Below are 56,310 nucleotides of genomic sequence, written 5' to 3' on the forward strand. Positions count from 1 at the left end.
GTTCGGCGTGGGTTCAGGTCTGGGAATGGTCCGGGTGGTGCGGGTGTCGGCTTGGGTCGGCTTCGCACGGGTTTGGTTCGGCGTGGGTTCAGGTCTGGGAATGGTCCGGGTGGTGCGGGTGTCGGCTTGGGTCGGCTTCGCACGGGTTTGGTTCGGCGTGGGTTCAGGTCCGGGTGGTGCGGGTGTCGGCTTGGGTCGGCTTCGCGCGGGTTTGGTTCGGCGTGGGTTCAGGTCCGGGTGGTGCGGGTGTCGGCTTGGGTTGGCTTCGCGCGGGTTTGGTTCGGCGTGGGTTCAGGTCCGGGTGGTGCGGGTGTCGGCTTGGGTTGGCTTCGCGCGGGTTCGGTTCGGCGTGGGTTCAGGTCTGGGAATGGTCCGGGTGGTGCGGGTGTCGGCTTGGGTCGGCTTCGCGCGGGTTTGGTTCGGCGTGGGTTCAGGTCCGGGTGGTGCGGGTGTCGGCTTGGGTCGGCTTCGCGCGGGTTTGGTTCGGCGTCGGTTCGGGTCTGGGAATGGTCCGGGTGGCGCGTGGGTCGGCTCGGCTCGTATCAGCTCGGCTCGGCTCGGGTCAGCTCGGGTCGGTTGGCTCGGGTCGGTTGGCCGCGGGGCGGGGCGGGGTCGGTTGCGGGATGGGGATGTGGGGGGCAGGTGGGAGTGGCGGGTCGGGGCAGGGTGGGCTTGGTCTCGCGCGGGGGCTGAGGGCGCGTTTAGGCTGCCGGGCGTGAGCATCGAACGTGAGGTCGCGCCCGGGCAGGTTGGCATCGACGCGAAGCGGCTGGCTGGGCTGGACGAGCACTTCGCCAGGTACGTCGACGACGGGCGGCTGGCCGGGTGGCAGCTGGTGGTGAGCCGGGACGGGCGGGTGGCGCACGCGTCGGCGTACGGGTGGCGGGACATGGAGGCCGGGCTGCCGGTCGAGCCCGACACGCTGTGGCGCATCTATTCGATGTCGAAGCCCGTCACCTCGGTCGCCGCGATGATGCTCTGGGAGGAGGGCCGGTTCGAGCTGACCGACCCGATCAGCAGGTGGCTGCCCGAGTTCGCGGCGCCGCGGGTGTACGACCGGGGGTCTGCCTCCGCGCCGTTCACCGTGCCGGCGGTCGAGCCGATCCGGGTGTGGCACCTGCTGACGCACACGTCGGGGCTCACGTACGGGTTCCTGCAGACCTCGGTCGTCGACGCGCTGTACCGCAAGGCGGGGTACGACATCCTCGCCAAGACGGGCGTGGACCTGGCGCAGGCGAGCCGGGACTGGGCGGCGCTGCCGCTGCTCTTCCAGCCCGGCACCGGGTGGGGCTACGGGGTGTCCACCGACGTGCTCGGGCGGCTCGTCGAGGTGGTGTCCGGCCAGAGCCTCGGCGACTTCCTGCGGACCAGGATCTTCGAGCCGCTCGGCATGGCCGACACCCGCTGGTCGGTGGACCCGGCCGGTGACGACGCGAAGCGGCTCGCCGCGCTCTACGTGCCCAGCCCCGCCAGTGGCAAGGCGACCAGGTTCGACGCCATCGGCAAGTACGCGCTGGAGGAGCCGGCCATGCAGTCCGGCGGCGGCGGGCTGATCTCCACCGCCGCCGACTACGACAGGTTCACCGCGATGCTGCTGCGGGAGGGCACGACGAGCCGGGACGGCACGGCGGGGGAGCGGTTGCTGAGCAGCCGGACCGTGCGGTTCATGACCCGCAACCACCTGCCCGGCGGGGTCGACCTCGACCGGCTGCAGACGGGCGGGTTCGCCGAGACGACGTTCGAGGGGATCGGCTTCGGGCTCGGGTTCGCCGTGGTCCGCGACCCGGTCCCGGCCAGGACGCCGTCGACGCCGGGCACGTACTACTGGGGCGGAGCGGCCAGCACCGCCTTCTGGATCGACCCCGCCGAACGGCTCACCGTGGCGTTCTACACGCAGCTGCTGCCGTCGAGCACCCACCCGATCCGGCCGCAGCTGCGCCAGCTGATCTACTCCGCCCTGACGGACTGACGGCTACTTGAAGGTCAGGCTGCCGCCGCCGGTGATGACGTGCACCTTGTGCACGGAGGCCGCGTCGGACTTCACGGTGCCGGACTGCTTCCCGCCGTCGAGCTGGACGTCGAGGGCGTAGCCGTCGGCGGTGAGCTTCAGCGCCACGTCGCCGCCGCCGCTGTCGAGGTCGATGCGGTCGGGGGACTGCGTGACGGCCACGTCGACGGCGCCGCCGCCGGTGCGGGCGGTCAGCTCCGGCGGGGCCAGGCCCGCCCCGGTGAGCGCCCCGCCGTCGGTGGACACGTCGATGATCCCGGTGAGGCCGGTGAGGGAGACCGTGCCGCCGGCGCTGTCGAGGCGCACGCTGAGCGTCGACGGGATCTCCACCGTGTACGCGATCGAGCAGTCGCCGCTCGCGCAGCCGGTCGACGCGAGGACCAGCTCGCCGCCCTCGACGGTCTGCTTGCGGCCGGGCTTGTCGGCCTTGAAGGTGGACGTCTCCGTCACCTTGATCGTGGGGCCGGAGCCGACCTTCACGGTGATCGCGCCGCCCGCGCTGTCGATCTCGACGACGCTGACGTCGTCCTTCACCTCGAACGCGTTGGTGGCCGTCTGCGCGCCGCCGCCCTTGCCGCCGGTGGAGGGCGAGTCCCCCGAGGAGCCGCAGCCGGCGAGGGACGCCGGCGCCGCGAGGGCCAGCAGGGTGGCGAGGGTGAGGATCCGGGGTGACTTCACGGAGGTCAGCTTCGCACGACCGGCCGGGCACCGTTCGGTAGGGTCGGTGCCATGAATCTCGTCGATGCCGCGTATCAGCGTGCCGAGACCAGTGGCTTCCCGATGTCCTGCGAACAGCCCGTCGGCCGGCTCCTCGCCGTGCTCGCCGCGAGCCTTCGCCCCGGCGGCCACATCCTCGAGCTCGGCACCGGCGCCGGGGTCGGCGTGGCCTGGTTCGTCGCCGGCCTGGGTGAGCGCACCGACGTGACCGTGACCTCCCTCGAGCTGGACGAGAAGGTGGCGGCGGTCGCGGCGGGCGCGACCTGGCCGTCCTATGTGGACCTGCGGGTCGCCGACGCGCTGGCGTTCCTGCCGGCCGCCGTGGGCATGTTCGACCTGATCTTCGCCGACGCCCAGGGCGGCAAGATCGAAGGGCTCGACCTGACCATCGCGGCGCTGCGGCCGCGCGGCATCCTCGTGGTCGACGACATGCGGGTCGTCGACGACTGGCCCGAGGACTTCAAGGCCCGCCAGGCCGGCGTGCGCCGGATGCTGACGCAGCACCCCGACCTCGTCTCCGTGGAGCTCGACCACGGCTCCGGCATGGTGGTCAGCACCCGCCGCTAGGTTCCGTTTGTGCTGCTCATGGGCGGGTATGCGGACGTCAGTCAGGCTGCGCCCAGGAGGAGACCCGATGTCCACCGACGCGATCGTCGTGCTGAAGGAAGACCACAAGAACGTCAAGCGGCTGTTCAAGGAGTTCCAGGCGGCCGAGCACGGACCGGCGGGGGCGAAGGGGCGGATCGTCAAGCAGATCCTGGCCGAGCTGACCGTGCACACGTACCTGGAGAACGAGGTGATGTATCCGGAGGTCCGCCGGTTGGTGCCGGACCTCGACGAGGAGATCCTCGAGTCGTACGAGGAGCATCACGTCGCCGACGTGCTGTGCATGGAGCTCGCCAAGATGAAGCCGGACCACGAGCACTTCGATGCCAAGGTCACCGTCCTCATCGAGAGTGTCACGCGCCACATCGACGAGGAGGAGCACGGGTGGTTCCCGCAGGTCCGTGAGGCGCTCAGCCGCGCCCAGCTCCAGGAGCTCGGCGCCCGGATGCAGCAGCTCCGCCCGGACGCGCCGACGACCCCGACCGCGCCGAAAGCATTGAAGAAGACACTGGAGGCGATCCGCGGGTGACGGGACGGCCCGGGCGGGGTCATCCGACCGAAGGAGACGATTGGGCCGGGGTCTGCCGGTACCGTCGACAGCGATGAACGCCGTGGTGCTTGCCCTGCACGGGTTGCTCGTGGAAGGGACCGTCGAGACCGTCGAGCCGGTGCTCGTCGGTTGCCTCGTCGCGGCCGAGCCGCGGCTCGTCCTGGACGTGTCCGAGGTGACGGTGTGCGACACCGCCGGCGCGGCCCTGCTGGTGCGGGTCGCCGAGCTCGCCTGGCAGCGCGGCGGGGAGCTGCGCCTCGCCGCGCCGTCGCCGGCGATCCGGTCGTGGGCGCAGGTCGCCGCCGGGATGGACGGCATCGCCGCCTTCGCCAGCGTCGAGGGCGCGGTCGAGGCGGACCCGCGCGACCTGCTCGCGGCCCCGGTCGGGGCGAGCGGGCCGGCCGCGTGCGTCGACGAGCCGGTCTACCCGCAGCGCCGCCGCCCGCGCTGGCGGGTCAACCCTTCGGCCCGCGGACGATCACGCCGAGGTCCCGCATCACCGCGTCGGTGAGGCCCGGCAGCTGCGCCGGCTCGATCGTCACGCCGCGCAGGCTGCTCACGCCGCTGACCTCCGACAGCTGGTTGCCGCGCAGGTCGGCGCCGCGCAGGTCACAGCTCTCGAACGACATCTGCCGCAGCCGGCAGCCGGACATCGCCGCGTGCGGCAGGACGCAGTCCCGGAATACGGTGTTGACCAGGACGCATCCGACGAATCCGGTCGGACCGATCGTCGTGATGTCGTCGAGGTTCGCCGCGTCCAGCCGGCAGCCCTCGAAGAGCACGTCACCGAGCCGGGACTCGGCGATGTGCGCCCAGGTGAGCTTGCAGTTGACGAAGTGGACCCGCTCGAACGTCAGGCCGGTCAGCCGCGCCGCGGTGAAGTCGACCTTCTCGAAGCGGCAGCCGGAGACCGTCACGTCCTCCCACACGACCCCGTTGAGGTCGAGATTCTCCAGGTGGGAGCGGCGCAGGCGGGCGTCGATGAGCGTGGTCCGGATGGCGCGCCCGGTCTGCACGTGGGCATCGTTGAGGTTGCCTCCCCACGGCGCGCTGACGGGCTCGAGCTCACCCTGGTCGATGACGGGGAGATCGATGTCGAGTTCGTGCACGGTCCGCAGTGCCACGCACCTCACCGTACACACGTAGGCTGATCAGTCATGAGCGGTACGGAGCACCGTGCAGGGACCGCGAATCGGGGTGGCGTGAATGAGCGGCCAGCGGAGCGGCTTGGGCCGCTCATCAGGATGGCAGGTTGGGCTCGGGCCGGCGCCGGAGCGCAGCGGAGGTGCTGGCGTGAGTGAGGCAGCGGTCGGGCAGCGGCGGGTCGACGGGCGCACGCTGCGGGCCGAGCGGACCCGGCGGGCCATCGTCGACGCGCACCTCGCGCTGCTGGAGGAGGGTGACCTCAAGCCGACGGCGGAGCGGATCGCGGAGCGGGCCGGGGTGTCGCTGCGGGCCTTGTGGACCAACTTCAAGGACATGGAGCGGCTGTTCGCCGCGGCCGGCGCGCGCCTGATGGAGCGGCAGACCGCCGAGCACCGGCCCGTCCCGCCGGACCTGCCCCTGCCGCGGCGGATCGAGGCGTACTGCGAGCAGCGGGCCAGGCTGCTGGAGCTCATCGCCCCGGCGGCGCGGGCGGCCCGCCTGCGGGAGCCGTTCTCCGCGGCGCTGCGGCACAACCGGACCTGGTACGTGACGAACGCCCGCGACGAGCTGGAGAAACTCTTCGCCGAGGAGCTGGACCGCACCGGCGACAGCCGGGAGGAGACCCTGCACGCGCTCACGGTGGCGACGACCTTCGCGTCGTGGTCGATGCTGCGCGACGAGCTGCACCTGGACGTGCCCGCCGCGACCGGGGTGCTGCGCCGCGGGGTGACGGCGTTGCTCAGCGCGACCGAGGCATAAGTTTCGCTTAGATCGTCGTGAAATCGGCATCGCTGGTTGGGTCCGGCGGCGGCGCGACTCATAGGCTTCGGTGCGGTTGAGTCGTCTGTGCCTCAGGAGGCAGCTGGTGTCCGCGTTCGGCCCGTACGACGCCCGCAACACCGAACCCGCCCGTCCCGCCTACGGCGGCGCCCCGCAGGGCGACCCCCGGACGCCCTACGGCGATGGCCGGGACGCCGGCTTCGGCAGCGGCTACGGCCCCGGCCCGGGCGACGGTTATGGCCCGGGCGACGGTTACGGACCGGGCGACGGTTACGGCTACGGGAGCGCGCCGTACGGCGACGGCCAGGGCGACGACGCCGCGGACGCGCAGGGGCCCAGGCACCGCCGCGGCACCCGGCTCGCCGTGATCGTCGGCGTCGGGGTCGCCGCGCTGCTGGTGGTCGGCGCGACCGCGTTCGGCGGTGCCGTGCTGCTCGGCAACAACGGCGACACCGGCGACGCGGCCCGCACCTCCGTGGCGGGCGACGCGACCGGCGACCCGGCGAACGCGGTCGACCCCTCCGCCGGGGCCATGGACGCGAGCGCCACCCCCGAGGCCGCGGCCAGCAGCGCCGCGCCGCCGAGCGCCACGCCGACGAAGGCGCAGACCACGCCGCCCGCGAAGCCGAAGACGACCGCCCCCGCGCCCGGGAACCTCTCGTACGAGCAGCAGGTCCTCGTGATCGTCAACGCGGAGCGGGCGAAGGCCGGCTGCAAGCCCCTGGCCTACAACGCGAAGCTCGCCACCGCGGCCCGCAAGCACTCGCAGGACATGGCCGCCAACGACTACTTCTCGCACACGTCGCAGGACGGCACCAGCTTCGCGACCCGCATCACGAACGCCGGCTACAAGTGGTCCGGCGCGGCGGAGAACATCGCGAAGGGCCAGAAGACGCCCGCCGACGTCATGAAGGCCTGGATGAACAGCTCCGGCCACCGGGCCAACATCCTCAACTGCGGCCTCAAGGACCTCGGCGTCGGGCTGGCGTACCAGGGCAAGACTCCGATCTGGACCCAGGATTTCGGTAGCCCGAGATAGTGATCGTTACCGATCAGTGACCACCCAGTAGCGGAAAAGGACCGTCAAGCGGTTGCGTTTCGCCGCCCCGTTCGGCATCGTGCACATCGGTCAGTGCTTATGGTGCCCGGACGGATTACTCAGTTTCCCTCGCTCGGGTACGTACCCTCGAACCATCCCTCCTGGTGGTCCATCGAGCAAAGGGACATGATCGTGATCGGTGCTTCACTGCGGCGCCGGACCGCGGCGCTCTCCGCGGCGGCACTCATCGGCCTCGGCCTCTCGTTCGCCGGCGCATCGCCGGCCTCGGCCGCCGGGGTCGGCTACGTCCGCCTCGCGCACCTGTCGCCGGACACGCCCGCCGTCGACGTGTACCTGAGCTCGGTCAGCGGGTCGATGGCGACGCAGAAGTTCGACGCGGTCGGCTACGGCGTGGTGTCGAAGTACCTGCCGCTCGCGCCCGGCACGTACGCGGTCGCGATGCGCACCAAGGGCGCCGCCGCCGACAGCCCGCCGGTGCTGAGCACCCAGGCCACCGTCGTGGAGGGCAAGGCGTACACCGTGGCGGGCGTCGGCAAGTTCACCGACCTCGGCCTGCGGGTCATCCCCGACGACCTGGCGCTGCCCGAGCAGGGCAAGGCGAAGGTCCGCGTCGTGCAGGCGTCGGTGAAGGAGCCGCTCCTGGACGTGTCGATCGCGGGCGGCGCGAAGGTGGCGAGCGGTGTCCAGTTCGCCTCCACGACCGACTACCAGCTGGTCGACCCCGGCAGGTGGACGCTGCGGCTCACCTCGCCGAGCGTGACCACCGCCGCGACCACGGTCACCGCCCCGCTGCAGGCCGGCAGCGTCTACTCGCTGATCGTCCTGGACGGCAAGAACGGCCTCACCGCCCAGCTGCGCACCGACGCGACCAGCAACGGCGTGCCCGCGGGCGGCGTCGACACGGGCGCCGGCGGCACCGCGGGCGACCCGGACCGCACCGGCCTCTGGCTGACGTTCGGCTCCGCCGCGCTGCTGGTGGTCCTCGCCTCGGCCGGCCTGCTGGTCCTGCGCCGCCGCCACCGGGTCACGACCCAGCTCTGACGCACCGGGAACGGCACATGGTCAGGTCCGCGGGCCGGGTCGTCCGGCACCGCACGCCGCGGCGCCGGACCCTGACCCTCGTCGCCTGCGTCCTCGCGCTCGCCGCGCCGGTCATCGCCGGCGCGGCGACGCTCGTCGGCCGCCGGATCGACATCGACGCGGGCGAGTCGACCTGGATCGTCCCGCACCGCATCGACCTGGACCTGCCGGGCGGGACCGGGCAGGACACGCCGCCGACCCGGCTGCGGATCGCGTCGCTCGGGGTCGACACCGGCCTCGAGTCCCTCCAGGTCGACCCGAAGGGCGAGCTGCAGAGCCCCAAGGTGTACGACGAGGCCGGCTGGTTCGCCGCCGGCACCGTCCCGGGCGACCCGGGCCCCGCGGTCCTCGCCGGCCACGTCGACTCCCGCACCGGCCCGGCGGTCTTCTACAAGCTGCACGAGCTGAAACCCGGCGACCGGGTCGAGGTCCAGCGCGCCGGCGCGTGGCTCACGTTCAAGGTGACGGCCCGCGAGCACTACGAGAAGGCCAGGTTTCCCAGCGCCAAGGTCTACGGCCCGACGCCGCTGCCGGAGCTCCGGCTCATCACCTGCGGTGGCGAGTTCGACACTGCCAGGCACTCCTACCGCGAGAACGTGGTGGTCTACGCGGTGCTGAGCTGAAGCTCGGCAGGCGGGAGAAAAGTTTAAGGTCGGTGTGCCAGGTCGCCTCGCGGCGATAGGCGCATCACGGCTCCAGCCGAACGGTATTCCGTGAAGGCAGTGTGGTGAGGCCCGGGGACACACAGCACACCGACTCACCAAACAGTAGCGCGCCCACCACCCGCCGTCCCGTGATCTGCGTCTCTCACAACAAGGCCGGCTGCACACCAAGGCCGTCTCTCACCGCGAGACAGCGAGACAGCAAGGCCGGCTCTCACAGCAGGGCCGAGGACCGCCACAGGCGCTTGGCCGGGCCGGCGACGAGACCGAGCTCCTGCAGGTACGTCGTGATCCGCTCGGCGGACCAGCGCAGCGTCTCCCGGAACGCGGGGTTGCGCCACGCCACCGCGCGGGCCTCGGCCGGGTCGAGGCCGACCGCCGCGTACGCGCCCGGGTGGATCAGCGAGTGGGTGACGGTCCAGGCGGCCCGCCCGATCATCAACCGCGAGTAGGCCAGGCTGACGGGGCCGGCCCCGGCGACCTGCCGGGCCAGCTCGTCGCGGGCGTAGCGGATGTGTCGCGCCTCCTCCACGACGTGGATCCGCGACACCATCCGCACCAGCGGCTGGAGGCTGTCGTCGGCCATCGCCTCGCGCTGCAGGGCGTCCAGGATCTCCTCGGCGATGAGCGCGGCGGCGAAGGTCTGCACGCCGCCGGCGGTCGCGCCGAGGTACTTGCCCAGCGCGCGCTCCAGGGGAGCGGGCCGGTACGCGGGGGTGCCGAACGCCTCGATCATCCGGGCGAACATGATGGAGTGGCGGCACTCGTCGCCGATCTCGGTGAGCGCGTACTGCACGTGACCGGTGCGCGGGTCCTGGTCGCTGACGTGGCGCAGCAGCAGCCGCATGAGCAGCATCTCGAACCAGATGCCGACGCTGGCGATGCTCGCGACCTCGTGCTTGGACAGCTCGACGCGCTGCTCGCGGGTGAGCCCGTCCCACAGCGGGGTCCCGGCCAGCGACAGCCGGTGCTCGGGCGCGTACATGCGGCCGGGGTCCAGCGGCGCCCGCCAGTCGATGTCGACGTCGGGGTCGTAGGAGGTGCCGGCGGAGATCTTCAGCAGCCGCGCCGCGGTCGCCTCGCGCGCCGTCTGAGGGGTGTCGGTCGTCGGCATCGCAGCTCCCTTGACGGCTCCGGCAGGACTTGGTACTCATCAGTACCATGCCTGAGGAACCGCGACCGGTCAAGGCCGAGCTGCTCGTCGACGGCGCCGCCCACGCCGTTGAGCTGCACCTGAGCGGGCACTTCCAGCCGCTGGACGGCCGCTACCGCTGGGGCGGGCGGATGGCCGGCGGTCCGGCGGTGCCGGCGCTGGTGCGCGCGGGCCGCCGCGACGTGCTGCTGCGGTGCGCGCCCGCCGACGCCGTGCCGGCCCGCCTGCTGGAGATCGACCCGTGGGGCAACGTCCGCTTCGGCGGGACCGGCGCTCCGCCGTGCACCATGGAATGAAGAAGGAAGTCCGAACTCCATGGCACGCGGGGAAGGAATCCCGATAGGACGGCGGCGGAAACGTCGGGCGCCACGCCTCGGCCAGGCCCTCGGCAGCTGGCGGGCTGCTCGCGGAGGGTGGTCGACGGTGTGGCGCCCGGTTGACGCGGTCCCGGTGGCGCGGTTCGCGGTCGGTGGCTGTGCCGTGAGGCGCCCCGCTGGCAACGACGGGGCGGACCCATGGGCGGTCGCGAGGTCAGCGCCCCGCGAGCAGCCGACTGACGGCGTTGTCGACGTCCAGGTGGTCCGTCTCGTGCCCGCGCGGCACGACGCTGTACGTCCGGCGCAGGAACCGCACCAGCACGCTGCGTGGGACCTCGAACAGTGCGTTGCCGTCCGGCGAGGACAGGGCCAGTGCGACGAAGTCGCCGCGCGGGCCGTTCCAGGGCCAGACCCGGACGTCGCCGATGCCGGCGGGCTCGTCCAGGCCGGTGAAGAGCAGCTCACGCGCGAAGGACCAGCTGACCGGCTCGCCTCCCGCCGACTCGGCGTGGAAGAGGACGTGGACCGCGTACGGGTCGTTCGGGTCGTAGCGCAAGCTGGCTCGCACCGGCAAAGCAGTCGCGTCGGGCGCGACGAGTCGTAGGGATGTCTCGACCTCGACGGTCGATGGTCGGATAGCGCTCATGTCGTACTCCCCCCGGCACCGCTGCGGAGCATGCCGTGCCCCGCCTCTCTTATGTTGAGGCGATTCCCAGTGTTACGCGTAGTGATTCTACGATCTCACTCTGTAGTGTTTCTGGGCCCGATTTGCCGTCAACCGAACAACGTGCGCGCGATGTCCGGTTTTCAGTGCGTGACCGGGGTCCTTGACGTGACGTGTGGGCCGTACGTCAATTCATTCGGGTAACGTCCAGTGGTTCGTGGGAGTGACGGGTTATCCAGTGATGGGAACGGAAATTGCGCGACAGTGAGGCGGACGGGTCGGGCGTTACGCCTGATTCCGGACGGCTTGGCTCTCCCCAGGGTGACTTCCGGCGTGTCGCTGCGCCCGGCGGGCCCGCCGGAGCGGGTAATGAGCCCGATGCCGATCTGCGGGGCGTCCTCGGGTCCGGCAACCGGTGGCGGCGGATCGCCGACCGGATGCTGGGCTGGCGCGAGCGCCTCTACGCGACGCGGATCGGCCGCTTCGGCGTGAAGATCGTGGTCGCGTTCGCCGGCACGCTGGTCATCGCCGTCGGCGTGGTGCTGCTGCCGCTGCCGGGGCCGGGATGGCTCATCATCCTCGGCGGGCTGGCGATCCTGGCGATGGAGTTCCACTGGGCGCGGCGGCTGTTGATATTTACGAAACGGCAGTTGCAGCGCTGGACCCGCCTGGTACGGGAGGGTTCCTGGCTGGTGCGGATCGTCTCCGTCGGAGGACTGCTGCTCGTCGTTGGTGCGGCGTTGCTGCTGTCGCTCCGGATGCTCGCCTGACTTCACGACAGCGATCATGCGAGCGTCGGGGATGAGGCAAGCACATCCGGGCGGGGTGACTCGGCGGCCGGGTTCGCCGACCTTAACCGATTGTGCGCGTTTCATGTTGTATGCGTTTCGTGACGGTCTGATTCCACGCCGGGTGCGCGAAAACGGTACGGTGGGAGTAATGTCGCCCCGATCGGGGCGTACTATCCCGCTGAGTATCTTGTTCGTGTCCAAATGATGCGGCACGCACGTGTCGGTGATGCGGCACGCATTGGCAGCACCTGAAGAAAGGCCACTCATGGCGAAACGCGTCATCCACGAGCTGATCGACGACATCGACGGCAAGCCCGCCGCCGAGAGCATCGTGTTCGCGCTCGACGGCGTGCAGTACGAGATCGACCTGTCCGCGTCCAACGCGGCGAAGCTCCGCGACGCAGTCGCCCCGTTCGTCGCCGCCGCGACGAAGATCGGGCGGGGCGGCGTGGTCAGCACCGTGCGCGGCCGCGAGGTGCGCGGCCGGGGCGTGACCCGCGGCGACCGCGACCAGAACCGTGCCATTCGGGAATGGGCGCAGGCCAAGGGTATCGACGTTTCCGACCGGGGCCGGATCAAGCAGGACGTGGTGGACCGCTACCACGCCGAGGCCGGCCGCTAAACACGATCAACCGGCCGTGGATCAACGCCGGATCGGCACAGCATTTCCACGGGTTGAGAAACCGGTCGATGCAGCGTCGCATTCCGGTGAAAACGCGAACGAGCCGCGGCCCCGACGGGGTCGCGGCTCGATCACAATATGCGGCTAAGTGTCGCGCCCGGATGGACGGTGCACGGCAGCAACCGCTGCACGGCACCACCGCCCTCGATCGTCTCGGTCAGCTGGTCCACGGCCTGCCAGCCCATTTCCCGGCGCGGAATCCGCAGCCGGGTGATGCTCCCGTCGACCGGGGCCAGGCCGCTGGGCTCGCCGAGTGCCACCACCGACAGGTCCCCGGGCACCGCCAGCCCCCGCTCCCGGGCCGCCGCCACCAGCGCGACCGCGTCGGCGTACTCCTCCAGGAACACGGCCGTGAGCCGCTCCCGCCCGATCGCGTCCAGCCATCCGGTCGACGGCGGCGGCAGGTGTACGACTGCCGCCGGGCCGGCGGAGAAGAAGCCCCGCAGCCGGTCGGCGTGCGACTCCGCGGGCCCACCGGTCCCCAGGTAGCCGATCCGGGTGTGTCCGAGCCCAGTGGCCCGCTCGACCAGCACCGCCACCGCCGCGGGGTAGTCGGCGCCCACGTAGGGGACCGGCCCGCCGGCGTCGTCGCGCCGGCCGACGGACACGAACGCGTGCCCCTCGCCGACGAGCCGGGCCAGGTCGTCGCGGTCGACCCGCCGCCCGAGCAGGATCGTGCCGTCGGCGATCCCGATCCGGCTGTCGGCGTGGAAGATCCGCCGGCTGTCGGCCCGCGACGTGAAGAGCAGCAGGTCGCAGCCGACCTGCTCGGCCCGCTGCTCGATGCCGACGAGGAACGGGTGGTAGAAGTCCGCCGCCGTGCTCGGGAACACCGGCTCGTAGGTGAACACGCCCAGGATCCGGTTCCGCCCCGAGACGAGCCGCCGCGCCACCGGGTCGGCGACGTAGCCGGTGGCGCGGATCGCGTCGAGCACCCGTTGCCGGGTCTCCGGCGCGATCCGCACGTCGTCACCGGTGCGGTTGTTGAGCACCAGCGACACCGTCGCCTGGCTGACCCCCGTCATCCGCGCGATGTCCCGCTGCGTCACCCGTCTGCTCATGCCGCCGCCTTCGCTGCGCTCCGGCGTCGGCCTGAGCCAAGCGCTGTGCCTCTGGTTCGCAGCCATCCGCTGCGCTCCTGCCCGCTCATGCCGACGCCTCCGCTGCGCTCCGGCGTCGGCCTGAGCCAAGCGCTGTGCCTCTGGTTCGCAGCCATCCGCTGCGCTCCTGCCCGCTCACAGGCGAAGGTGTATCACCCTTTGAGCCCCGTGTGGGCGAGCCCCTCGACGAACTGGCGCTGGGCGAGCACGAACACGACCAGGACGGGCAGCGCGGTCAGCGACGCGGCGGCCAGCTGGACGTCCCACATCGGCCCGCCGTACGCGTCGACGTACTGCGTCAACGCCTGCGGCAGCGTGAACTTGTCCTTGCTCGACAGGTACACCACCGGCTCCAGGAACAGGTTCCAGCTGTTGAGGAACGTGAAGATGCCGACCGCCCCCAGCGCCGGCCGGGCGAGCGGCAGGGCGATCAGCCGGAACGTGTTGAACCGGCCGAGCCCGTCGACGCGCGCCGCCTCCTCCAGCTCCTTCGGCAGGGTCACGAAGAACTGCCGCATGATGAACGTCGCCAGGACGCTCGGCGCGCCGAAGATCGGCACCAGGATCAGCGGCCAGTGCGTGTCGATCATCCCGAACCGGTTGAACAGCTGGAACAGCGGCACGATCGTCACCTCGCTCGGGATGAGCAGCCCGGTGAGCACGACCACGAACATCGCGTTCTGCCCAGGGAACCGGATCCGGGCGAAGGCGTAGCCGGACAGCGACGCGACCGCCATGGTGCCCACGGTGACGATCGCCGCGATGTACAGGCTGTTCCAGTACTGCTCCGCGAACGGCTGCAGCCGGAACACCTCCCGGTAGGCGCCGAAGTGCCATTCGGAGGGCAGCAGCTTCGGCGGGTACGCGAAGATCTCGCTCGTCGGCTTGAACGACGAGGTCACCATCCACCAGGTCGGGAACACGAACGGCACGCAGAGCACGGACAGCAGCCCGTACACCAGCACCTTGGCCCTATTGCTCATGGACGACCCACTTCCGGCGCAGCTGCCACTGCACGAGCGTCAGGGCGAGCACGATGAGGAACAGCAGGATGGCCAGGGTGGAGCCGTAGCCGAAGTGATGGAACTGGAACGCCTGCTGGTAGAGGTAGTAGACGAGCACCGTGGTCGACGTGCCCGGCCCGCCCTGGGTGAGGACGGCGATCTGGGCGAAGACCTGCAACGACCCGACCACGGTGATGATGGACGTGAGCAGGATCGTGGGGCTGATCATCGGCACCGTGATGCGCCGGAACCGGGTCCACGCCGACGCGCCGTCCAGCTGGGCGGCCTCGTAGAGCTCGCCCGGCACGCCCTGCAGCGCCGCCAGGAAGAGCACCATGTTGAGCCCGACGTTCTTGAACACCTGCACCGCGATCACCGACACCATCGCGGTCGGCCCGGTCCGCAGCCAGTTGGGCCCCTCGACGCCGACCACGTGGAGCAGGCCGTTGATGCCGCCGTTGGACTGCAACAGGAAGCCCCACACGATCGTCCAGGCGACGAGCGACACGACCACGGGCGAGAAGAACAGCGTCCGGTACACCGTGAGCCCCCGCAGCCGCTGGTTGAGCAGCACGGCGAGCAGCAGCGCGAGGCTGAGGTTGAACACGACCAGCCCGACGGAGAAGATCCCGGTGGCACGCAGCACCGACGGCAGGGTCGGGTCGTCGAGCAGGGCCTGGTAGTTCTCGCCGCCCACGAACTCGAAGCTGCCGGCGAGCACGTTCCACTCGTGCAGGCTGTACCAGAGGACGAGGCACAGCGGCGCGAAGACGAAGACGGCCGAGCCGGCCAGCTGGGGGGCGATGAACAGCCACCCAGCCAGCCGGTCAGCGGTCTTTGACCGAAGCCTCACTGCTTCGCCAGTTGCGGGGAGATCTTCGCGCACACGCCGGACAGCACCGCCTTGACGTCGGCCTGCGGCTGCCACAGCGGGTCGAGGCTCGCGCGGACGTTCTGCGACAGCTCGGCGAACCCGGCGTGGCTGGGGCCGACCGCGCCCTTGGCGATGCCGTCGACGACGACCTTCTGCAGCTGCTCGGGCTTGAGCAGCGGGTTGGTCTTCGCGAGCGTCTCGGCGGTCTGCTGCGACGTGCGCGGCGGCGGGAAGTACGCGGCGAGCTTCGCCGAGTTCGCCGGGCTGGTCATGAACGCGAGGAACTCCTGCGCCGCGGCGGCGTGCTTACCCTTCTTGAACACCCCGATGCCGGCCTGGCCGAACACCGCGTAGTCGCCGACCTTGCCCTTCGGCAGCGGCACCAGGTCCCAGCCGAACTGGTTCTTCAGCAGCGACGCCCGGCTGATCTGGGTGATCGTCATGGCCGCGTCACCGGCGAAGAAGTCGGCGGTGACGCCGGGGCCCGGCAGGGCCTTGTCGGTGAAGATCGCCTTGTGCAGGGCCGTCATGGCTTCCACCATCTGGGGCTGGTCGAAGCCGCAGGTCTTGCCGTCGGCGCTCCACGCCTGCGCGCCCCAGCCACCCCAGAAGCTGGCCAGGTTCTGCCACGACTTGTAGTCGAAGTCCCGCACGACGAGGCCGGCCTTGCCGGTGGCGGCGTTGACGGCCGACGCCGTCTGCAGCGCGGTGTCCCAGTTCCAGTTCCCGGCCGCGATGAGCTCCGCGGGCGTGGGCTTGCCCGCCTTCTTCACCAGGTCATTGTTGACGAACATGCCGAACGGCGAGGTCGAGAACGGGTACGCGTACAACTTCCCCTGGCTCTGCCAGAGCTTCATCGGGCTGGCGCCGAGGTCCTCGAACTGGTAGCCCGGCGTCTTCTTCAGCGTGTCGTCGAGCGGGACGAGCGCGCCGGAGGAGACGAAGTCGGGCGCGGAGTTCTCCAGGATCCAGGCGAGGTCGGGCTGGTTGCCGCCGGCGATCTGGGTGGTCAGCGCGGTGGTGTACGTGTCGAACGGCAGCGAGTCGAACTTGATCTCGGTGACGTTCGGGTGGGCGGCCTTGTACTCGGTGGCGATCTCGTTGAACAGCTTCAGGTGCGCCTCGTTGGCGGTCCAGATCGTCATGCGCAACGAAACCGGTCCGGTGTCCTTCGGCGTGTCCTTGTCGCCCGAGCCGCACGCGGTGAGGCCGAGCAGGGCCGCGGTGGCGATTGCCAGCGATGCTTTCAGTCGCATGGGGGTCTCCAGAAGGTGGGGGTGTCTTCAGTACGCGGTGACGTCGGGCCAGGCGAGCTCGACGCCGTCGGCGGTGAGCCGGGACTGGAAGTCGGCGAGCCGGGACGGGTCCTCCCGGACGGCGCGGGGGGTGGTGCCCTCGTTCAGGCAGAACGCGGCCAGGGCGCCGGCGGCCTCGCCGATGTTCCACTCGATGGGGTGCAGGCGGTAGCAGCCGTTGGTGATGTGGGTCGTGCCGAGGTTCTTCGCCGCCGGCAGGAGGTTCTCCACCCGGCGGGGCAGCAGCGCGCCGAGCGGGATCTGGAACGGGCTGGACGGCACGTCGATGTACGTGTCGCCGCCCGTGGACGGGTGCAGGTCGATGCGGTACATGCCGACCCCGACCGAATCGGCGTAGGTGACGCTGCCCTTGTCGCCGCGGACCGCGTGGGACAGGTCCTGCTCCACGATGGTGTAGTCGGCGAGGATGCGCCGCGACTCGCGCACGTACGGCGCCTGGGCCAGGCCGTCGCTGCTGCCCGTCACGTCGCCGCGCAGCCGCAGGCCGGGGAAGCCGGTGCCGCCGTCGGGTCGCGGGGCCTCCGTCTGCAGCCAGTACAGCACCGACATCGACAGCTCCCGGGCGCGTGCCAGCTGCTCGTCCGCGTCCGGGACGTCGATGACCGGGGCCTCGAAGTAGTCGATCATCGGCCAGTTGACGAGCGAGATGTCGCTGCCGTACGCGCCCGGCGTGAACAGGTTGCGGGCCGCGATCCGCCGGAACGTCCACAGGTTCGCGTCGCCCGGGTTGAGCCGCTGGTCGGCCACGACGCCCAGGGGGTCGTCGTCGGGGTTGGGCGTGAAGCTGCGCTCGGAGATCTCCAGGGTCCGCGGGTGCGGCGAGCGCCACGACAGCAGCGGGCCGCCCCAGAACGGCGGCGTGTAGGCCCGCCAGAACCCGTAGGAGTCGGGCCGGTCGATGGTGTGGTCGCCGTCGACGTGGTCGATCGCGAAGCACACCGAGACCGCCTGCATGTTCGCCGGCTGCGCCGTCGCTGGTGCGCTCGGCTCGCCCGTGTCGTCCTGCGACTCGAAGCCCGTCACGTACTCGGTGCCGGTCAGCGGCAGCAGCTCGCCGGTCTCGGTCGCGTCCAGCACGTACCGCGCGGTGACGACCGTCTGCTCGCCGGTGTCGCGGTGCCTGCCGGTCACGGACGTGACCCGGTCGCCGTCGCTCTCGGCGGCGGTCGCCTTCCACGGCTGCAGCACGCGGAGCCTGCCGCCGCCACGGTACGGCTGGAGCATCGCCTCCAGCACCGCCTTCGCCACCGCGGGCTCGTGACACAGCCGGCTCACGCCGCCGGCGCCGGGGTTGAGGTGCACCCACCGCCGGGCCTCGTCGGTCAGCGGGTAGTACCGGCGGTAGTAGTCGCGGATCCCGTCCCTGAGCGCCCGGTAGCTGGCCGTCACGCCGAACTGCTCGACCCAGGAGTGCTCGTCCGGCGGCACGGCCTGGCTGGTGAGCTGGCCCCCGATCCAGTCGAACTCCTCGGTGAGCACGACCGTCCGCCCGGCCCGCAGCGCGGCGAGCGCCGCCGCCACCCCGCCGAGCCCGCCGCCCACGACGAGCACGTCCGCCGTGATCTCCTTCACGTGTCTCTCCTCGATCTTGCTGTTTTCAGGGTTTCACCCGCGACGAGCTCGCAGGCCAGCAACGTCTGCCGGCCCTGCGCCCCGTTGACCAGTTCGGTCAGGTGGTCCACGGCCTGCCGGCCCATCTCGCTGCGCGGTGTGCGGAACCTCGTCACGTCCAGCGGCGGGGGAGCGGCGCCGGCCCTGGTCGGCTCGCCGAGCACCACCACCGACACGTCGCCGGGCACGTCCCGCCCGTGGTCGCGGAGGTTGGTGATGAGCTCGGCCGCGTCGGCGGGCTCCTCCAGGAAGATCGCGGTGACGTCGTCCTGGGGCGTCCACCGGAGCTGGTGGGTGGCGTGGACCCCGGCCGCCAGGCACGCATCGGCGAACCCGCGCAGCCGGTCGAGGTGCGACTCGGCGGGCCCGCCGGTGCCGACGTAGGCGAACCTCCGGTGCCCCAGCGCGACGGCCTGCGCGACCAGCGCGGCGGTCGCGCCCCCGTAGTCGGCCCCCACGTACGGCACGTCCGGCGAGTCCCGCCGCCCGACGCTCACGAACGGGTGGTGCTCGCCGACCAGCCGCGCCAGCTCCTCTTTCCCGATGAACCGCCCGAGCACGATGCACCCGTCGGCGAGCCGCATCCGGTGCGGCCCCGACGTGAACAGCAGCAGGTCACACCCCACCTGCTCGGCCCGCTGCTCGATCCCCACCAGGAACGGGTGGTAGAAGTCCGCGGTCGTGCTGGGGAACACCGGCTCGTAGGTGAACACCCCGAGGATCCGGTTGCTGCGGTCCGCCAGCCGGCGGCCGACGACGTCCGCCACGTATCCGGTGGCGCGGATCGCGTCGAGCACCCGCTGCCGCGTCTCGGGCGCGATCCGGATCTCGCTGTCCGCCCGGTCGTTCAGCACCACCGAGACCGTCGCCTGGCTGACGCCCGTCATCCGCGCGATGTCCCGCTGCGTGACCCGACGCCCCACGACGATTCCCTTCGCTAATGCGTATCAGCACCTTCAGGGCTCGAATCCTGCGCTGGTCCGGGCGGCGCCGTCAAGCGCCGGGGGAGGTTTCGTTACCCGTTCGCGTCAGTGACTAATACGCATTATCAGCGGACTCCCCGCGATGGCTCGGGTCTGACGGACACGGGGAGCGTGGCCGCGATCTCGAAGACACAGAGCCGTCGGCGAGCCGTCACGCCCGCGTCACGCCGGTGGCGAGACGCTCGGTGACCAGGTGCTATGCGCGTTCGTGGAGGGGGCGGCCGTCCCAGCGCCACTCGGAGCGGGCCGGGTGGGCAGGGAGGGCGCGGCGGCCGGTGGCCCACAGGAGGAGCTCCCACGGGTCCGGGTGGTCGGGCAGGCCCGGGAAGAGGCGGTCGAGGGCGCGGGCGCACAGGTCGGCGGGCGGGGTCCAGGCGACACCGGTGCCGGCGGCGGCGTCGAAGGTGTGGACGAGGACCTCGACGACGCCCATGGCGGCGAAGCCCGGGGCGTCGCTGACGCCGTACGGGTGGTACGCCCGGCGCGACGGCGGGGCGAGGGTCACGGCGCCGGCGAGCATCGCGGCGCAGGCGGACAGCGTGCGGAGCAGGCCGAGGGTGCCGCCGGAGCGCTCGACGAAGACGGTGCTGACGGGGCCGCCGTCGTACTGGGAGCGGTAGGCGATCGGCAGGTAGGCGGTCACCGGCGGGTCGGGGACGCCGATCTGGGCCGCGTAGGCGAACAGGTCGTCGGCGGCGTGCTCGACGACCTCCCAGCAGGTCCAGGTGAGGGTGCCGGCGGGGCGGTCCCAGCCGTCGTCGGGGACGCCGGCGAGGGCCTCTCGGGCCAGCGCCACCGAGACCAGGACGTCGTCGGAAGGGGTGGTCACGACGCGTACAACCTCCGCACCACGGCTTCGATGTCGGGCTCCTCGATGGTCAGGTCGTGCACCTGGGCGCGCGACGCCACGACGGACAGGATAGCGGCGACCGTCGTGTCGCCGGGAGCGAACGACAGCCGCTGGCGCAGGCCGCCGGCCTCGACGCCGACCAGGCGGGTGCCGGGGACGCCGACGAGATCGGGGGCGGGCTCGGTGAGGTCGAGCACGACGATGCGCTCGGCGCCGACCTGGCCGGCGAGTTCGGTGAGGGTGCCGTCGAAGGCGAGCCGGCCGTGGTCGACGACGAGGATGCGCTCGGTGAGGCGGCGCACGTCGCCCATGTCGTGGGTGGCCAGCAGCAGGCTGGTGCCGTGCTGGGCGCGCTGCTCGGTGAGGAACACCCGCAGGCGCTCCTTGCTGAGCACGTCGAGGCCGATCGTGGGCTCGTCGAGGATGAGCAGCTCCGGGCCGTGCAGCAGGGCCGCGGCGACCTCGCCGCGGATGCGCTGGCCGAGCGACAGCTGCCGGACGGGGGTGTCGACGAAGTCGCCGAGGTCCAGGCGGTCGACGAGCTCGCCGGTGCGGGCGCGCACCGCGTCGGGGGCGAGGCGGTGGATCGCGCCGAGGGCCAGGAACGAGTCGCGCAGCGGCAGGTCCCACCACAGCTGGCTGCGCTGGCCGAAGACGACGCCGATGCGGCGGGCCAGCTGCCGGCGCTGCCGCAGCGGCTCCAGGCCGCAGGTCAGCGCCGTGCCGGAGGTGGGTTTGAGGATGCCGGTGAGCATCTTGATGGTGGTCGACTTGCCGGCCCCGTTGGCGCCGATGTAGCCGACGGCAGCGCCGCGCGGGACGTCGAACGAGAGGCCGTCCACGGCCGTCTTCGCGCCGAACGCGCGGCGCAGGTTCGACACGGAGATGATGTTCACGATCCCGCTCCCGTGTAGTGCCGCAGGCCCGCCCGCCAGCCGAGCAGCGCCACGATCCAGACCGCCGCGGCGGCGACGGGCGAGCACCAGCCGAGGGCGCCCCCGCCCGGCAGGTCGAGCAGGGTCAGCACCGGCAGGTAGGCCACGAACGCCGCCGGCACGACGAACGTGAAGAGCACGCGGACGGGCGTGGCGAACACGCTCGCCGGGAACTGCGCGGCGTAGTTGCCGCCGTACACGAACGACGCGGTGAACTCGGTGCCCTCGACGAGCCAGAACTGCACGGCGGCGGCACCGACGAAGAACGCGGCGAACAGGAACGCGCCGGAGCAGACGGTCACCGCGAGCAGCGCACCCTTGGCCGGGGTCCAGTCCACATCGGACGAAGCCAGGGCGATGACGGCGATGGCGGTGCCGGCGACGGTACGGCCGAAGCGCCGCAACGAGATGTCGGCGGTGATCAGCTGGGCGAGGATCGGCAGCGGCCGCAGCAGGAACGCGTCGAGCGTGCCGGCCCGCAGGTAGGTCGGCAGCGCGTCGAGGTGCCCGACGACCAGGTCGGCGAGGCTGAACGAGACGTGCCCGATCGCGAAGACGAGCACCGCGGCGGCGAAGTCGAGGCCGCCGAGCGCGGGCACGTTGGCGAAGATGACGTAGAGCTCGCCGAAGCCGCTGACCGTCGCGCCGAGGCTGGCGAGGATCTCGACCGCGAACGAGCCGCGGTACACCGTCTGCGCCCGCATCCGCAGCCGGACGAGCACCACGTACGGGTTAGCCACCCTGGATCACCAGCTTGCGCGTGCCGAAGCCGAAGACGACCCGGCCGGCGGCGAGCAGCGCGGCGGCCCACGCGGCCTGCACGGCCAGCAGCCGCACCGCGTCCCAGCCGGCGGCGTGGCCCATGAGCACGTCGATCGGGGTCTGCAGCATCGACGGGAACGGGCTGGCGGCGGCGACGGCGGCGAGCCAGCCGGGGAACCAGTGCACCGGCACGGCGAGGCCGCACAGGATGTTGGTGACCAGCAGGTACAGCGTCATCGGCCCGCGCAGGTCCAGCAGCCAGAACGCGGTCAGGTTGACCAGCCAGCGGCACGCGAACGACACCACGACCGCGAGGGCGACGCTCAGCACCCCGAGGGCGTACCCGAGGGGGTCGCCGGGCAGGGCGAGCCCCGTCACCAGCGCGCCGACGGCGAGCGGCGGCAGGCCGCGGGGCAGGAACACGAACGCCGCCCGGCCGAGGTCGGCGGCGAGGTAGGCGAGCATCGGGTCGACGGGGCGGGCCAGGTCGACGGCGACGTCGCCGGAGCGGATGCGCTGCGCCAGCTCGCTCCACGCGAAGAAGTAGACCGGGCCGATGAGGGCCTGCCCGAGCCACACGTAGGTGACGCCCGCCAGCGTGTCGTAGCCGCCGAGGGTGCCGCCGGCCACGGCGACCGTCGCGGTGACGACCCCGGCGCGGATCAGCCCGAAGACGCTGTTGGTGAACGCGCCCGCGAACGCCGCGAGCCGGTAGGTCGACCATCGCCGGAAGCCGATGCCGACGAGCGTCAACCAGAGGCGCACAGCGCGTCACCCTACCGGGTGGCGGCGCTTCTTTCTGTCCGGAACGCCTGCCGGTATGCCGACGGCGAGGTGCGCATGGTCGCGGCGAAGTGGTGCCGGAACGTGACCGGCGTGTCGAACCCGACCGCCGCCGCGATCTGCTCGATCGGCGTGTCCGTCGACTCGAGCAGCGCCAGGCTCGCCTGGACCCGCTGCCGGATCAGCCAGCGGATCGGGCTCGTGCCGGTGGCGCGGGTGAAGTGCCGCAGGTAGGTGCGCGGCGACATGTGCGCCTGCCGGGCGAGCACGTCGACGCTGAGCGGCTCCGCGAGGTGCGCGAGGGCCCAGTCGACGCTGCGGGCGATCCGGTCGTCACCGACGTCGGCGGGCATCGGCGCCTCGATGTACTGCGCCTGGCCGCCGTCGCGGTGCGGCTGCACGACGAGCCGGCGGGCGACGGCGTTGGCGATCGCGGCGCCGTGGTCGGCGCGCACGACGTGCAGGCACAGGTCGAGGCCGGCGGCGCTGCCGGCGCTCGTCCACACGTCGCCGTCGGCGAGGTAGAGGACGCCGGGGTCCACGTGGACGGCGGGGAACCGGCGCCGCAGCAGGTCCGCGTAGCGCCAGTGGGTGGTGGCGCGCCGGCCGTCGAGCAGCCCGGCGGCGGCGAGCGCGAACGCGCCGGAGCAGATCGACAGGATGCGGGCGCCTCGGTCGTGCGCGGCGCGCAGCGCGTCGAGGACCGCGGCCGGCGGGTCCCGGTGCACGTCGGCGACGCCCGGCACGATCACGGTGTCCGCGGCGGCGAAGTCCGTCAGCCCGAACGGGGTGGTGAGCGTCGCCCCGCCGATCATCGGCACCGGCGCGTCGCTCGGCGCGCACACGACCAGGCGATACCAGGGCCGGTCGAACTCCGGGCGGGGCAGCCCGAACACCTCCGTGACGATCCCCGTCTCGAAGGCCGACATGCCCGGATACACCAGAACGGAGACGTCGAGCATGGCGGTATCTTAGCGAAGGGTGGCATTCACGCCACTGTTCCGCCGCCCGGTGCCGGCGACACCATGAACGCATGACGAACACCGCCGCCATCGAGCACTTCGCCGGACGCCTGCGCTTCGAGACCGACGTCAGCGACGTCCACGCCGCGCTGGAGGCCCGCACCCCCGACTACGTCGTCGTCGACTCACGCGGCGCGCAGGCCTGGGCGCAGGGGCACCTGCCGGGCGCCGTGCACCTCCCGACGGCGCAGATCGCCGCCCGCGCCGCCGAGCTGGTCCCGCCCGGCACCCAGGTCGTCACGTACTGCTGGGGCCCGGGCTGTAACGGCGCCACCCGGGCGGCCCTGGAGTTCGCGAAGCTCGGCTACGACGTCAAGGAGATGCTCGGCGGCTACGAGTACTGGGTGCGGGAGGGCTTCACGTTCGTGTCGCCGGCCGGCCCCGACCAGCGCCCCGCCGACGAGCTGACCGCCCCGCGCTGGGCCGTCTCATGTGACTGTTAGCACCGTCTTGCCGACGGCCGTCCTCGACTCGATCGCGGCGTGCGCGTCGGCGGCGCGGGCCAGCGGGAACGCCTGGCCGACCAGGGGCGCGAGCCGCCCGGCGGCGACGTCGTCCAGGGCGCGCGCCAGGTAGGCGCGGAACCGCTCCGGGGGGAGCTGGACCTCGTCGATCCCCGTCGCGGTGACGCCGCGGGACCGCGCGACCGTCGGGTCGGCGGTGGCGAACGCGCCGGCGGGGGTGCCGTGCGCGGAGAACCGGCCGCCCTCCACGACGAGGTCGAACGCGGCGCGGCCGTAGTCGCCGCCGGCGCCGTCGAGGACCACGTCGAGCCCGCCGGTCGCCTCCCACACCGTGTCCGTCCAGTCGGCGACGCTGTAGTCGACGACGACGTCGGCGCCGAGCGCCCGCAGCGCATCGAGCTTGGCGGCACCGCGGGCCGCCGCCACCACCGTCGCGCCGGCGGCCTTCGTGGCCTGGACGAGCAGCGCGCCCATCCCGCCCGCGGCGGCGGTGACGAGCACCCGGTCGCCGGCCACGACCTTCACGATGTCCAGCAACGCCAGGGTGGTGACGCCGTCGTGCAGGACGGCGGCGGCCTCCCGCGGGCCGACCCCGCCGGGCACGTCGACGAGATCGGCGGCGGTGACGGCGACCCGGGTCGCGTAGCCGCCGCCGGCGTGCCCGAGCCGGGCGAGGACCCGCCGGCCGCCGACGGTGCCGGCGACGCCGACGCCCGGCCGGTACGGCGGCGTCACCGGGAAGTAGGCGCTGCGGCCGGCCCGGACCTGGGTCTCCAGCCACAGGGTGTCGGCGGCCTCGACCTCGACGACCACCTCGCCGTCGCCCGGGACCGGGTCGGGCACCTCGCGCAGTTGCAGGACTTCCGGCCCGCCGAAGCGGGCGACCTCGATCGCCTTCATGCGCACCAGCGTCGAACATGAAGTGACGTTGAGGTCAAGGGCGTCACAGCACGGCGGTGAACCAGCGCCGCCCGGGGTCGAGGTGGCGCTCGAAGCGCAGGCCCGCGCCGGTCAGGGCGGCGTGCAGCTCGGCGCGGCTCAGCCGGCGGGTGGCGAAGCGGTGCGTCCAGACGGGGGCGTCCGGCGACCCGGTGTCGCGGTACGTGCACATCGCCTGCAGGACCGTGCCGTCGTGGGAGAGCGGGCTGTCGGTCACCTCGATGTCGCCGATGCGGCCGCTGACGGGGCGCATGTCGGCGAACACGCGGTCGAACCACGCCGGCGGCAGCCACTGGATCACGACCCGGCCGTCCGTGTCGAGGTGCCGGCGGCAGGCGGCGAGGAGCCGGCCGCGCAGCCGGTCGTCGGGGGTGTTGCAGAGGTGGCTCGCCAGCAGGACCACCGGGAACCGCCGGTCGAGGTCGAGCGTCTCGATGTCGGCGAGGACGGTGGTGGCGCCGCGCACGTGGGCGAGCATCTCGGCGGAGTTGTCGACGGCCGTCACCGGATGGCCGAAGCCGGTCAGCGGGTGGGTGAGCCGGCCGGCGCCGCACCCCAGCTCGAGGATCTCCGCGCCGGGCGGGACCGCCGCATGGACGAGCGCGGGCTCGCCGGTGGCCGGGAGCAGGCGATACAGGTCGACGGGACAGCCGTCCCGGGTGACTGCGCCGTTCACACCGCTCACGGTCCCACAGTTCGGGTGACTTCGCGGACCCTGAGGGGTGGGGCGTGCATGGGAGGGGCCCGGCTGGGCAGGAGGTCATCCGTGGAGAGCCAGTTCACCAGTGACGTCATGCTCAGCGTCAACGGTCACCCGCAGCAGCTGCGGACCGACAACCGGGCGACCCTGCTCGACGTGCTCCGCGAGCAGCTGCAGCTGCCGGGCACGAAGAAGGGCTGCGACCACGGTCAGTGCGGCGCGTGCACGGTCCTGCTCGACGGACGGCGGGTGAACAGCTGCCTGATCCTGGCCGTGACCTGCCAGGACGCCGAGGTGACGACGGTCGAGGGGCTCAGCAGCCGCACCGCGACCCACACGGCGGCGCCGCCGGACGAACGCCCGGCGCTGCACCCGATGCAGGAGGCGTTCGTGGCGCACGACGCGATGCAGTGCGGCTTCTGTACGCCCGGCCAGATCTGCTCCGCGGTCGGCATGCTCGAGGAGGCCGCGGCGCAGGAGGGCGTGACGCTGGACGAGCACGAGATCCGGGAACGGATGTCGGGCAACCTCTGCCGCTGCGGCGCGTACACCAACATCGTCGCCGCGATCCAGTCGTCGATCGGGGTGGCCGCGCGATGAGACCGTTCGCCTATCAGCGAGCCGGCGAGGCCGGGTCCGCCGTCGCGACGATGGCGCACCCCGGTGCCGCGTTCCTCGCCGGCGGCACCAACATCGTCGACCTGATGAAGCTCGGCGTCACCGCGCCCGACCTGCTCGTCGACGTGACCGGCCTGCCGCTGCGGGACATCGAGGAGCTGCCCGACGGCGGGATCCGGGTCGGCGCGCTCACCGCCAACAGTGACCTCGCCGCCGACCCGATGGTGCGGACCAAGTTCCCGGCGGTCGCCCTGGCGCTGCTGTCCGGCGCGTCGGCGCAGCTGCGCAACCGGGCCACCCTCGGCGGGAACCTGTTGCAGCGCACCCGCTGCCGGTACTTCGCCGACGTCACCAAGGCGTGCAACAAGCGGCTGCCGGGGTCCGGCTGCGACGCCCGCGACGGCGAGCACCGCGACCTCGCGATCCTCGGCGCCTCCCCGCAGTGCGTCGCGACGAACCCGTCGGACCTCGCGGTCGCCCTGGTCCTCGTCGACGCCCGGGTCGAGCTGCTGACGCCGGACGGGCCCGCGCAGATGAGCGTGCACGAGTTCTTCCGGCTGCCCGGCGAACGGCCGGAACGCGACACGAACCTCCCGCCGGGGGCGCTGATCACCGCCGTGGTGCTGCCGGCCACCCCGATCGCGCGGCTGTCGACGTACCGGAAGGTCCGCGACCGCTCGTCGTTCGCGTTCGCCGCCGGGTCGGTCGCCGCCGCCCTCGACGTCCGCGACGGGATCGTGCGGGACGTCCGGCTGGCGTACGGGGCGGTCGCGCACCGGCCGTGGCGGGCGTACGCGGCGGAGCGGATGCTGCGCGGCGCGACCGCGACCGTCGACAGCTTCGAACGGGCCGCGGACGAGGAGCTCGCCGCGGCGAGACCGTTGCGGGACAACGCGTACAAGGTGCCCCTGATCCGCAACCTGACGGTCGGGGTCCTGCGGGGGATGACGGAGGCCAGCTGGTGACCACCGCGGTGAGAAGGACGGCGCCACCCGCGATCGGGGTGGCGAGCCCGCGCGTCGAGGCGTGGGACAAGGTCACCGGCCGAGCGCCGTACGCCATCGACCATCCGGTGCCCGGCGCCGCCTACGCGTGGGTGGTGCAGTCGACGGTGGCCCGCGGGGTCGTCACCGGCGTCGACACGTCGCGGGCGCTCGCGGAGGACGGCGTCCTGGCGGTCCTGTGGCACGGCAACGCGCCCCGCCTGGAGCCCGTCGGCGATCCGGAGCTGCTGCTCCTGCAGTCGCCGCGCATCTCGTTCCGGGGGCAGGTCGTCGCCGTCGTCGTCGCGACGTCGCCGGAGGCCGCCCGGGCCGGCGCCGACCTCGTGCGGGTCAGCGAGGGCGGGACCATCGCCGACACGGTGCTGCGGATCGACCATCCCGCGCTGTACCAGCCGGTGGAGGTCAACGCCGGCTACCCGGCCCGGTCCGCGATCGGCGACGTCGACGCCGGGCTCGCCGCCTCGGCGGTGCGGGTCGACGCGACGTACCGCACGCCGGCCGAGCACCACTGCGCGATGGAGCCGCACGCGACGACCGCGTTCTGGGAGCGCGGCTGCCTCGTCGTGTTCGACGCCACCCAGGCCTCCACGTCGGTCCACGACGTGCTCGCCGGCCTGTTCGAGCTGCCGCCGTCCGCGGTGCGCGTCGTCAACGAGCACGTCGGCGGCGGCTTCGGCGGCAAGGCGGCGACCGCGGCCAACACGATCCTCGCGGCGATGGCGGCGCGGTTCGTGGGCCGGCCGGTGAAGCTGTCGCTGACCCGGCAGCAGGTCTTCGCGCTCGGCGGCTACCGCACGCCGACGATCCAGCGGATCCGCCTCGGCGCGTCGGCGCAGGGCGAGCTGCTCGCCATCGGGCACGACGCGGTCAGCCAGACGTCGCAGCTGGCCGAGTTCGTCGAGCAGAGCGCGGTGCTGTCGCGGCACATGTACGCCGCGCCGAACCGGCTCACGACGCACCGGGTGGTGGCCCTCGACGTGCCGACCCCGGGATGGATGCGGGCGCCCGGCGAGTGCCCGGGGTCGTTCGCCCTGGAGTCCGCGATCGACGAGCTGGCGTTCGCCGGGAACTGGGACCCGGTGCGGTTCCGGATCGACAACGAGCCGCCGGAGCACCCCGAGGAGCGGATCCCGTTCTCCAGCCGGCATCTCGTCGAGTGCCTGGAGGCGGGGGCGGAACAGTTCGGCTGGGCCGCCCGCGACCCGCGCCCCGCCGTCCGCCGCGACGGCGAGTGGCTGATCGGCACCGGCGTCGCCGCCTCCACCTACCCGGCGATCACGTGGCCCTCGACGGCCCTCGCCCGGGCGACCGCCGACCACCGCTTCGACGTGGAGGTCAACGCCGCCGACATCGGCACCGGCGCCCGCACCGTCCTGCGCCAGATCGCCGCCGACGCGCTCGCCGTGCCCCTCGAGCACGTCGCGATCACCGTCGGCGACTCGGCGATCGGCCCCGCCACCGTCGCGGGCGGCTCGATGGGCACCGCCTCCTGGGGCTGGGCCGTCACCAAGGCGTGCCGCCTGCTGCGCGAGCGCATCGACCGCGACCACGGCGGCACGGTCCCCGACGGCGGCGTCGCCGTCCGCGCCGACACCACCCTCGACGTCCGCGACCGGCCGGACTTCGCCCGCGACGCGTACGGCGCCCAGTTCTGCCAGGTCCGTGTCTCCACCGTCACCGGCGAGGTCCGCGTCGACCGCCTGCTGGGCGTCTTCGCCGCCGGCCGCATCGTCAACCCCACCACCGCCCGCTCCCAGCTCATCGGCGGCATGACCATGGGCCTGTCCGGCGCCCTGCTGGAGCGCTCCGTCGTGGACCCCCGCACCGGCGACTTCGTCACCGGCGACCTGGCCGCCTACCACGTGGCCGTCAACGCCGACGTCCCGCGGATCGAGGTCGTCTTCCTCGACGAGGAGGACCCCCACCTCAACCCCATGGGCGTGAAGGGCATCGGTGAGCTGGGCATCGTCGGCACCGCCGCCGCCGTGGCCAACGCCGTCCACCACGCCACCGGCATCCGGGTCCGCGACCTGCCCATCGGCCTCGAACACCTCGTCCCCAGAACCCACTGACGCACCCCGGGCAGACAGGCGAGCCGGTGTGCCCGGACCGTGCTCAGAGGAGGCTGTGCACCAGGAGAGGCGCCAGCAGCTGGCCCGTGATGTTGAAGACGGTCCATGGGACGAGCGTCCGTAGCACCCTGAGGTTCGCCTCGCGCCGGTCGGCATCGGAGCTGAAGCCCGCGCTCGCTCCGCTCAGCAGGACAAGCCCCAGGTAGGTCAGGACCGCGAGGGGCAGGACCCAGGTGGGCGCGGCGGTGTCGGTCATGCCGGACAGAGCGACCTGCGCGAGCGAGTCGAGCAGGCCGGCGGGGAGCAGCACGCGCAGCACCCTCAGCGTCGCCCCGCACTGACCGGGGCTGGCACTGAACCCCGCGGCCAGACTGGTGACCGTCACGAGCGCGAGGTAAGAAGCGACGACAAGAGGCACGATCCAGGAAGGCACGGCCGCCTACGACGGTGTGTCGGTCGAGCACCTGCTCGACATGACGAGCGGGGCGGGGACGGTGGAGTCGTGGACCGATCCCGAGAGCGACATCGCCCGGTTCACCGACGCGATCTTCACGGGCGGTTCCCTGGAGGCGGTGGTCCGGTCGGTCGCCAGGTTCGCCCGGCCCGGTGCGGCGTTCAACTACTCGACGATAGACACCCAGGTGCTGGGATGGGTCCTGGAGGCCGCCAGCGGCACCAGCCTGGCAGAGTTCGCATCCCGGTGGCTGTGGAGCAGGATAGGCGCTGACCACGATGCCTACTACTGGCTCAGCAGGGAGAGCGGCCGAAGCGCGATCGGCGGCGGATCCTTCAACGCCACGGTCCGGGACCTCGCGCGCATCGGCCAGCTGATGTCTCATGGAGGTGCGATCGGAGGGCAGCGGATCGTGTCGCGGGCTTGGGTCGAGCGCAGCTGGCGAGATGTCAAACCACACCTCATGGCGGGCGCGCTGGGCCAGCAGCAGCCGGACCACTACGGCTACGCGAATCACTGGTGGACGGTCACCGGCGGTGGTCGCCACACGTTCGCCGCCCTCGGCATCTACGGGCAGCACCTGTACGTCGACCCGGATGCGGACATCGTCATCGCCAAGTGCAGCGCCTGGCCGGTGGAGGAAGACCCCCACCTCGACCGGGAAACGGTCGTCGCCCTGAACGCCGTGGTCCGTCACCTCGAAGGCATGGACGCCTTCGCGGCGGCACGTTCAACCGAGCTCGATCGCCCCGGCGATGCGTCGCCCTGATCCCACCCCCGAGGAGAGACGGCATCATGCACGACAGGCACGACAGCGGCCGGGCAGAAGGACTCTCGCCCGAACCGATGGACATCAGCCCGTTCGTGACCGAACAAACACGGCGCGCGATTGGCAAGCGGCTGGCCAATCCGAAGGTCAAGGAGTTGCTCGACGCCGGACTCGACCTGCTGCTCGGCGGCGTCGAGTCCAACATGGAGGCACCGTTCAGATTCCCTTCGGCTGATGCTGTGTGCACGGAAGCGGCAAGGCGCCCGGCCTTCAATCCCACACCGGTGCCCGCACCCGCCGACGAGGCGGAGCGGCTGTTCGGGCGCATCTCGCCGGCCGACTCGCCGCAGCGGCGATCGGCCGTGAACGCGTTCAGGAAGACGTGGCCGCAACTTGAGCAGTACCGTGCCGACCTGGCCATGTACGCACTGACGATGCCGACCTGGTTCGCGGGCGACGAGGTCGCGAAGCACGCGCTGGAACAGATGACCGCAGACACGGATGCGATCGACGCGGTGCTGGAGCGGATCGCGTGCGAAGACCTCAAGCTCTTCGAGGACGCACTGTTTCGCGTGCAGCTGGTCATGCAGGCGATGGCCCCGAGCGAAACGGTGATCCGGGAAGCCCTCGACCGCATGTACGCGAACATCGACCGCACCTGGATCCTGGTCTACCAGGGCATCCTCGATCACTACAAGGCCGAGCTCCGGCCGGACGTCACCGTCGAGGACATGACCTACATGCTGACGGCCGCCGCGGAGGGCACGGGCCTCCGGCTGCTGGTCCAGCCCGGCAACAAGGCCATCGCGGACGCGGTGCGCCGTCGTTCGATTCTCGGAAAGACGGCGCTGTGCGTGTTCGCGGCGAGCATCGGCGGCCGGGGGGACACCAGAACTCTGGGGAAGTTCTTCCGGGACAGGTTGACCGGTGACGAAGGATGACGGCGCCACCTTCCATGGTCGGCCCCGGGACGGTCAGCCGAGCGCCTCGACCGGGGGGATGACGTAGTACGCGCCGGTCAGCGGGGTCGTGTAGCGGGTGAGGGCGTCGCGGACGCCGTCGTCGGTGCCGGCCATGCGGCGCAGCATCTCGGCGAGCGGGTGCTGGGTGGCGCAGAAGCCGACGAACATCGTGCCGTGCTCGCTGACGGTGCCCCAGGCGGTGTTGCGGCGGTAGATCTTCAGCTCCTCGCCGTCCGCCGAGGTGATCACGGTGCGCGAGACGTGGGAGGTCGGGGGCTGGCGGTCCTCGTCGAGCTCGACGCTGTCGGGCTTGGTGCGGCCGATGACGAGCTCCTGCTCGGCGACGGGCAGCGCGTCGAACGCCGCGGTGTCGTGGTGCCACTGCTGGACCAGGGCGACGGCGTACCCGTCGGCGGTGGCCACGGACGGGGCGAGGCTGCGCGGCGGGTTCTCGGTGCCGTCGATGAAGCCGGTGAGGTCGCGGTCGTGGTGGTACACCCAACCGGCGACGTCCGAGGCGCAGGCGGCGACGGGGGCGAGCACGGCCAGGGCGGCCCGCGTGTAGTCGAACAGGGCGGTGCGGTCGGCGCCCGCCAGCCACAGCCACGCGTCGTGCTGCGTCGCCGGCATCGTGAAGCCGTCCGGACCGGCCACCGGCGCGTCGAAGTCCCTGACGCCGGGCGCGGCGCCCCACAGGCTGGGGCGGATGCCGATGACGACGTTGACGGCGCCGGTCGCGGGCATCGGCTCGCCGACCGCGGCCAGCGCCGCCAGCAGCGCCCGCGGGTCGGCGCCGGGGCGCAGGTCGAACTCCAGGTATGCGTGCTCGGCCATGGCGGCGGCGAAGATGCCGGGCTGCGGGGTCGGGGGCATGGCACCGATCGTACCGGCGCAAGATCCACACCAGTACTTTTGTCACCGCCGATCGGGTACCGCCGTCTCTGCCGCCCGGAACGGGCCGGTCGTAGCGTCAGGGCATGAGCACAGTCGAGCTGGATCGGGTGTCGTACGCGTACCGCGGCGGCGGCCTCGCGGTGCGGGACGTGTCGCTGCGGATCGAGGCCGGTGAGGTCGTCGCGATGCTGGGGCCCAACGGCGCCGGCAAGTCCACGACGCTGCTCCTGCTGCTCGGCATGCTGCCGCCGCGGACCGGCACCGCCAAGCTGTTCGGCGGGCCGGTCGCCCGCGCGGTCGCCGACGGCAGGGTCGGGGCGATGCCGCAGGCCGGCGGCGTCCCGCCCCGGTCGAGCGTGCGGGACCTCCTGGAGTTCCTGCACGCGGTGTACCCGCGGCCGATGCCCGTCGCCGAGGCGATCGCCCTCGCCGACCTGGACGGGCTCGCGGGGCGGACCGTGGAGCGGCTCTCCGGCGGGCAGCAGCAGCGGCTGCGCTTCGCGATGGCGGTCATCGGCCGGCCGGACCTGCTGATCCTCGACGAGCCGACGGCGGCGCTCGACGTGCAGTCGCGGCGCGCGTTCTGGACCGCGATCCGTGGCTACGCCGCGCAGGGCCGCACCGTCCTGTTCTCCACGCACTACCTGGAGGAGGCCGACGACAACGCCGACCGGATCGTGGTGCTGGACCGTGGTCGCGTGATCGCCGACGGCACCGCCACGAGCGTGAAGCGGATGGTCACGGTCCGCACCGTCAGCGTGACGGAGCAGGACGGCGGGTTCGAGCGGCTGCCGGGCGTCGTCGCCGTCGCGCGGCGGGACGGGCGGGTCGTGCTCACCACGACCGACTCCGACGCGACCGTCCTCGCCCTCGCCGCCGCGGGCCTGCTGCGGGACCTCGAGGTCGTCGGCGCCGGCCTGGAGGACGCGTTCCTGACCCTCACCGGAAACCTCAGCGGAGTGTGATCGCGATGTTCGCCTATGTACGACTGGAGCTGCGGCGGCTCGGCAGGATGCCGGGACTGCTGATCTTCGCGGTGCTGATGCCCCTGCTGAGCTATCTGCTGTTCACCAACCTGCACGGGCTGACCGGGCAGGACAAGGACGTCGCCGCGACGTACACGATGGTGAGCATGGCCGGCTACGGGGCGATCGGCGCCCTGCTCAACTACGCCTCGGGCGTCGTGGTCGACCGGTCGATCGGCTGGATGCGGCAGCTGCGGCTCACGCCGCTGTCGCCGGTGCGCGTCGTCGTCGGCAAGGGACTCACGGCGATGGCGACGGCGATCGTCCCGGTCGTCGCGCTGTGCGCCGCCGCCGTGGCCGTCAACGGGGTCCGGCTCGATGTGGGCCAGTGGCTGGCGATCGTGCCGCTGCTGTGGTTCGGGTCGCTGCCGTTCGCCTTGCTGGGGCTCGGCATGGGGTATCTCGCGACGGCGCAGACCGTGCAGCCGCTGAACCTGCTGGTGTACCTGGGGATGTCGATCGTCGGCGGGCTGTGGCTGCCGCTGGACGCGATGCCGGGCTGGGTGGCGGCGGTCGGGCGGTGGCTGCCGACCCACGCGTACGCCGACATGTCCTGGCAGGTGGCCTTCGGCGGCGCGCCGACCGGCACCGACGTGCTGACCCTGGCCGCGTGGCTGGTCGCGTTCACGGCCCTGGCCGTCGCCGGCTTCCGCCGCTCGGTCCGCAGCACCGCGGGCCTGTAGGTCCAGCCGTGCCGGGTGGCCCGGAGACTAGGGTGGAGCGCATGCCCAGCAAGCGGTGGAGGCCGTCGGTCGGCGGCCTGCTCTGGGTCGGCGTGTGGACGTTTCCGCTGGTGGGCCCGCTCGCCACGATCACGCCGCAGCACGGTGGCGTGGTCGCCGGGGCCGGCCTGGCGCTGTTCACGGCCGTCTACGTCACCGTCACCACCCTGGGCTTCGACCACCGCGACGACCTGCGCCGGGTGGCCGGCATCGGGTTCGGGACCGTCGCGGCGCTCGGCGTGGTGCTGGCCGCCGGGTACGGCGAGCAGTGGCTGATCGTGCTGCTGTTCGTGTCGACGTGCGGCATGGCGGTGTACGGCGGCCGCCCCAGGATGACGGTCGGGCTGACCGTGATACTGGCCGTGGTGGGGGTGGAGGCGGCGCTGGGCCTGCTGCAGCACGCGGAGCCGGCGGTGCTGCTCAGCACCATCGTCGGCACCGTCCTCTCGTCGGGGCTGGTGGGCGCGATCCGCCAGATGGGCCGGTTGATCCGTGAGCTGCAGGGGGCGCAGGAGGCGCTGGCGGTCGCCGCGGTCGCGGAGGAGCGGCTGCGGTTCTCCCGCGACCTGCACGACCTGCTCGGCCACACGCTGTCGGTGATCGTGGTCAAGGCGGAGGTGGTGCGGCGCATCGCCGAGCGGGACCCGGCCGCGGCGGCCGCGCAGGCCGCGGACATCGAGGACATCGGGCGGCGCGCGCTCGTCGAGATCCGGGAGGCGGTCACCGGGTATCGGGAGAGCGGCCTGACCGCCGAGCTGACCCGCGCGAAGGGGGTGCTGTCCAGCGCCGGGATCGCCGCGACGGTGCAGCGGACGGCGGACCCGCTGCCGGACGACGCCGACCGGCTCCTCGCGTGGGCGCTGCGGGAGGCGACGACGAACGTGGTCCGGCACAGCGGCGCGCAGCGCTGCGACATCGAGATCTCCACCGTGGACGGCGGGGCGGCGCTGCGGGTCGCGGACGACGGCGGGGCGGCCACCGGTACACCGGCGGCGACGGGAAACGGGCTGCGGGGGCTCACCGAGCGGCTCGCCGCGGCCGGCGGCACCCTGGAGGCGGGGGCCCGGGACGGTGGCGGGTTCACGCTCGTTGCGAGACTGCCACTGTGATCAGGGTGCTGCTCGCCGAGGACCAGGGCATGATGCGGGGCGCGCTGGCGCTGCTGCTGGACCTGGAGCCCGACATCGAAGTGGTGGCGCAGGTCGCGACCGGCGACGAGATCGTCCCGGTCGCGGAGCGGGTCCGGCCCGACGTGGCGCTGCTGGACATCGAGATGCCCGGCGGCGACGGGATCACCGCGGCCGCGCGGCTGCGCGACCGGGTGCCGGGGTGCCGGGTGCTGATCCTGACGACGTTCGGGCGGCCCGGGTATCTGCGCAGGGCGATGGAGGCCGGCGCGAGCGGCTTCCTGGTGAAGGACGGTCCGGTCGAGGAGCTCGCCGCCGCCGTCCGGCGGGTCCACGCGGGCGGCAGGGTCGTGGACCCGGCGCTCGCCGCGGCGGCCCTGGCGGCCGGGCCCGACCCGCTCACCGACCGGGAGCGCGACGTGCTGCGCGAGTCCGCGGGCGGCGCGACGGTCGCCGACATCGCCGCGCGGCTGCGCCTGTCGGAGAGCACGGTCCGCAACTACCTGTCGGCGGCGATCACGAAGACCGGCACCCGCAACCGCATCGAGGCCGTCGGCGTCGCCCAGTCCAACGGCTGGCTGTGACGCCACTTCCGGCGTGCGGCGTCGCTAGGCGCTTTCGTCGTGCGGCGCCGTGTGGTGCCGTGTGGTGCGGCGTCGTCTGGTGCCGCGGTCGGCGGGTGGCATCGCGGCGTGGAACGGGTGGCGTGCGGCGTCGCTAGGCGCTTTCGGCGTGCGGCGTCGCTTGGCGCGGCTTTCGGCGTGCGGCATCGCTTGGTGCGCTCGGAGTGCGGCGACGTGTGGTGTCGCCATGGCCGTGCGGCGTCGCCTGGTGGCGTGGCCGGCGGGTGGCGTCACGGCGTGGAACGGGCGGCGTGCGGCGTCGCGCGGGTCGGTCGGCTGTGGGTGTCCGGCGGCGCTTGGCTGGACGGATCGGTCCGGCGGTGCGCGCCCGGGCGGATCGGTCCGGCGGTGCGCGCCCGGGCGGATCGGTCCGGCGGTGCGTGGCTGGGCGGATCGGGTCCGGCCGTGCGTGGCTGGGCGGATCGGGTCCGGCGGTGCGCGGCTGGCCGGATCGGGTCCGGGGGCGTGGAGGGCGACGGTGCGGGCTCGGAGGCGGGCCGGCGGGCGGTGCGGGCTATGCGGTCAGGCGGGTGACGGCGGCGCCGGGGGACTGGTGGCGCTGCCAGTGGCGGAGCATCGGGGCGGGGTCCCAGCCGAGCTCGCGGGAGCGGTAGACGGCGTCCGCGCAGTGCGCCGTCCAGCTCGCCGGGGCGGTGTCCGCCGAGCGCAGCAGCTCGTCGCGGAGGTCCTGCAGGACGCGGATCGAGTGCTCGAACGCGGGCACCTCCCGCTCGCGGTCGTCCAGATCGGCCATCCAGTCGACGTCGCGGCCGTCGCAGACGGTGCACGCGCACCCGAAGAGGCCGGGGTCGGGATGGCGGCGGCGCGCCCTCGCGATGGCGTTGATGCGGCGGTACGACAGCGCCGGCGCGAACACCGCGGACGGTGCCGCCGGCCGGAAGCCACGCGCCACCGGACCGGACTGGGGCGCGGGCCGGGGCGTCAGGTGGCGCAGGCCCGCCACGGTGCCGACCGCGGCGGCCGCGGCGCCGTGGCACAGCGCGCCGAGCGCCGACACGTCGCAGCGCAGCAGCAGCGTCGGCACCCCGCAGCCGAGGACCGCGAGGAGCCCCTCCACCACGCCGGGCAGGGCGAACGGGTCGCGGCCCGCCTCCAGCACCAGCGCGACGGGGCCGCCCGCGGCGCGGATGTGGCCGGTCAGGACGGTGCGGTGCAGGCGGTCCTGGAGCCAGGTCGGGTGCAGCGGCAGGACGGCGATCGTGTCGGGCAGGACGGCGGCGCGGTGCAGGATGCCGGCGAGGCCCGGCTCGTCGCCGCTGTCGACGTACCCGGAGTCGGTGAGCACGGGCACGCCCAGCTCCCGCTGGCGGCGCAGCCAGCGCGGGTTGAACGGCGCGCTCGCCGGCAGCCGGGCCGGTCCGGCGTAGCGGGCCGCGTCGAGCAGCAGCGGCGCCTCGAAGTGGCGTTGGCGCAGCAGGTACGCGGCGGTCGCGAGCAGGCCCGCCTCGTCCCGCTGGAACGGTGAGATGACGAGGCCCGCGCCGGGGCGCTCGGCGATCGGCGCGCAGCGCAGCGCCTGGTTGGCCGAGCAGTGCACCAGCAACGTGCCTTCGGTGATCATGGCATTCGTCAGTCCCGTCACTCTTGGTCCATCGAGCGTAACCAATAGTGCGGTATTCACGAACATTCATGTTCGAACTGGTGTTCTATCTGAAACTCTCAGCTGCAGGTGTACGTGAAGGTCGCCGTGTCGGAGGCGGTGCTGGGCGCGATCACCTGCAGCGTGGTGGTGGAGGTGCCGGCCGCGCGCCGGACCTCCGCCTCCCAGGAGTCGGTGTAGGTCTTCGACCGCAGCGTGGCGCCGTGCTCGTTGCCGCCGTCGACGGTGTACCGCAGCCGGACGTCGGGGCTGGAGACCGTGATCGTGACGGTGACCTTGACCCTGACGTACTTCGCCGAGCGGGGGCAGGGGCCGGTGACGCTCGCCGGCTCGAGGCTGATCCGCGCCGCCGTGACGTGCGGCTTGGCCGGCGACGACTTGGGCGTGCCGCTCGGCTCCGCGGCCGGTTGGCTCGTGGCCTCGGCCGGTGCCGTCGAGGCAGTGACCGCCACCACGGGTTCGGCCGCGGCCGACCTGGGGCGCGGCCGGCTCGGCTCGGAGGACGAGCCGATCAGGGCGAACGCGGCCAGGCCGGCGACGAGGACGAGGATCGCCGCGCCGCCGGCGATGAGCAGCAGCGTCAGCCGGGAGCCCGGCCCGGCCGGCTCCTCGTCCCGCTCCGGGGTCAGCCATGCGGGACGGTCGGGCTCCTCCGCTTCGATCACGGGCAACAGTGCACCACGGCGTGTCAACGCCGCGCCGGCCGGTGTCACGGCACCGCTCCCGCCGGTGCGTCGGCGCAGCTCCGCCCGGTGTCGCGGCTCGCGCGGAGCCCGGAGGCGACGACGCGGGAGCACCGCGCCGGTGTTTCCACGCTGCGCCGTTGGTTCAACGCGACGCGGCGCCGCGTCGTTGGTTCAGACGCGGCGCCGCGTCGTTGGTTCAGGCGCGGCGCCGCCGTCGTGCCAGTGGTTCAGTGCAGCGCCGGGTAACCGCCCACCACGCTGCCCTGCGCCTCGGCGCGGACGGCGGCGGCCGCGGCGGTGACCGAGCCGGCGGTCGCGACCCGGTCGACGACCGCGGCGACGACCTTCGGCGTGGCGAACGACGTGCCGCTCCACGCCGCCCAGCCGCTGCTGAACAGCTCATGGTTGATGTACGTGCTGACGACGTCGGCGCCGGGCGCGGCGACGCTCACCCACGGGCCGGTGTTGCTCCACTCGCAGATCGCGGTGCCGTCGTGCGCGGCGACGGCGAGCAGCCGGTCCGCCCACGCCTCGCCGCTCGCGGTGAACGCGGCCGGCCAGAACGGCCGGTCGGCGACGCCGTTGTTGCCGGCGGCCGCGACCACGACCCGGTCGCCGCCGGCGAGGAACGTCCGCAGGGCCGCGGACAGCGCCGCGGGCGGCAGGTCACCGATCGAGTAGCCGCCGAGGGACAGGTTGAGCACGTCGGTGTCGGTGAGGGCGGTGATCGCGGCGGCGAGGTCGGCCTCGGTGCACACGCCGAAGCTGTCGAGGACCTTCACGATGCGGACCTGCGCGCCGGTGGTGCCCTGCGCGACGACGCCGGCGATGAAGTTGGCGTGGCCGACGTCGGAGTCGAGCATGCCGTCGCCGTCGCCGTCGGTGACCGTCTCGTGGTTCTCCGGCGTCGCGGAGTAGCAGCCCACCGGGAGCGGGCTGTCCAGCCAGATGCCGGTGTCCATGACGACGACCCGTACCGGCGATGCGTGATCCGACGAGATCAGCTTCGCCGAAGGGGCGTCCACCGCGACCGGCGGGCCGAACGGGCCGCCGTGCTCGTGCGGCGTGGACATGAAGACGTGGTTGGCCCCGACGACGGAGCCCTGCGGCAGCTGGCCGCGCAGGCGGCGGACGGCGTCGGAGACGTCGAGGCCGGACGTGCGCAGGCGGCGCAGGCCGGACGTCGGCTCGTCCTCGGCGATCTCGCTGGTGCGGTGGCCGAGCCCGACCAGGGTGCGGTGGGCGATCGCGGTGCTGGCGTCCTGGACCAGGATCTCGTCGGCGACGAACCGGACGGTCCGGCCGGCGTGCGACTCGGTGCGCATCCACGGCAGTCCGGACAGGCGCGCGTCGCGGGTCGCCAGCCACCGTTCGAGACGATCTCGTGCAACGGACATGCTTGCTCCTCAGTGCTCAGCTAGAGACGGACCGGTGACAAGAGACGGCGGCGCGGCGCCGTGATACACATCGGAGGTGTCCACCACCGCCGACGAGCTGGCGCAGCGGCTGTTACCGATTGTGATGGCCGATCCGGTCAAGGCCAAAATGCTCGCGGACGCGGCGTTGCGCGACGCCCAGCGCGCCGGTGACCGCGCCGCGCAGGCGGTGGCGCTGCGGACGCTCGGCCTCGCCGCCCGGGCCCGGCACGACGCGGCGGGCGCGGACCGGCATCTGCGCGCGTCGATCGCGGTCGCGCGGCGTCACCGGCTGACGCAGTACGAGGCGGAGTCCCGGATGAGTCACGCGCTCATCCTCGACGATCTCGGCCGGCCCACCGCGGCGCTGCGCGAGATCGACCGGGCGATGGCCGACCTGCAGGGGCAGCGCCGCGCCCGGGCCTCGATGCAGCGCGCCCTGATCCTGCGCCGGCTCGGCTTCGAGCGGGAGGCGATGGAGCTGTACCGGGACGCGCTGCGGGCGTTCCGGCGGTCCGGTGACGCGGTGTGGGAGGCCCGCACGCTGACCAACCGCGGGGTGCTGCACGGCTTCCGCGGCAACCTCCGCCTCGCCGAGGCCGACCTGCGGGCGGCGCAGGCGCTGTACAACCGGCTCGGGATGTCGACCGCCGCGGCGCAGGTGGAGCACAACCTCGGCTTCGTCGCGGCGCAGGCCGGCGACGTGCCGACGGCCCTGGCCCGCTACGACCGGGCGCACGACCGGCTGTGGAAGACCGGCGTCGACGCCGTCAGCCTCCTGGACCGCGCGGAGCTGCTGCTGTCGGTGCGGCTGCTGCCCGAGGCCGGCACGGCGATCCGTGCGGCGATCGCCGCCTGTACCGACGGACACCTCGACTCGGTGCTCGGCCAGGCGCATCTGATGATGGCGCGGCTGGCGCTGCTCACGAGCGGCGGCTCCGGCCCTGTTCCCGGCGCTTCCGGTACTTCCGGCGCTTCCGGCACGGACGAGTCGCGGGCGGCGGCCGCGGCGGCGCGGAAGGTGTTCGCGCGGCAGAAGCGCGCGGTGTGGATCGCCCGGGCCAGGGTCGCGGAGCTGGCGGCGGTCGTCGCGTCGGGCCGGGCGCACCGCGGGACGCTGCGGGACCTGCGGACTGCCGGGCAAGCCCTCGTCGACGCCGGCTGGCCCCATCCCGGCTGGGAGGCGCTGCTGGACGCCGCGCAGCTCGCCGTCGGCCTCGGCGAGCACGGCACCGCCGCCGACCTGCTGCAGGAGGCGGCGGCCGCGGCGAAGCTCGGCCCGGCGCCGCTGCGGGTGCGCTGGGCGCACGTCCGGGCCCGCCTGGACCTCGCCCGCGGCGCGACCGCCGAGGCGGCCCGGGCGGCGACCGCCGGGCTGCGGATCGCCGACGAGTACCGGGCCAGCCTCGGCGCCACCGAGCTGCGCGTGCGCGGCAGCGTCGAGGCCGCCGCGCTCGCCGGGCTGCGGCTGCGGCTCGCCCTCGACCACGGCGGCCCGCGGGAGGCGCTCACCTGGGCGCAGCGGTGCCGGTCGGCGGCGCTGTCCCTGCCGCCGACGCACCCGTCCAGCGACCCGGTCGTCGCGCGGGCCCTCACCGAGCTACGCCGCATCACCGGCGAGCTGGCCGCGGCGCCCGCCGGCCCGCAGCGCGCGGGGCGGCTGCTGCGGCGGCAGCGGTCCCTGGAGGCGGAGATCCGGCGCCGCTCCTGGCGGGTGCCCGGCTCGCGGCCCGCGGCGCGCACGGACGTGCCGTTCGCGTCGCTGGCCGCCGCGCTGGACGGGCGGGTGCTGTTGGAGCTGCTCGCGATCGACGGCGTCCTGCACGCGCTGGTGGTGTTCCCGTCGGCCGGCGGGTACCGGGTCGCGCAGCGCGTCGTCGGGCCGATCGCGCCGGTGGCCACGGAGCTCGAGCACCTGCGGATCGCGCTCAGCGCGGAGATCCTCGGGCACGGCGGTACCAGCGGAGAACGCGTCGACCGGGGCGCCGGTGCGCTCGACCGGCTGCTGCTCGACCCCGTCGCCGACCTGATCGGCGCCGGCCCGCTCGTGCTCGTGCCGACCGGCGCCCTGCACGCGATGCCGTGGACGATGCTGCCCAGGCTGCGCGGGCGGTCGATCACCGTCGCGCCGTCCGCGGCGATCTGGTGGCGGGTCGCGACCCAGCCGCCCGCCGACGGGCCCATGGTGCTCGTCGGCGCGCCGTCCGCGGCGCAGGCGGCCGCCGAGGTCGCCCAGATCGCCCGGGACCGGCGCGTGCCGCCGACCGTGCTGGCGGGGGAGCGGGCCCGGGTGGCGCCGGCGCTCGCCGCCCTCGACGGCGCGGCGATCGGGCACATCGCCTCGCACGGCGAGTTCCGGGTGGACAACCCGCTGTTCTCGTTCCTCCTCCTCGCCGACGGCCCGCTCACCGTCTACGACCTGTCGGCGCTGCGCCGGCCGCCCGCGCTGCTGGTGCTGTCCGGCTGCGACACGGGCCTCACCGAGGTGCACCCCGGCGACGAGCTGATGGGGCTGGTCGCGGCGCTGCTCAACATGGGCACGGCCACCGTCGTCGCGAGCACCGGACCCGTCGACGACGGCGCGACGCGGCTGCTGATGCGCGACCTGTACGGCCATCTCGGCGCGGGCCAACCGCCGGCGTCCGCCCTGGCCCTGGCGCAGGCGGCGGCCGACCCTTCGGTGCGGGCGAGCACCGGCAGCTTCGTCTGCTTCGGGGCGGGGTGAATTTTTCTCTCATTTGACTGGCGGAAGTGTCAGACCCGGGCTCTACGATGTGCCGCATGCGACGGGTGGTGATCTCGGCTCTCCTGCTGCTGGTGCTCGGCGCGCTGGTGGCGTGGGGTGTCGGCGGCGCGCTCGGGCTGTCGTTCGGCCCCGTGTCCGTGCCGGTCGAGCGGGCCGTCGCCGCGCCCGCCACCCCGCTCGTCGCGGCGCCGCCGATCAGCGTGATCAGCGTGCCGGCCGAGCCGCGGCTCACCCTCGCCGCGAAGGCCGTCGCCGACGCGCTCGTCCAGCGCGGCCTGCCCGCGCCCGCGATCGGCCAGGAGCCCGCCGAGGGTCCTGGCGTGCCGCTGCGGGTCGTCGTCGGCGTCGCTCCGTTCGGCAGCTCGCTGGAGGCCTTTCGGCTCGGCGGCGACGGCACGGCGATCACCATCGAGGCCGCCGGCGCCGCGGGCGCGGCCACCGGCCTGTATGCGGTCGCCGACCGGATCCGGTCCGGCTCGGCGGTGCTGCCCGCCACCGGCCCCGCCGTCTTCGCGCCGCGGCTCGGGCTGCGGCTCACCGACGCCGGGTCCGTCGGCCGGGAGCCCGACCCGGCCGCGTTCGCCGCCGGCACCGACTATTCGCTCAACACCGACGTCGTCGGCGGCGCCCTGCTGCCCGCCGCGCCGTGGGTCGACCAGGCCGCCGTCGCCCGCATCGACGCGCAGTTCCGGCAGTTCGTCGAGCACTCCCTCGCCCAGGGCTACAACGGCGTCGTCGTCCCCGGCTTCCTGGAGTATGTGACGTTCGCGCTGGTCGGCGACGGCCACGCGGTCTATCCGGCGGGCGACGACCACATCGCCCGCGCGCAGGCGCTCGTCGCGGCGTTCGGCCCCGTCTTCCGCCACGCCGCCGACCTCGGCATGCGGGTCTACCTGCTCACCGACATGCTGGCCGTGTCACCGCCGCTGGAGCGCTACCTGGAGCGGGAGTTCGGCGGGCTCAAGGTCGGCGACCCGCGCTTCTGGCAGGTGTACCAGCTGGGCCTCACCGAGCTGTTCCAGGCGATGCCCTTCGCCGCCGGCCTCATGGTCCGCATCGGCGAGGGCGGCGACGTCTACCGGCAGCCCGGCTGGGACTACTCGTCGAGGCTCGCCGTCACCGGCGTCGACGCGGTCCGCGCCATGCTGCGCACCCTGCTCGGCACCGCCGGCGCCGCCGGCAAGGACCTGATCTTCCGCACCTGGACCGTCGGCGTCGGCGCCGTCGGCGACCTGCACACCAACCCGGCCTCCTACGAAGAGGTCCTCGGCGGCATCGACGACCCGCACCTCATCGTCTCCACCAAGTACACGCTCGGCGACTTCTACAGCCACCTGCCCTTCAACGGCACGCTGGAGACCGGCACGCACCGGCGGATCGTGGAGTTCCAGGCGCGGCGCGAGTTCGAGGGCTTCGGCGCCCTGCCCAACGACCTGACCGGCCTGCACCAGCAGGCGCTGCGCCGCTTCCTCGCCGCCAACCCGCACGTCGAGGGCGTCTGGACCTGGACGCAGGACGGCGGCCCGCTGCGGGCCGGACCGATGACGCTGTACCTGCGGACCGGCTTCTGGCAGCTGTACGACCTCAACGCCTACACGCTGGGCCGGCTCGCCCACGACCCCGACGCCCCGGCCGAGCAGCTGACCGCCGACTGGGTCCGCCAGACGTTCTCGTCCGACCCCGCGACCGTCGCCGCCGTCTGCGAGATGCTCGCCCTCTCCCGCGAGGCGGTCACGAAGGGCCTCTACATCGGCGCCTACGCCGACCACTCCGTCCGCGCCCTGGGCCTCGAGCCGCCACCCATGATGTGGATCTTCGAGTGGGACATCGCCACCGGCGACTCGGCCGCCCTCACCAGCATCTACGCCGTGACGGCCGCTTCGGGCGCCGTGGACGCGGCGGTGGCCGAGGGGGAGCGGGCGGTGGAGGCCGCCGCGCGGATGCGCGCCCTGATCACCGCGACCGACCCGGCCACGTGGCGCGACCCGGTGCTGCGGGCGAAGCTGCTCGACACCCTGACCTATGAGGCGGATCTGTTCGGCACGCTCGGGGCGTACCGCACCATGGTCCTGCGCCACGTCCAATGGCTCGACACCGGCTCCTCCGCCGCCTACGACGCGTGGCGCACGGCGGAACGCCGCTACCAGTCGGCCCGCGACGCCCACGTCACCCGCTACGGCGGCGACGTCGACCTGCCCGCCTACAACTTCACCGCCGCCGACCTGGGCGCCACCCGAGCCGACCGCGACCCGCTCATGGCCTGGCTGGCCAGGGCCCTCTTCGTCCTCCTGCTGGCCGCCCTGGTCGCCGGCGCGATCCTCCGCCGCCCGGCCGCCCTGCACGCCCTCTGGACCGGCGCCACCCGCCCCTGGCGCGTCGCCCACCTCGACGCCACAGTCTCCCGCACCGACCGCGTCCTCGTGCTGGCCGTGCCCGCCGCGGCCCTGATCCTGAGCCGCTTGGTCTACACCTGGTTCGCCGCCCCCGCCCACCTCGTCCTGACGCTCGGCGCGTGGCTGCTGTTCGCCCTCACCGCCCGCCTCCTGCTCGGCCGCCACCGCGACCCCTTCCACCTGTGGGCCACCATCGGCGGCGTCGCCCTGCTGCGCTCCCTGCTCCTGCTGGCCGCCCTCGCCGTCCGCGGCCCCGGCCACTACTGGCTCGAGTTCTGGACCGCCCCCACGGTCCGGGCGGTCTACATCTGCGTGGCGTTCGCCGCCTTCGGCTGGCTCTTCGTGGCCACCACCCTCGTCCTCCGCGACCACTACCACCTCCGCCGCCGCCACGTCACCGCCACCCTGCTGCTCGTCGCCGGCACCCCCCTCACCCTGCTCGGCGCCCTCGTGACGACCCTCGGCCTGGAGCGCGCCCTCACCCTGTGGAACGACCAGCTCGCCCTCCTCCCATGGGGCCTGTCCCGCATCCTCGGCATCACCGTCTACCTCGGCATCCCACCCACCCTGCCAGCCGCCGCCACCACCACCGGCGCCCTCCTCACCGCAACTGGCACCACCCTCCTCCTACTCCGCCGCCGCCCCCCAACCCCCGTGCAGTAACCCCTACCCACCGTCTGCCACCACTGCCCAGCGTGCTGCTGCTACCCAGCGCGCTGCCGCTGTTCGGTGTGCCGCCGCTGTTCGGCGTGCTGCTGCTGCCCGGCGCGCTGCCGCTGTTCGGCGCGCAGCCGCAGTCCAGCCTGCCGTCACTGCCCGGCGTGCTGTTGCTCGGTGTGCTGCCGCTGTTCGGCGCGCTGTCGCAGTCCAGCCTGCCGTCACTGCCCGGCGTGCTGTTGCTCGGTGTGCTGCCGCTGTTCGGCGCGCTGTTGCAGTCCAGCCCGTTCCGCGCACAGCCCACTACCGCTGTGTGCGGTAAACCCCCGCCGCAGTGCAGTTGCCCCGCCCTGTGCCGCCCGCCCCGTGGTGCCTGTCCCGCATCCTCGGCATCACCGTCTACCTCGGCATCCCACCCGCCCTGCCAGCCGCCACCACCACGCTCCTCACCGCGACCGACGCCGCCCTGCTCCTGCTCCGCCGCCGGTCCCCAACTCCCGCGCACCAACCCCTTCCCACCGCCTGCCACCGCTGCCCGGAGTGCTGCCGCTGTTCAGCGCGCAGCCGCAGTCCAGCCTGCCGTCACTGCCCAGCGTGCTGTCGCAGTCCAGCCCGTTTCGCGCATAGCCCGCCTTCGCCTTGTGCGGTTATCCCCGCCGCAGCGCAGTGGCCGCGCCCGTGCCCGCCCGCCCCGTGGTGCCTGTTCCGCATCCTCGGCATCACCGTCTGCCTCGGCATCCCACCCGCCCTGCCAGCCGCCACCACCACGCTCCTCACCGCGACCGGCGCCGCCCTGCTCCTGCTCCGCCGCCGCTCCCTGACCCCCGCGCACTAACCCCTTCCCACCGCCTGCCACCGCTGCCCGGCGTGCTGTCGCAGTCCAGCCCGTTCTGCGCATAGCCCGCTACCGCTGCGTGCGGTTACCCCCGCCGCAGCGCAGTCGCCCCGCCCCGTGCCGTCCGCCCCCCATGCCGCGCCGCCCTGCCGCGCCTCTGCTCCTCGTCTGCCGCCGCTTGCCGACCCCGGCGCAGTGACCTCTCCCGTCGCCGACCGTTCCATTTCCCGGACTGTTGCCGTTGCGCGGCGTGATGTCGCAGTTCAGCCTGTTCAACGCACAGCCTGCGAGCACTGGCGCGGTTACCCGATGCAGCGTCGCCCCGCCTTGCACCGCGCTGCAGCCGGGCAGCCCGTCGGTCCTGGATGGGCACCAATCGCCTCGGGGCCCGGCGTTCCGACACTGGGGAACGGACGCCGCGCGAGCACCGCTGAACAGCCGCGTTCCTTGCCCTCGGGGTGGCTGGTCGAAGTGGGCGTTAGTGGGGTCTGTCGGTGCGGCGCAAGGACGGTCGAGGCTGCGCACCGGTCTAGATGCTCGGTGTCGCCGCCGTCGACCGGGTCCTCGGTGTTGCGGCGTCGTCCGGCGGGTTGCCGACAACGGCGTCGTCCGCATCCTCGCCCACCAGTGTGAGCGCGACACCGAACCGAACCGCGCCGGGAAACCCGCAGCCTGCGGCCCGGCACGTCCGCCAACCTGCGCCCTCGCCGAAGACGCGCGGCTGTGCTGGTTTGCGACTGTCGCGGGCGACGGAGTGGTGGGCGTCGGCGTTGATCCAAGGAGGGAGCCGGTTGTGGGGGCGGCCAGATCGGTCTGTGGATCAAGGTGGGTCGGCGTGGTCATGGGTGGGGTGGGTCTGGCGTCGGCGGCTTGATCGACAGGTGGATCTGGCTGTGGGGGTGGCCGGATCTGCTATTCGATCAACTGGGAAGGGGAGGTGGTCAGGGTGGTGAGGACGGTGGGGGCGTCGGGCATGGTGGTGAGGTCGGTGCGGGCGGCTGTGGCGGCTGCGGTGTAGGCGGGGTTGGTCAGGAGCTCGGTGAGGCGGTCGGTGATCGCGGCGCCGGTGACCTCGGCGGGGTGGAGGGCCAGGCCGGTGCCGGAGAGTTCGATGGCTTCGGCGTTGGTGAACTGGTCGCCGCCCTGTGGCAGGGCCAGGTGGGGCAGGCCGTGGGCGAGGGCGCCGAACATGATGCCGGCGCCGGCCTGGGAGACGACGGCGGTGCAGCGGGGGAGGAGCAGGGTGTGCGGCAGGTACGGGGCGAGCACCACGTGCGCAGGCTGGCGGCCGAAGCCGGCGGGGTCGACGTCGGGGCCGACGGTGGCGACCACGTTCACGGGCAGCGCTGACAGGGCGGCGATCGCGGTGTGCAGGACGTTGCGGTTGGCGTGGAAGACGGTGCCGAGGGTGAGGTGGACGGTCTGCTCGTACGGCAGCGAATCGAGGGAAGCGGGCAGCTGTTCGGAGCCGGAGGGCGTGCCGGCGACGGGGCGCAGCGGGAGTGTGGTGGGCCAGATCCGTTCGGCGGCAGGGGACGCGGGGCGCAGGGAGGGCGGGCACAGCTCCAGGTACGTGGCGGCGCGGTGACCGGCGCTCGTGCCGGGCACGCCGAACTGGTCGAACAGGCCGTCGAGGGCGGGGCCGAACGCGGCCCAGAGCTGGATCGGCGGCATGATGCCGATGCCGTGGACGACGTGGCGGGCGCCGGTCGCGGCGGCGGCGACCGGGCCGGACAGCTCGGTGTCCTCGGAGATCACGAGGTCGGGCTTCCAGTCCAGGGCGCGCGGGACGAGGTCGGCGGCGCGGGCGCGGGCGGTCGAGGCGAAGTACGCGAGCCAGTCCGTCCCGGGGCCGCCGCCGGCCTCGTGGTGTGAGGGGCCGACGGCCCAGGTGGGGACGGTGAGGCGGGCGGCCATGTCGGGGCCGGTCGCGACCACGACGTCGTGGCCGGCGGCGCGGGCGGCGAGGACCAGCGGCAGGACCGGGTTGACGTGGCCGAACATCGGGCACGCGGTGAAGAGGATCCGCATACCCCGCGTCCACGCACCGCCGCCCAGACCGGTTCAACGAACGTGTCGAAAAACCGGGGAGCCGTTCGACGCGTCAGTGAGCGAAGACGCAACCGGAAGGATCCGATCATGCTCGACACCGTCAGCACCGAGCGAGTCAGCACCCCCAGCGCCCTGGCGAACGCCGGGATCCTCGCGGCGCCCCTGTTCACCGTCGCGGCGGTCGTGCAGGCGGCCACCCGCGACGGGTACGACATCACCCGCCACCCCGTCAGCATGCTCGCCCTGGGCGACCTCGGCTGGGTGCAGACCACCAGCTTCGTGGTGGTGGGGCTGCTCAGCGTGGCGGCGGCCGCCGGTACAGGAGCCGCGAAAGCCACACGAGCACTGCACGCGGCCATCGGGGTGGGGCTGCTCATCGCGGCCGTGTTCCGGATGGACGCGAGCGACGGGTTCCCGCTCGGCACCCCCGAGGGTCGCCTGACCACGATGAGCGGCCACATGATCGTGCACAACGCCGGCGCCAGCGTGTCGTTCTTCTCGATGATCGCGCTCTGCTTCGTGCTCGCGGCCGGGTTCCGCCGGACGGGTCAGCGCGGCTGGGCCGTTTCAGGGCGGATCGCGGGTGTACTGTTCACGCTCGGCCTCGCCTGGGCGATGACCGGCGGGGCTGGTGGAGCGCTGACCCTGTTCCTCGGCGTCGCCGTCGCCTGGAACTGGATCGCGGCAGCGGCACTCAGCCAGCGCTCGCGGGCGTAATGGCAACAGGGCGGCCGAGCGGCAGCAGGCCCGCGAACAGCAGGACCGCCGCGAGCGGGATCAGGTCCAGGTTCACCCCGATCGCCGCGAACGCCGCCACCACCAGCGCCGGGCTCCACCACGGCGCGCGTCGCGCCAGCACCAGCAGCACCAGCAACGTCAGCATCCCGAGCTGGAACAGTGCCGGGCCGACGACCTGCAGCGCGTCCGGCAGCTCGGGGAACGACGCGAAGATGTCCCCGACGATCACCCACAGGAAGCAGCCGGCGCCGAAGAGCGCGGCGGCGACCGCCGGCAGGGCGACCCCCCGGTGCCGGTGCAGCGCCCGGTACGCGTGCACGGTCAGCGCCGCCAGCAGCACGAACGCGATGAAGAAGCAGACATGCCCGACGTTCCAGAGGGCGCCGTCCTTGTCGTGGTGGCCGTCGCGCCCGTCGATGAGCCGGAGGGTGCCGTAGACGAACAGCAGGACGGGGGCGCCGACGCGTACCAGCAATGGGGTCATACACGCAGGTTCGCAACGATCGATCCCGAGCGGCATCAGGGCGCGACCCCGGCGGGACCCTGAGAATCCTCTCAGCTCCGGTGCAGCGCCGCCCGGTCGGCGGCGGCGCGGCCGGAGTCCCAGCCCTCGTCGCTGTCCACTCTGGTGCCGCGGCCGCGGACGGTACGCGGGAACACCCGCTCCATCGTCTCGCGCACCTGCGCGTCCCGGGCCGCGAGGACCGGCAGCAGGTCGGAGGCGGTGTCCGGGGGGAGCGCGGCGGACGCGACGGCCTGGCTGAGGCGCTCGCCGATCCGGACGGCGAACCCGACGAGGAACGACTGGCGGAACGTCTTCAGCCGCGCGCGCCCCGCCTTGCCCCCGGGTGGCTCCGCCGCGGACATGGCCCGGTTCGCCTGTACCAGCAACGACGTGTGCAACAGGTCGACCGCGTCGATGTCGGTGTCGAACCCGAACACGGTCGCGAACCCGAGCTCCGGCGACCACACCGCATGGCAGCGGTTCGCCCCGGCGACGGCGTCGAGCAGGGCGGCCTTCTCGCTCTCGTACGGGTGGTCGACGCCGATCCGCCGGGCGAACGGCACCACGTCCGTCGCGGCGCCGCGGGCGACGAGCAGCGCCTCGTCGATGCTGTGCCGGGCGACGAGCTCCTGCGCCTTCGCCGTGTAGGTCTCCGCCTCAGCCGGGTACGTCGTGGACTCCGCCTTCGCGAGCAGCGCCCGCACCCTGTCCAGCAGCCGCACGTCGACGTTGCTCGGTCTCGCGGCCGCCGCCTGTACGGTGCCGGGCGGCGGGACCAGCACCTCGATCGGCGGCAGGGTGCGCAGGATGCCCAGCAGCACCAGCACCGTGTCGAGCACCTCGACCCGGTCGACCCGCCACCGCGCGGCGAGCCCGTCGAGGTAGCGCTCGTCGGCCCCCCACCAGACGGTCGCGCCGAGCGCGTCGGCCTGGGCCCGCCAGCGCGGGTCGACCAGCGCGGGCTTGAACTGCCGCAGGTGCGTCGCGACGGCGTCGGTCACGAGCTGGGTGTGCGCCACGGTGCCGCGCCGCCCCGCGACCCGGTGCAGCTCGCCGGGCTGCCAGCCGCGTTCGAACAGCCGCGAGCAGGCGGACCGCACGGCGGCGAAGAGCGCCGGGTCGACGTCGGCGGCGGGCGCGACGGTCAGCGCGTCGAGCCCGCGCTCGTACCCGACGCTGCCGTCGAGCACCGCCTTGATCTGTTCGTCCGCCGTACGCACCGGGCAAGGCTACCCGGCCGTCCCGGGCCACCTTTGTTCATCCACCACGGTGATAGGCTCCCGTCGCTGTTTCGCAACACCTGTTTCACAACACCTGTTCGCAACACCTGTTCGCAACACCTGTTCGCAAGGCCGACAAGCAGGACGCGAGTCGAGAGGGCACCATGACGTCACGGGTCGTAGTCATCGGATCTGGGATCGGTGGCCTCACCGCCGCGATCGCCCTGCTAGCTGATGGTCATGAGGTCGAGGTGTACGACCAGGCCGCCACCTTCAGCGCGATCGGCGCGGGCGTGTCGCTCGGCGCCAACGGCACCCGGCTGATGGACGCCCTCGGGCTCGGCCCGGCGCTGCGCGAGGTCGGCTCCGACCTCCAGCGCATCCAGTTCCACGAGTGGCGTACCGGCGAGATCTTCTACGAGCACCCCATGGGCGACTGGTACACCGCCCGCTTCGGCGCCCCGTTCCTCGGCCTGCACCGCGCCGACCTCCAGCAGGTCCTGCTCGACGCGTTCCGCGCCGCCGGCGGCGAGGTCCACCTCGGCAAGCGCTGCGCCACGATCGCCGAGACGCCCGACGACGTCACCATCACCTTCGCCGACGGCACGACCACCACCACCGACCTCGTCATCGGCGCCGACGGCGTCCGCTCGACCGTCCGCCAGCACGTCGCCGGCCCCGACGAGGCCGTCTTCGCCGGCATGAGCTGCTTCCGCGGCCTCGTCCCGATCGACAAGGTCCCCGGCGGCTCGTCCATGGGCCTCACGTTCTTCCTCGGCCCCATCAGCCACCTCGTCGTCTACCCCGTCCGCCGCGGCGAGCTGATCAACTTCGTGGCCTACACCCGCGACGAGGCCTGGACCGACGAGTCCTGGTCGGCGAAGGGCGACGCGAGCCAGGCGGTCGCCGCCTTCGAAGGCTTCAACGACACCGTCCTCACGATGCTCGGCGCCGTCGAGGACACCGGCCGCTGGGCCCTCTTCGACCGCGAGCCGCTGCGCCAGTGGAGCACCGGCCGCGTCACCCTCGTCGGCGACGCCGCCCACCCGATGCTTCCCCACGCCGGCCAGGGCAGCAACCAGGCCGTCGAGGACGTCGCCGTCCTCGCCCACTTCCTGCGCCGCGACCTCCCGGTCAACGAGGCCCTGTCGGCGTACGAGTCCCTCCGCAAACCCCGCGCCCGCCAGCTCCAGCTCGGCTCCCGCGGCAACGCCAAGTGCTTCCAGGTCCCCGACGGCCCCGAAGCCCAGGCCCGCAACGAACGCCTCACCAACCTCCCCGAGATGGTCACCTGGATCCACGCGTACGACGCCCACGCCGACCTCCAGCAATCGGAGAAGGTCCCCACCTGACCCACCCTTAGCGCACGAGGACGTCCACCGACCGCAGATCGCGGTTCGCGTGGTGCACCTCGGCGATGTCGGCCAGGGCGTCGCGGCCCAGCGCCCGGTATGCGCCCACGAGCAGCTCCGTCGCCTCGGCCCGGTGGTCGTCGGCGTCGAACCAGTGCAGCTCGCGGCCCACGACGAGCGCGTACGCGGGCTGGCCGGCCGCCAGCTCGGCGCGAGCCTCGGCGATGATCGACGCCGCTGTCTCCGGGCTGCGGTACAACTCGATGCGCTCGTCCGCGCGGCCCGCACGCGGGTCGCCGGCGTCCGGTGGCAGGGCCGGTCCGATCGTGACGCCGCCGTCCGGGCGGTCGGCCGTCGCCCAGCGGCGCGGACCGTCCTGCGCGAGCGCCTCGGCGTCCGCGTCGGCGAAGGCGTTCAGCGCGTCCTCGGCCGGCTCGAGCGGCTCAGCGCCCTCGTAGCGCGCCGGGTCGTCGCGCTCGCGGTCGCTGCGGACCTTCTGCAGCAGGCCGTACGTCTGGCCGAGCATCGTCACCCAGCCGTTCGTCCAGGTCTCCGCGGTGTCGCGGGCCCAGTTGTACGCGACGAATGTGGGCAGGTCGGCGGGGTCGTCGTACCACAGGCCGTAGTGCAGGCCGTCCGAGTCGCCCCCCATGATCGTGACGAGCTCGGGCGGGTCGCGCCGGTAGCGGTGGTCCAGCCGCTCGTCCAGGCCGTCGCGCGCACTCAGGGACAGCCCGCCGTCGGCGAACAGCGCCGTGATGCCCCCTGTACGCAGGCCGAGGCCTCCCCAGACCGCCGATCGCTCCGCACAGTCGAGGCTGTGCCAGAAGGCGGCGAAGACCGCGACGTGGCGCGGCAGGCGAAGGTTGTAGACACGGCGGAAGCGCTCCTCGACGAGCGGGAAGCGCTCGCCCATCAACGCGAGCGCCGCCCGCTGGTCATCACGCACCCGCAAGTCCTACCAGACCAGCGTCCGAGCCCCTGACCCTGGAGATGCCGCCGCGCTGCTCAGTGCCGCCGAGGGCGCAAGGTTCCACCAGGCAGGTCGCAGGGTTACAGGTGGGCTTCGCTCGATGGGTTACACCTGGGAGATGATCCGCCCATGTCGGCGCGGCGACGTGTTGGACATGCTGTCGCCGTGAAGGGGTGGGTCAGCGGAACCAAGAGCCGGTATCTGGTTCTCCATGACTACGGCATGGCCCGGCAGCCCGCTGGCTGACCTTCATGAACAGCGTTTGGCTCATCGAGATCTCCCTGGCTACGGCGTTCTCGCAAACCGCGGTCTGTTGTATCTCCGTGACGCGTCGCCTGACTACGACGGCGTCGTGCACCTCGCGGAGTTAGGACCAGACGGTCGCCGCCTTCGTGCGGTCGAGCAACGCCCCGACGGTGACTGCCTCCGAACTGATGATCGGCCGTTCAATCCGCCCATCGACCTACGCGATCCCCAGTACGTCCCGATGCAGATCAGTGCCGAGGCATTCGAGGACGCCTGGCGACGCGCACGACCCGACGCGGACGCCCCCTAGATCGTCGCCGGCGCGGTGGATGAGCAGAGCCCGGTCCTAGGAGCTGTTCGGGGTTCGGATCTAGGTGGTGCTGGTGATGGCTGGTAGAACTCGGCTGTGGCGCGTTTCGATGTGACGGATGCGGAGTGGGCGTTGATCGAGCCGTTGTTGCCGGTGGCGGCGACGGGGCCGTTGCCGTGGCGGGTGCGGGATCAGTTCAACGGGGTCCTGTGGCGGTTTCGTACCGGGTCCGGGTGGCGTGATGTGCCTGATCGGTTCGGGGCCTGGTCGACGATCTATTCGCGGTTCAATGCCTGGGCCCGGGCGGGGGTGTTCCAGGGTTTGATGGATGCGTTGATCGCTGAGGCCGGTGCGCGGGGGCTGGTCGGGTTGGAACTGGTGAGTGTGGACTCCACTGTTGTGCGGGCGCATCAGGAGTCGGCTGGTCTGGCGGTCGCTGGGGAGACCCTGGACGCCCTGGAGCAGGCGTTGACCGAGGAAAAGGGGGCTCCGCTGGCGGTGCAGCCGCCGGTGTGGCGGGTGACCCGACGGCGGCCGGACCCGCCGCGGACGGTGCGGACGGTGCGGACGGTGCGGACGGTCAGCAAGTGGCGGGTCGGGAACGTGCCGCGACCCGGCGTCGGCGCAAGGCGCGTGCTGGAGTCGCCGGGCTCGGCCGGTCCCGGGGCGGACTGAGCAGCAAGATTCACGCCGTGGTCGACGCGGCCGGGCTGCCGCTGGTGTTCCTGCTGACCCCGGGCCAGGCCGGAGACTGCCCGCAGTTCCCGGCGTTGCTGGACCGGGTCTGTGTTCCCGGGCCGAAGGGCCGGCCCCGGACCCGCCCTGACGCGGTCGCTGCGGACAAGGCCTACTCGTCCAGAGCGAACCGTGCCTACCTGCGCCGACGCCGGATCACCGCGGTCATCCCGGAGAAGTCCGACCAGCAGGCCAACCGGAAGAAGAAGGGGTCGGCGGGCGGACGGCCCGTCAGCTTCGACCCGCAGCGTTACAAGCGGCGCAACACCGTCGAACGCTGCTTCCAGAGGCTCAAGACCTGGCGTGGCGTGGCCACCCGCTACGACAAGGACCCGGACAGCTATCAGGCCGGACTCCACCTCCGAGGCTCGATCATGTGGCTGAAATTCCTTACCTCAACCACATGATCCGAACCCCGAACAGCTCCTAGTCGTCGAGCACAAATGCGGATACGGCGACCACGATGCTGTTCGGCTTGGGCCTGGGGGTCGTTGAAGTGCTCGCTGCCTGGTCACCAGCCGAGCTGGACCCAGGAAGCTGGACCCCGACGATGGCACGCGGAAGCGTCGGTCCTGCCGCGCGAAGCGCAGGCAGTGCGAGGCGAAGCCGAAGCATGGGGGTGCGGGTGGGAACCCCCGCTGGGGAGCAGGCGAAGCCTGCGCGGATGACACCACGCGACGAACGCGAAAACGGCCCCCGCCGTTGAGCAGGGGCCGTCTGTCGCGTGGGCGATACTGGGATCGAACCAGTGACCTCTTCGGTGTGAACGGCCGCCCTTGACGCCATCTGGTCGGAGGTAGATGTTGCGGGCTGCGGAAAGATGTCCGTTGACGTCCGGGATAGTCCGCCATCGTGTCACCCGGTTGTCACGCAGTTAGCCACTCATCGCCCGGCAATCGTCATGCCGGGCGCAGGGCGCGACTGACCATTGATCGGGAGGGCTTTCGCCCTTCTGATGCCGGCGGACGCTCGCACGCTCTACGGTTTTAGCTTGCCGATAAACCAGGCCGATACTATTTCGGCATCTGCTTTCAATGCCAAGGCCTTCGTTTCGGTCATTCCTTCATTTAGGCCGTGCGCAATGGTGTTCCGTCGGTCGACGAGTAATTTCAATTCCCGCTTCAGTCGATTGTCATCGTCGGCAAGAAGTTGCGCAAATTCATCCGCCAAATCATCACCGAAGCGCCGCACAAGATCAAGCAGATTGTCCGGCGTGGGGTTTCTAGTGCGTTCATACCAAGACAACGCCAGGACTTGAACGCGACCGCCAGACTTCTGCCTAATATGCTCGCGCGTCACCTCGTAAACCACTTGCTCAAGATATCCACAGATGCGTATTACAAAAAATCGGGTTAACCAGACTTGCTCATCGATGGTCCGCGTCCTAGGTCGATTGCGAACCGTCAGTGCAAGTTGATCAAGCTGGTGTTTAGGCCCTCGTATTGAGTCGGGGGGCCAAACCGGGAACCTGGGCATTGGTCACCCCTTGTTGAACTCAGCAGTAGCGAGAGCAAGTCGGGTCCGCAGGTACTCCTCGGTGGCAGTGCCGCCGGAGATGACCCCCGGTAGTTCCTTATTGGCCGTAAGGCGGCGCAATGCACTTCGAACCTTAACAACCGAGAAATCGGGCTTCTTCTTCAGCTTCCGCATGAGGCCAACGAATAGCGCCTCCGTCAAGGCGGTGTTAACTTGTGTGCTCTGGTACCGGATCGAGCCACGCCCGGAGGCGTCTAAAAGAAGTTCTGAAGTCTTCGCGAACAGTCGCCTAATTTCAGGGACATTAAGGCCCTCTAGATTTCGGTGATCGCCTACGAAGTCGTTCAGGAATTTCTTGAGAGGGCGAGTATATTTCTCTTGATTCACATACAAGGCAACGATGCGAAGAACTAGTTCTTGGTCGCGGAGTCGCGGCGACTTCGCTCCGTATATGTCCCGCCATGGTTGCAATGCGTTCAACTCCGACAGAAGGTCAACCAGCTCGCCCGGATAGAGTGCGA

53 protein-coding genes and 1 pseudogene (1 of these 54 running past the window's edge) are annotated in these 56,310 nt (G+C 72.4%); 26 read left to right on the plus strand and 28 right to left on the minus strand.

Annotated elements, in window-relative coordinates; translation table 11 throughout:
- Positions 1-715 precede the first annotated feature (715 nt).
- Positions 716-1,969 carry a serine hydrolase domain-containing protein gene (locus tag AB0J72_RS29030; protein ID WP_363403983.1) on the plus strand — a complete coding sequence of 418 codons (1,254 nt, stop codon included), beginning with the start codon at positions 716-718 and terminating at the stop codon, positions 1,967-1,969.
- Positions 1,970-1,972: 3 nt separating this feature from the next.
- On the opposite strand, the gene AB0J72_RS29035 is transcribed toward AB0J72_RS29030, so the two are convergent.
- Complete coding sequence (locus AB0J72_RS29035) at positions 1,973-2,686, minus strand: hypothetical protein (RefSeq protein WP_363403985.1); 714 nt, start codon at positions 2,684-2,686, stop codon at positions 1,973-1,975.
- 51 nt (positions 2,687-2,737) lie between these two features.
- On the opposite strand from AB0J72_RS29035, the gene AB0J72_RS29040 reads away from it, so the two are divergent.
- The 3 genes from AB0J72_RS29040 to AB0J72_RS29050 all read left to right on the plus strand — a co-directional run bounded on the left by AB0J72_RS29040 (position 2,738) and on the right by AB0J72_RS29050 (position 4,392).
- On the plus strand, positions 2,738-3,292 hold the full coding sequence (locus AB0J72_RS29040; protein ID WP_363403987.1) for a class I SAM-dependent methyltransferase: 555 nt from the start codon (positions 2,738-2,740) through the stop codon (positions 3,290-3,292).
- Between the two features lie 67 nt (positions 3,293-3,359).
- On the plus strand, positions 3,360-3,860 hold the full coding sequence (locus tag AB0J72_RS29045) for a hemerythrin domain-containing protein (protein ID WP_363403989.1): 501 nt from the start codon (positions 3,360-3,362) through the stop codon (positions 3,858-3,860).
- A 73-nt stretch (positions 3,861-3,933) separates the two neighbouring features.
- A complete protein-coding gene (locus AB0J72_RS29050; protein ID WP_363403991.1) occupies positions 3,934-4,392 on the plus strand; it encodes an STAS domain-containing protein in 459 nt (152 codons plus the stop codon).
- On the opposite strand, the gene AB0J72_RS29055 is transcribed toward AB0J72_RS29050, so the two are convergent.
- The gene (locus AB0J72_RS29055) at positions 4,337-5,005 is read right to left on the minus strand and encodes a pentapeptide repeat-containing protein (RefSeq protein ID WP_344503359.1); all 669 of its coding nucleotides are present in this window, start codon (positions 5,003-5,005) and stop codon (positions 4,337-4,339) included. The genes AB0J72_RS29050 and AB0J72_RS29055 overlap by 56 nt on opposite strands.
- A 169-nt stretch (positions 5,006-5,174) precedes the next feature.
- On the opposite strand from AB0J72_RS29055, the gene AB0J72_RS29060 reads away from it, so the two are divergent.
- The 4 genes from AB0J72_RS29060 (at position 5,175) to AB0J72_RS29075 (ending at position 8,570) form a co-directional block, all read left to right on the plus strand.
- Positions 5,175-5,786, plus strand: a complete 612-nt coding sequence (locus AB0J72_RS29060) for a TetR/AcrR family transcriptional regulator (RefSeq protein ID WP_344503360.1) — start codon at positions 5,175-5,177, stop codon at positions 5,784-5,786.
- A gap of 106 nt (positions 5,787-5,892) precedes the next feature.
- A complete protein-coding gene (locus tag AB0J72_RS29065) occupies positions 5,893-6,846 on the plus strand; it encodes a CAP domain-containing protein (protein ID WP_363403993.1) in 954 nt (317 codons plus the stop codon).
- Between the two features lie 192 nt (positions 6,847-7,038).
- On the plus strand, positions 7,039-7,908 hold the full coding sequence (locus tag AB0J72_RS29070; RefSeq protein ID WP_363403995.1) for a DUF4397 domain-containing protein: 870 nt from the start codon (positions 7,039-7,041) through the stop codon (positions 7,906-7,908).
- A gap of 17 nt (positions 7,909-7,925) precedes the next feature.
- Complete coding sequence (locus AB0J72_RS29075; protein WP_363403997.1) at positions 7,926-8,570, plus strand: class F sortase; 645 nt, start codon at positions 7,926-7,928, stop codon at positions 8,568-8,570.
- 253 nt (positions 8,571-8,823) lie between these two features.
- Here AB0J72_RS29075 and AB0J72_RS29080 read toward each other — a convergent pair whose 3' ends face one another.
- A complete protein-coding gene (locus AB0J72_RS29080; RefSeq protein WP_363403999.1) occupies positions 8,824-9,723 on the minus strand; it encodes a diiron oxygenase in 900 nt (299 codons plus the stop codon).
- A 47-nt stretch (positions 9,724-9,770) separates the two neighbouring features.
- Here AB0J72_RS29080 and AB0J72_RS29085 point away from each other — a divergent pair, with 47 nt between their 5' ends.
- Positions 9,771-10,058, plus strand: a complete 288-nt coding sequence (locus AB0J72_RS29085; RefSeq protein WP_363404001.1) for a DUF4873 domain-containing protein — start codon at positions 9,771-9,773, stop codon at positions 10,056-10,058.
- 235 nt (positions 10,059-10,293) lie between these two features.
- Here AB0J72_RS29085 and AB0J72_RS29090 read toward each other — a convergent pair whose 3' ends face one another.
- Complete coding sequence (locus AB0J72_RS29090) at positions 10,294-10,725, minus strand: SsgA family sporulation/cell division regulator (RefSeq protein WP_344503366.1); 432 nt, start codon at positions 10,723-10,725, stop codon at positions 10,294-10,296.
- Between the two features lie 455 nt (positions 10,726-11,180).
- Here AB0J72_RS29090 and AB0J72_RS29095 point away from each other — a divergent pair, with 455 nt between their 5' ends.
- Together AB0J72_RS29095 and AB0J72_RS29100 are read left to right on the plus strand one after the other, a co-directional pair.
- Positions 11,181-11,513: a TIGR02611 family protein gene (locus AB0J72_RS29095; RefSeq protein ID WP_363404003.1), complete on the plus strand. Its 333-nt coding sequence runs from the start codon at positions 11,181-11,183 to the stop codon at positions 11,511-11,513.
- A gap of 286 nt (positions 11,514-11,799) precedes the next feature.
- Positions 11,800-12,156, plus strand: a complete 357-nt coding sequence (locus AB0J72_RS29100) for an Lsr2 family protein (protein WP_344503368.1) — start codon at positions 11,800-11,802, stop codon at positions 12,154-12,156.
- A gap of 131 nt (positions 12,157-12,287) precedes the next feature.
- Here AB0J72_RS29100 and AB0J72_RS29105 read toward each other — a convergent pair whose 3' ends face one another.
- The 11 genes from AB0J72_RS29105 to AB0J72_RS29155 all read right to left on the minus strand — a co-directional run bounded on the left by AB0J72_RS29105 (position 12,288) and on the right by AB0J72_RS29155 (position 23,396).
- Positions 12,288-13,277, minus strand: a complete 990-nt coding sequence (locus AB0J72_RS29105) for a LacI family DNA-binding transcriptional regulator (RefSeq protein WP_363404005.1) — start codon at positions 13,275-13,277, stop codon at positions 12,288-12,290.
- A 191-nt stretch (positions 13,278-13,468) separates the two neighbouring features.
- Entirely contained in the window at positions 13,469-14,299 is an 831-nt protein-coding gene (locus tag AB0J72_RS29110; protein WP_363404007.1) for a carbohydrate ABC transporter permease, read from the minus strand.
- On the minus strand, positions 14,289-15,173 hold the full coding sequence (locus AB0J72_RS29115) for a sugar ABC transporter permease (protein WP_363404009.1): 885 nt from the start codon (positions 15,171-15,173) through the stop codon (positions 14,289-14,291). Before AB0J72_RS29115 ends, AB0J72_RS29110 begins: the two co-directional genes overlap by 11 nt.
- Positions 15,170-16,450 (minus strand): sugar ABC transporter substrate-binding protein, encoded by a 1,281-nt coding sequence (locus AB0J72_RS29120; RefSeq protein ID WP_363404011.1) that lies wholly within the window; start codon positions 16,448-16,450, stop codon positions 15,170-15,172. Before AB0J72_RS29120 ends, AB0J72_RS29115 begins: the two co-directional genes overlap by 4 nt.
- 27 nt (positions 16,451-16,477) lie before the next feature.
- Positions 16,478-18,082, minus strand: coding sequence for an FAD-dependent oxidoreductase (locus tag AB0J72_RS29125; RefSeq protein ID WP_363404013.1), 1,605 nt, complete (start codon positions 18,080-18,082; stop codon positions 16,478-16,480).
- Positions 18,079-19,044 (minus strand): LacI family DNA-binding transcriptional regulator, encoded by a 966-nt coding sequence (locus AB0J72_RS29130; protein ID WP_363404015.1) that lies wholly within the window; start codon positions 19,042-19,044, stop codon positions 18,079-18,081. Before AB0J72_RS29130 ends, AB0J72_RS29125 begins: the two co-directional genes overlap by 4 nt.
- Positions 19,045-19,300: 256 nt before the next feature.
- Entirely contained in the window at positions 19,301-19,933 is a 633-nt protein-coding gene (locus tag AB0J72_RS29135; protein ID WP_363404017.1) for a maleylpyruvate isomerase N-terminal domain-containing protein, read from the minus strand.
- Complete coding sequence (locus tag AB0J72_RS29140) at positions 19,930-20,850, minus strand: ATP-binding cassette domain-containing protein (RefSeq protein ID WP_363404019.1); 921 nt, start codon at positions 20,848-20,850, stop codon at positions 19,930-19,932. The genes AB0J72_RS29135 and AB0J72_RS29140 overlap by 4 nt, the downstream gene beginning before the upstream one ends.
- Positions 20,847-21,629 (minus strand): ABC-2 family transporter protein, encoded by a 783-nt coding sequence (locus AB0J72_RS29145; RefSeq protein ID WP_363404021.1) that lies wholly within the window; start codon positions 21,627-21,629, stop codon positions 20,847-20,849. Before AB0J72_RS29145 ends, AB0J72_RS29140 begins: the two co-directional genes overlap by 4 nt.
- A complete protein-coding gene (locus AB0J72_RS29150) occupies positions 21,622-22,416 on the minus strand; it encodes an ABC-2 family transporter protein (RefSeq protein WP_344503378.1) in 795 nt (264 codons plus the stop codon). Before AB0J72_RS29150 ends, AB0J72_RS29145 begins: the two co-directional genes overlap by 8 nt.
- Before the next feature lie 11 nt (positions 22,417-22,427).
- A complete protein-coding gene (locus AB0J72_RS29155; RefSeq protein WP_363404023.1) occupies positions 22,428-23,396 on the minus strand; it encodes a helix-turn-helix domain-containing protein in 969 nt (322 codons plus the stop codon).
- Between the two features lie 71 nt (positions 23,397-23,467).
- On the opposite strand from AB0J72_RS29155, the gene AB0J72_RS29160 reads away from it, so the two are divergent.
- Positions 23,468-23,899, plus strand: coding sequence for a rhodanese-like domain-containing protein (locus AB0J72_RS29160; protein WP_363404025.1), 432 nt, complete (start codon positions 23,468-23,470; stop codon positions 23,897-23,899).
- Here the strand turns inward: AB0J72_RS29160 and AB0J72_RS29165 are convergent.
- Entirely contained in the window at positions 23,885-24,820 is a 936-nt protein-coding gene (locus tag AB0J72_RS29165; RefSeq protein ID WP_363404027.1) for a zinc-binding dehydrogenase, read from the minus strand. The genes AB0J72_RS29160 and AB0J72_RS29165 overlap by 15 nt on opposite strands.
- Positions 24,821-24,863: 43 nt before the next feature.
- Positions 24,864-25,535 carry a class I SAM-dependent methyltransferase gene (locus AB0J72_RS29170; protein ID WP_363404029.1) on the minus strand — a complete coding sequence of 224 codons (672 nt, stop codon included), beginning with the start codon at positions 25,533-25,535 and terminating at the stop codon, positions 24,864-24,866.
- Between the two features lie 117 nt (positions 25,536-25,652).
- Between AB0J72_RS29170 and AB0J72_RS29175 the strand changes: the two genes are divergently transcribed.
- The 3 genes from AB0J72_RS29175 to AB0J72_RS29185 are packed head-to-tail and all read left to right on the plus strand — an operon-like array spanning position 25,653 to position 29,253.
- Complete coding sequence (locus AB0J72_RS29175; RefSeq protein ID WP_363404098.1) at positions 25,653-26,159, plus strand: 2Fe-2S iron-sulfur cluster-binding protein; 507 nt, start codon at positions 25,653-25,655, stop codon at positions 26,157-26,159.
- Positions 26,156-27,142 (plus strand): xanthine dehydrogenase family protein subunit M, encoded by a 987-nt coding sequence (locus AB0J72_RS29180; RefSeq protein ID WP_363404031.1) that lies wholly within the window; start codon positions 26,156-26,158, stop codon positions 27,140-27,142. The genes AB0J72_RS29175 and AB0J72_RS29180 overlap by 4 nt, the downstream gene beginning before the upstream one ends.
- Positions 27,139-29,253 (plus strand): xanthine dehydrogenase family protein molybdopterin-binding subunit, encoded by a 2,115-nt coding sequence (locus AB0J72_RS29185; RefSeq protein ID WP_363404033.1) that lies wholly within the window; start codon positions 27,139-27,141, stop codon positions 29,251-29,253. Before AB0J72_RS29180 ends, AB0J72_RS29185 begins: the two co-directional genes overlap by 4 nt.
- A gap of 43 nt (positions 29,254-29,296) precedes the next feature.
- Here AB0J72_RS29185 and AB0J72_RS29190 read toward each other — a convergent pair whose 3' ends face one another.
- Entirely contained in the window at positions 29,297-29,638 is a 342-nt protein-coding gene (locus tag AB0J72_RS29190; RefSeq protein WP_363404035.1) for a hypothetical protein, read from the minus strand.
- 34 nt (positions 29,639-29,672) lie between these two features.
- Here AB0J72_RS29190 and AB0J72_RS29195 point away from each other — a divergent pair, with 34 nt between their 5' ends.
- Together AB0J72_RS29195 and AB0J72_RS29200 are read left to right on the plus strand one after the other, a co-directional pair.
- Positions 29,673-30,476, plus strand: coding sequence for a serine hydrolase (locus tag AB0J72_RS29195; protein WP_363404100.1), 804 nt, complete (start codon positions 29,673-29,675; stop codon positions 30,474-30,476).
- Between the two features lie 26 nt (positions 30,477-30,502).
- Complete coding sequence (locus tag AB0J72_RS29200; protein WP_363404037.1) at positions 30,503-31,417, plus strand: hypothetical protein; 915 nt, start codon at positions 30,503-30,505, stop codon at positions 31,415-31,417.
- A gap of 33 nt (positions 31,418-31,450) precedes the next feature.
- On the opposite strand, the gene AB0J72_RS29205 is transcribed toward AB0J72_RS29200, so the two are convergent.
- Positions 31,451-32,311 (minus strand): Dyp-type peroxidase, encoded by an 861-nt coding sequence (locus AB0J72_RS29205; protein ID WP_363404039.1) that lies wholly within the window; start codon positions 32,309-32,311, stop codon positions 31,451-31,453.
- Between the two features lie 104 nt (positions 32,312-32,415).
- Between AB0J72_RS29205 and AB0J72_RS29210 the strand changes: the two genes are divergently transcribed.
- The 4 genes from AB0J72_RS29210 to AB0J72_RS29225 are packed head-to-tail and all read left to right on the plus strand — an operon-like array spanning position 32,416 to position 35,790.
- On the plus strand, positions 32,416-33,297 hold the full coding sequence (locus AB0J72_RS29210) for an ABC transporter ATP-binding protein (protein WP_363404041.1): 882 nt from the start codon (positions 32,416-32,418) through the stop codon (positions 33,295-33,297).
- A gap of 5 nt (positions 33,298-33,302) precedes the next feature.
- Positions 33,303-34,040 (plus strand): ABC transporter permease, encoded by a 738-nt coding sequence (locus tag AB0J72_RS29215; protein WP_363404043.1) that lies wholly within the window; start codon positions 33,303-33,305, stop codon positions 34,038-34,040.
- Between the two features lie 41 nt (positions 34,041-34,081).
- Positions 34,082-35,188 (plus strand): histidine kinase, encoded by a 1,107-nt coding sequence (locus AB0J72_RS29220; protein WP_363404045.1) that lies wholly within the window; start codon positions 34,082-34,084, stop codon positions 35,186-35,188.
- Positions 35,185-35,790 carry a response regulator transcription factor gene (locus AB0J72_RS29225; protein ID WP_363404047.1) on the plus strand — a complete coding sequence of 202 codons (606 nt, stop codon included), beginning with the start codon at positions 35,185-35,187 and terminating at the stop codon, positions 35,788-35,790. The genes AB0J72_RS29220 and AB0J72_RS29225 overlap by 4 nt, the downstream gene beginning before the upstream one ends.
- A gap of 553 nt (positions 35,791-36,343) precedes the next feature.
- Here AB0J72_RS29225 and AB0J72_RS29230 read toward each other — a convergent pair.
- The 3 genes from AB0J72_RS29230 to AB0J72_RS29240 form a co-directional block, all read right to left on the minus strand.
- Complete coding sequence (locus tag AB0J72_RS29230) at positions 36,344-37,432, minus strand: hypothetical protein (protein WP_363404049.1); 1,089 nt, start codon at positions 37,430-37,432, stop codon at positions 36,344-36,346.
- Between the two features lie 77 nt (positions 37,433-37,509).
- Complete coding sequence (locus AB0J72_RS29235; RefSeq protein WP_363404051.1) at positions 37,510-38,115, minus strand: hypothetical protein; 606 nt, start codon at positions 38,113-38,115, stop codon at positions 37,510-37,512.
- A 248-nt stretch (positions 38,116-38,363) separates the two neighbouring features.
- Positions 38,364-39,533 carry a S8/S53 family peptidase gene (locus AB0J72_RS29240; protein ID WP_363404053.1) on the minus strand — a complete coding sequence of 390 codons (1,170 nt, stop codon included), beginning with the start codon at positions 39,531-39,533 and terminating at the stop codon, positions 38,364-38,366.
- A 76-nt stretch (positions 39,534-39,609) separates the two neighbouring features.
- On the opposite strand from AB0J72_RS29240, the gene AB0J72_RS29245 reads away from it, so the two are divergent.
- Both AB0J72_RS29245 and AB0J72_RS29250 read left to right on the plus strand, forming a co-directional pair.
- Positions 39,610-42,276, plus strand: coding sequence for a CHAT domain-containing tetratricopeptide repeat protein (locus tag AB0J72_RS29245; RefSeq protein WP_363404055.1), 2,667 nt, complete (start codon positions 39,610-39,612; stop codon positions 42,274-42,276).
- 56 nt (positions 42,277-42,332) lie between these two features.
- On the plus strand, positions 42,333-45,353 hold the full coding sequence (locus AB0J72_RS29250) for a hypothetical protein (RefSeq protein ID WP_363404057.1): 3,021 nt from the start codon (positions 42,333-42,335) through the stop codon (positions 45,351-45,353).
- Between the two features lie 1,741 nt (positions 45,354-47,094).
- On the opposite strand, the gene AB0J72_RS29255 is transcribed toward AB0J72_RS29250, so the two are convergent.
- Positions 47,095-48,213, minus strand: coding sequence for a glycosyltransferase (locus AB0J72_RS29255; RefSeq protein WP_363404059.1), 1,119 nt, complete (start codon positions 48,211-48,213; stop codon positions 47,095-47,097).
- A 108-nt stretch (positions 48,214-48,321) separates the two neighbouring features.
- On the opposite strand from AB0J72_RS29255, the gene AB0J72_RS29260 reads away from it, so the two are divergent.
- A complete protein-coding gene (locus AB0J72_RS29260) occupies positions 48,322-48,951 on the plus strand; it encodes a DUF998 domain-containing protein (RefSeq protein WP_363404060.1) in 630 nt (209 codons plus the stop codon).
- On the opposite strand, the gene AB0J72_RS29265 is transcribed toward AB0J72_RS29260, so the two are convergent.
- Positions 48,929-49,456, minus strand: coding sequence for a hypothetical protein (locus AB0J72_RS29265; protein WP_363404062.1), 528 nt, complete (start codon positions 49,454-49,456; stop codon positions 48,929-48,931). The genes AB0J72_RS29260 and AB0J72_RS29265 overlap by 23 nt on opposite strands.
- Positions 49,457-49,527: 71 nt before the next feature.
- On the minus strand, positions 49,528-50,697 hold the full coding sequence (locus tag AB0J72_RS29270) for a DUF2786 domain-containing protein (protein ID WP_363404064.1): 1,170 nt from the start codon (positions 50,695-50,697) through the stop codon (positions 49,528-49,530).
- Positions 50,698-50,861: 164 nt separating this feature from the next.
- On the opposite strand from AB0J72_RS29270, the gene AB0J72_RS29275 reads away from it, so the two are divergent.
- On the plus strand, positions 50,862-52,049 hold the full coding sequence (locus AB0J72_RS29275; protein WP_363404066.1) for an FAD-dependent monooxygenase: 1,188 nt from the start codon (positions 50,862-50,864) through the stop codon (positions 52,047-52,049).
- Between the two features lie 7 nt (positions 52,050-52,056).
- Here AB0J72_RS29275 and AB0J72_RS29280 read toward each other — a convergent pair whose 3' ends face one another.
- Complete coding sequence (locus AB0J72_RS29280) at positions 52,057-52,998, minus strand: ADP-ribosylation family protein (protein WP_363404068.1); 942 nt, start codon at positions 52,996-52,998, stop codon at positions 52,057-52,059.
- A 676-nt stretch (positions 52,999-53,674) separates the two neighbouring features.
- On the opposite strand from AB0J72_RS29280, the pseudogene AB0J72_RS29285 reads away from it, so the two are divergent.
- Positions 53,675-54,720: pseudogene (locus AB0J72_RS29285) on the plus strand (IS5 family transposase).
- Between the two features lie 571 nt (positions 54,721-55,291).
- Here the strand turns inward: AB0J72_RS29285 and AB0J72_RS29290 are convergent.
- Entirely contained in the window at positions 55,292-55,789 is a 498-nt protein-coding gene (locus AB0J72_RS29290) for a HEPN domain-containing protein (protein ID WP_363404070.1), read from the minus strand.
- Positions 55,790-55,792: 3 nt separating this feature from the next.
- Positions 55,793-56,310, minus strand: partial view of a DUF262 domain-containing protein gene (locus AB0J72_RS29295; protein ID WP_363404072.1) — the final stretch only. 601 nt of this gene lie beyond the right edge of the window; the window shows 518 of its 1,119 coding nt (coding positions 602-1,119); its start codon lies beyond the right edge, outside the window; the stop codon is at positions 55,793-55,795.

Source organism: Dactylosporangium sp. NPDC049742 (assembly GCF_040674675.1).
Classification (GTDB): Bacteria; Actinomycetota; Actinomycetes; order Mycobacteriales; family Micromonosporaceae; genus Dactylosporangium; species Dactylosporangium maewongense.

What these genes read in the sequence shown, in the direction of transcription:
- AB0J72_RS29165 (WP_363404027.1), bottom strand. Translation starts at nt 24,820, where the DNA reads ATGAAGGCGATCGAGGTCGCCCGCTTCGGCGGGCCGGAAGTCCTGCAA.
- AB0J72_RS29215 (WP_363404043.1), top strand. Translation starts at nt 33,303, where the DNA reads ATGTTCGCCTATGTACGACTGGAGCTGCGGCGGCTCGGCAGGATGCCG.
- AB0J72_RS29155 (WP_363404023.1), bottom strand. Translation starts at nt 23,396, where the DNA reads ATGCTCGACGTCTCCGTTCTGGTGTATCCGGGCATGTCGGCCTTCGAG.
- AB0J72_RS29265 (WP_363404062.1), bottom strand. Translation starts at nt 49,456, where the DNA reads ATGACCCCATTGCTGGTACGCGTCGGCGCCCCCGTCCTGCTGTTCGTC.
- AB0J72_RS29175 (WP_363404098.1), top strand. Translation starts at nt 25,653, where the DNA reads ATGCTCAGCGTCAACGGTCACCCGCAGCAGCTGCGGACCGACAACCGG.
- AB0J72_RS29160 (WP_363404025.1), top strand. Translation starts at nt 23,468, where the DNA reads ATGACGAACACCGCCGCCATCGAGCACTTCGCCGGACGCCTGCGCTTC.
- AB0J72_RS29210 (WP_363404041.1), top strand. Translation starts at nt 32,416, where the DNA reads ATGAGCACAGTCGAGCTGGATCGGGTGTCGTACGCGTACCGCGGCGGC.
- AB0J72_RS29220 (WP_363404045.1), top strand. Translation starts at nt 34,082, where the DNA reads ATGCCCAGCAAGCGGTGGAGGCCGTCGGTCGGCGGCCTGCTCTGGGTC.
- AB0J72_RS29180 (WP_363404031.1), top strand. Translation starts at nt 26,156, where the DNA reads ATGAGACCGTTCGCCTATCAGCGAGCCGGCGAGGCCGGGTCCGCCGTC.
- AB0J72_RS29240 (WP_363404053.1), bottom strand. Translation starts at nt 39,533, where the DNA reads ATGTCCGTTGCACGAGATCGTCTCGAACGGTGGCTGGCGACCCGCGAC.
- AB0J72_RS29200 (WP_363404037.1), top strand. Translation starts at nt 30,503, where the DNA reads ATGCACGACAGGCACGACAGCGGCCGGGCAGAAGGACTCTCGCCCGAA.
- AB0J72_RS29045 (WP_363403989.1), top strand. Translation starts at nt 3,360, where the DNA reads ATGTCCACCGACGCGATCGTCGTGCTGAAGGAAGACCACAAGAACGTC.
- AB0J72_RS29290 (WP_363404070.1), bottom strand. Translation starts at nt 55,789, where the DNA reads ATGCCCAGGTTCCCGGTTTGGCCCCCCGACTCAATACGAGGGCCTAAA.
- AB0J72_RS29090 (WP_344503366.1), bottom strand. Translation starts at nt 10,725, where the DNA reads ATGAGCGCTATCCGACCATCGACCGTCGAGGTCGAGACATCCCTACGA.
- AB0J72_RS29100 (WP_344503368.1), top strand. Translation starts at nt 11,800, where the DNA reads ATGGCGAAACGCGTCATCCACGAGCTGATCGACGACATCGACGGCAAG.
- AB0J72_RS29105 (WP_363404005.1), bottom strand. Translation starts at nt 13,277, where the DNA reads ATGAGCAGACGGGTGACGCAGCGGGACATCGCGCGGATGACGGGGGTC.
- AB0J72_RS29260 (WP_363404060.1), top strand. Translation starts at nt 48,322, where the DNA reads ATGCTCGACACCGTCAGCACCGAGCGAGTCAGCACCCCCAGCGCCCTG.
- AB0J72_RS29075 (WP_363403997.1), top strand. Translation starts at nt 7,926, where the DNA reads ATGGTCAGGTCCGCGGGCCGGGTCGTCCGGCACCGCACGCCGCGGCGC.
- AB0J72_RS29250 (WP_363404057.1), top strand. Translation starts at nt 42,333, where the DNA reads ATGCGACGGGTGGTGATCTCGGCTCTCCTGCTGCTGGTGCTCGGCGCG.
- AB0J72_RS29120 (WP_363404011.1), bottom strand. Translation starts at nt 16,450, where the DNA reads ATGCGACTGAAAGCATCGCTGGCAATCGCCACCGCGGCCCTGCTCGGC.
- AB0J72_RS29040 (WP_363403987.1), top strand. Translation starts at nt 2,738, where the DNA reads ATGAATCTCGTCGATGCCGCGTATCAGCGTGCCGAGACCAGTGGCTTC.
- AB0J72_RS29110 (WP_363404007.1), bottom strand. Translation starts at nt 14,299, where the DNA reads ATGAGCAATAGGGCCAAGGTGCTGGTGTACGGGCTGCTGTCCGTGCTC.
- AB0J72_RS29050 (WP_363403991.1), top strand. Translation starts at nt 3,934, where the DNA reads ATGAACGCCGTGGTGCTTGCCCTGCACGGGTTGCTCGTGGAAGGGACC.
- AB0J72_RS29080 (WP_363403999.1), bottom strand. Translation starts at nt 9,723, where the DNA reads ATGCCGACGACCGACACCCCTCAGACGGCGCGCGAGGCGACCGCGGCG.
- AB0J72_RS29095 (WP_363404003.1), top strand. Translation starts at nt 11,181, where the DNA reads ATGCTGGGCTGGCGCGAGCGCCTCTACGCGACGCGGATCGGCCGCTTC.
- AB0J72_RS29205 (WP_363404039.1), bottom strand. Translation starts at nt 32,311, where the DNA reads ATGCCCCCGACCCCGCAGCCCGGCATCTTCGCCGCCGCCATGGCCGAG.
- AB0J72_RS29255 (WP_363404059.1), bottom strand. Translation starts at nt 48,213, where the DNA reads ATGCGGATCCTCTTCACCGCGTGCCCGATGTTCGGCCACGTCAACCCG.
- AB0J72_RS29085 (WP_363404001.1), top strand. Translation starts at nt 9,771, where the DNA reads ATGCCTGAGGAACCGCGACCGGTCAAGGCCGAGCTGCTCGTCGACGGC.
- AB0J72_RS29275 (WP_363404066.1), top strand. Translation starts at nt 50,862, where the DNA reads ATGACGTCACGGGTCGTAGTCATCGGATCTGGGATCGGTGGCCTCACC.